Consider the following 55,965-nt stretch of genomic DNA (forward strand, 5'->3'; position numbering starts at 1 on the left):
GAGTTCGACAACGGCAACTACCCGCCGGTTGGCGCGCTCGCCGAGGACTACTCGATGTCCGACGACGGGCTCACGTACACCTTCGACCTGCGCGAGGGCGTCACCTTCCACGACGGCTCGGAGTTCACCGCCCACGACGTCGTCTACTCCTACCGGCGGCTCGCCGGGTCCGAGAACTCCCGGAACCGCGACGACATCATCGGGCAGACGATGACCATCGACCACGAGAAGGACGCCTCGCGGACCGAACCCACCGACGAGGAGACGCTCGAAGACTACGTGCCCGGCAGCCTCGCGGTCGAGGCCGTCGACGACTACACCTTCGAGATGACGCTCAGACAGCCGTTCGAGTACACCCTCTTCCAGATCGCCGGCGGCGCGTTCGCCGTCCTCCCCGAGGGCGCGGTCGGCGACGTCGAGGGCTACGACGGCGAGTACGAGTACAACGAGTTCTTCAGCACGGCCGGCGACGGCCCGACGTACGCGGGGCTCGGCCCCTTCGAAGTCGACTCGTGGACGAAGGGCGACCAGATTCACCTCACCGCCTTCGACGACTACTACGGCGAGGGACCGCAACTCGACGGCATCACCTACACCGTGGTCGGCAGCGGGAACACCCGCCTCAGCCGCTTCCGGAACGAGAACGCCGACATCCTCGAAGGGATGCCCACGGCGTCGTTCGTCCCGGACAACGTCGAGATCGAGGACGACAGCGGCACCGGGGGCGTCGGGACCTACACCTTCGACGACGGCACGACGGTCAACTACGGCGAGATTCCCTCGCTGTCGACCGAGTACCTCGTCTTCAACGCGCTCGAAGTCCCGTTGCCGGTCCGGCGCGCGTTCGCCTACGCGATGAACCAGCACGACATCGCCGAGAACGTGTACAAGGGGACCGCGAAGGCGGGCTACCACATCACGCCGCCGGCCCCGTACCCGACGTTCGAGGACGGCGTCTCCGGCGAGGAGTCGTACGACCGCCACGCCGAGGAGGGCTACCAGTCGACCACCGAGTTCGGTGCCGACGGCTACCCGTACGGCTACGGCGAGACGCGCCTCGACGACGCCCGCGCGGTCATGGAGGAGGCCGGCTACGGCGAGAACGACCGCTACTCGGTGACCGGGACGACCATCACGGGCGACAGCGGCTACGAGCAGGTGTTCGGCCGGATGCAGTCGAAGCTCCGGTCGGCGTACATCGACCTCGAAATCGAGGAGGCCGAGTTCGGCACCATCATCAGCCGGGCCATCTCGGGCGACATGGAGGTGTTCGGTCTCGGCGACGGGATGGAGTACCCGGGTCCGCAGAACTTCCTCCGATTCCTCCACGGCCAGAACCCCAGCAACCAGTTCACGCGCTGGGGCGCGGAGGACAGCTACCACACCGAGGAGTACCGGGAGATAGCTCGCGAGGCGTGGGAGAACAACTACGCGGCCGAGGACGCCACCCAGGCGTCGCGCAACGAGGCCTTCCAGACCGTCGAGGAGATAAACTGGGCGTCGGTCCAGGAGCTGCCGACCGTCCACACCGCGAGCCAGCGCTTCTGGCACGACTACGTGGACGTGGAGATGTACGGCGTCATGGAGAACCAGACGTTCAACGACGTCACGCTGGACCGGTAACCGACCCCAGCCGTGGCTGACTCTCTCAGGACAACGATGAACACGAGACGACGCGAGCCCGGCCGCCGATCGCGCCGAGGCGCTCGCACCGTTCCGGGGGCGAAGCGGGTGTGATACCGTGAGCAGACTCGCATACCTCGCGAAGCGGCTGTTGATGATGGTACCGGTGGTGTGGCTGGGGACCTCGATGACGTGGTTCGTCATCTTCATGGGACCCATCGACCCCGCCTCGCGGTTGCTGAGCGAAGGACAGACCCGCAACACCGACGCCTACGAGGCCGCCCAGCACCAGCTCGGGCTGAACCAGCCGCCGCTCGAACACTACGTGACGTGGATGACCGACCTCCTCACCTTCGACCTGGGCCAGACGTTCCTCCTCTATCAGGGCTCGAACGTCAACGCGCTCATCCTCGAGTTCCTGCCCCGCACCCTCTGGCTGGGGTTCTGGTCGGTCCTCATCGCGGTGCTGGTCGGCGTCCCGCTCGGGTTCTACGCGGGGATGCGCTCGAACAGCCTCGCGGACTACACCGCGTCGATGGGCGGCATCGTCTGGCGGGCGATGCCGAACTTCTGGCTCGCCATCATGCTGCTGGCCCTGCTGAGCGCGTCGCCGACGGTGTTCGGGGTCTCGTTCTCCTGGGAGACGTTCCTCGTGACCATCGACTCCATCTCGGGCAGTCCCGACCTCTCGCGCCTCGACACCGTCGGCGGGTTCCTCGCCGCGACCAAGAAGGTGCTGCCGGCGGCAATCGTCCTCGGCTCGGCGTCGATGGGCAACGAGATGCGCATCGGCCGCACCGCGGTCCTCGAGGTGCGCAACGAGAACTACGTCGACCTCGCCAGGGCGAAGGGCGTCTCCGACCGGATGCTCGTCTGGAAGCACGTCCTCCGGAACGCGCTCGTCCCGCTCGTCCCCATCATCACCAGCGAGGCGTTCCTGCTCATCGGCGGGTCGGTGCTGGTCGAGACCGTGTTCGGCATCAACGGCATCGGCTACCTGTTCTATCAGGCGGCCATCCAGGGCGACCTGCCGCTGGTCGGGACGCTGATGTACGTCTTCATCCTCATGATCGTCGCTATCAACCTCGTTCAGGACGTGCTGTACACCGTAATCGACCCGCGGGTCGCGCTGGAGGGGGCCTGAGATGGCGGGGGTACGCGACGCGCGACCCCGGACCTCCGCGCTGTTGGGCGTCGACGCGACGGCCGCGGTCTGGCTCGGCGCTGGCGCGGTGTTGTTCGCGCTCGAAGCCGGCGCGGCCGCGAACTTCGTCGTCGGACTGCTCGCGGACGCGGTCGCCGCGCTCCCGGCCGTCGGCGGGACCGACCGGGTGCTGGCCGCCGCCGTCGAGGCGCTCGACGGTCTCGCACGCTTGACCGAGTCGGTTCCCACGCTGCTCTCCCGCGAGACGATTCCCAACGACGGCCACTGGAACGGCACCCGGTGGGTCGACACCTTCGCCGGCCTCTCGCCCGCGGCGGCGTGGGGCGTCCGCGTCGCGCTGGTGTACCTCTACGCGTTCTGCTGGGCCGGGTGGGCCGTCGCCGGCTACCGGCTGTACCGCCGGCGGTATCGGTCGGCCGACTGGTCGCCCCGCGACGACATCGCCGACCGCTTCCGGACGCACGCGTGGGGCATCTTCGGCCTCCTCGTCGTCTTCATGTTCGTCGTGATGGCGGTGTTCGCCCCGGCGCTCGGGCCGACCACCGTCGAGAAGAACATGCGGGACTCGTATAGCTACGAGTTCGAGTACTGGGACGGCGCGTCCGGTAGCGTCGAGACCACGCTCGTCGGCGAGGCCAATCTGGCGTCCCAGTCGATGGGCAACGAGCGGGTGATGCCGATGGCCTACGACGACTTCGGCCGGTTCCACCCGTTCGGCACGCTGCCGTCGGGACAGGATTTGTTCACCTTCATCGCGGTCGGGTCGCGGATATCGCTGGTCATCGGCGTGCTCTCGGTGGGGCTGAGCGCGCTCATCGCGACGTCGCTGGCGCTGACCGCCGCCTACTACAAGGGCCGGGTCGACCTCGGGATGGTGTTGCTCTCGGACGCGGTGATGGCGATGCCACAACTGCTCTTGCTCATCATGCTCACGACGGTCCTGGCGGACACGTGGATCGGCGGCGTCTACAGCGGCGCGTTCGTGCTGGCGCTCATCTTCGCGTTCACCGACTGGACGTACATGTGGCGGTCGCTCCGCGGCCCGGCGCTGCAGGTGTCCGAGCGCCAGTGGATAGACGCGGCCGAGAGCTTCGGCCAGCGACCCCGGACCATCATGCGAAAGCACATGCTCCCCTACATCACGGGGTACCTGCTGGTGTACGGGTCGATGACGCTCGGCGGGGCCATCATCGCCATCGCGGGGCTGTCGTACCTCGGACTCGGCGTCGCCCCGCCGACGCCCGAGTGGGGCCGCGCCATCAACCTCGGCCAGGACTACGTGACCACCGGGTCGTGGCACATCTCGCTCATCCCGGGCGTGCTCATCACGCTCGTCGTGACCGGGTTCAACGCGCTGGGCGACGGCATCCGTGACGCCATCGACCCACAGTCGGACGGCTCGACCGGCGGGATGGCCGGTCGCGGAGGTGGCGCGTGAGCGACCGACCCGACGGCGGCCAGCCCCTGCTGGCCGTGCGGGACCTCCGGACCGTCTTCCACACCGAGCGCGAGACGATTCGGGCGGTCGACGGCATCTCGTTCGACATCCGGCGCGGCGAGACGGTGGGGCTGGTCGGCGAGTCCGGGTCGGGCAAGTCGGTCACCGCCCGGTCGCTGCTCGGCCTCGTCGACCCGCCCGGCGTCGTCGAGGGCGGCGAGATTCGGTTCAAGGGCGAGGACCTGACCGACGTCGGCTGGGACGACCACCGCGGCGAGATATCCATCGTCTTCCAGGACCCGAGCAACTCGCTGAACCCCGTCTACACGGTCGGCAACCAGATTCGGGAGGCGCTCAAGATACATCGGGGCCTCCGGGGCGAGGCCGCGGTCGAGCGCGCGGTCGACCTGCTGGAGACGGTCGGCATCCCCGACCCGAAGCGCCGCGTCGACGAGTACCCCCACCAGCTGTCGGGCGGCATGCAACAGCGCGCGGTCATCGCCACGGCGCTGGCCTGCGACCCCGACCTGCTGGTGTGCGACGAGCCGACGACCGCGCTCGACGTCACCATCCAGGCCCAGATTCTCGACCTGCTCGACGACCTCCGGACCGAGGAGGGGCTGGCCGTCCTCTTCATCACCCACGACATGGGCGTCATCGAGGACGCCACCGGCCGCGTGAACGTGATGTACGCCGGCGAAATCGTCGAGCGCGCACCGACCACGACGCTGTTCGAGGACCCGAAACACCCCTACACCCGGGCGCTGCTCGAGAGCATCCCGGGGAGCGTCTCGGTGGACGAGCGACTGCCGACCATCGAGGGCGAAGTCCCGACGCCGTCGGAACCGCCCAGCGACTGTCGCTTCGCGCCCCGGTGCCCGGCGGCGTTCGAGGACTGCTCGGCGGTCCACCCCGAACTGACTGACGTCGGCGGGCACGGGCGCGACCACGCGGCGGCCTGCCTGCTTCACGACGACGACTTCGCCACGGAGGACGACCGATGACCACGAGACACCCACCAACCGACCGACGGGACGACCGGACCGCCGTGTCGGCCGAGCCGTTCGTCTCGGTCCGGAACCTGACGACGTACTACCACGACTCCTCGATGCTCTCCTCGCAACCGCCCGTGAAGGCGGTCGACGGGGTCTCGTTCGACGTCCGCGAGGGCGAGACCGTGGGGCTGGTCGGCGAGTCGGGCTGTGGCAAGACCACGCTGGGCCGAACGATACTCGGGCTCGAATCCCCGACCGACGGGACGGTCCTGTCCCGGGGCGAGGACGTGACCGACCTCGACGCCGCGGAGCGCGGCGAGTGGGTCCGCAAGACGGGGATGGTGTTTCAGGACCCCGAGGAGAGCCTGAACGAGCGGATGACCGTGGGGGAAATCGTCCGGGAACCGCTCGACGCCCACGAGTGGCAGACGCCCGACGAGCGCGAGCAGCGTGTCCGTGAGCTGCTCGAACGGGTGGGGCTCAACGAGGAACACTTCTACCGGTATCCCCACCAGTTCTCGGGGGGCCAGCGCCAGCGCGTGGGCATCGCGCGGGCCCTGGCGCTCGAACCCGAGTTCCTCGTCCTCGACGAGCCGGTGTCGGCGCTCGACGTGTCCGTGCAGGCGCGCATCATCAACCTGCTCGAAGACCTCCAGACGGAACTCGGCCTCTCGTACCTGTTCATCGCCCACGACCTGAGCGTGGTCCGCCACATCGCCGACCGGGTCGCGGTGATGTACCTCGGGAACGTCGTCGAGATGGGGCCGACCGAGCGCGTGTTCGCCGACCCCCGACACCCGTACACGGTCTCGCTCCTCTCGGCCATCCCCGGGAGCGCGTCCCCGTGGACGGGCGACCGAATCACGCTCCGCGGGACGCCGCCGAATCCCCGCCACCCGCCGTCGGGCTGTCCGTTCACCACCCGGTGTCCGGCCAAGATTCGCCCGGACGAGTACGACCTCGACGAGGACGCGTGGCGCGCGCTCGACGCCCTCCGGTCGGTCTTCCGGACCCGGTCGCGCGACCCGCCCACGCTTCTCGACCGGGCGAAGCGCGTGCTCGGGCGCGAGACCGTCGACGACACCGTCCGGGCCGCGGTCGACGACCACGTCGGCGACGCCGACCTGCCCGACGAGGTCCGGGCGATAGTCGACGAGGCGGTCGAACTGGCCCGGGGCGGCGAGTATCGCGCCGCCGCCGACAGGCTGGCGGCGTCGCTGGGCTCGCGCTGCGACGCCGAGCACCCCGAGTTCCACCGTTCGGACCGACGCCGGAGCGCGTGCCACCGGGCCGAGCCCGGATACGACGACGTTCGCACCACCCTCGAACGACGCCACGCGAGCGCGGCCGACGGCCGACCGAACGACCGCCGGGGGGCGGACGGGTAGATGGTCACCGAACGCATCGAGTCGGCTCGGTCGCGCCTGACCGACGAACGGCGGCGGACGCGGGCGGAACGGGACGCGTTCGAGTCGTTCCGGTCGCGCGTCGACCGCATCTCGGCGTCGCCCCCCGAGCCGGGCCGAAACGTCCCGCCGACGGTGCGCGGGTCGCCCGGTCGGTCCGGCGACGGGGCGGCCGCCGTGCGGGACGCCTACGAGGCGACCGTGATGGCGACGCCCCACTACGAGGCCGACTACGGTGACGAGTACGCCGAGAGCGTCACCGTGGAGTTCGGCCGGGAGCTGGCCGAGGCGCTCGCGCGCGCCGACGCCACGACGCCGGTGTTGAAACGCCGGCTGCTCCACGCCGCCGAACGGGCGACCGACAGGCGCGACCGGTTCCTCGACGTCCTCGACGCCGAGCGCGCGACCCTCGACGAGGCCGAGCGGGCGCTCGCCGGCGTCGACGACGACCTGACCGCGGTCGGCTCGCGGCCGCTCGCCGACTGCTCGCCCCGCGAGCTCGACCGGTTGGCCGACGACCTCGACCACCTGGCGGCCCGGTGTGAGGACCTCGCGGCCTCGCGCCAGACCGAACTCCGGAGGCAGCGCCGGACCATCGACGTGCCCACCGCCGACCGGAACCTGCAGGCGTACCTGTACCGGACGCTCGACGTCACCCACCCCGTGCTCGCGTCGGTGGCGACGCTCTCGGACCGCGTCCGCCGGCAGGCGGACGCGGTAGAGGCCGCCCGCGCCCGCTCGTCGGTCCGTCCCTGAGAGGGGCCGGAAAACGCGGGGTGGAGGCTCCGGGTCGACGTCGGCGACGACGACCCGCTGTCGGTGGTCGTCGACGGCGACGACGACCCGGCGTGACCGTCGAGTCGTCGACGCGAGTTCCACGGCGTCGTCGGGACCCAGTGGCGTCGAATCCACCTCCTGGTGCTTGACCCCTTGAGCGATTTCCTCGGCTTTACCGGTTCGAGCCTGTCGATGTCGAGACCTGCTCGTTCGACCGTCTCCTCGGTCGAAGCGCTCGCCCGTCCGGAGGCAGCCGCGAGGCCCCTCGCTCCACCGAGGGCACTCGTGAATCCACGTCCGTCTATGGAACTACTGCTCTCGGACGGCTCGTTCATGTCTCGACTATCAGACATATCAGTACAACCCGCGAATCGTCATGTACTTAAATTATCCTGCGCACGTGTCCAAGCAGCGTATGTGTTCACAGTGTGAATATATTCCCGTAGAGACGAAACGCCGGGAGAGATGGTTCCGTGAGCGTTACACTCGTCACGCCGCGGATGTCGAACCCCGTGTCGAGTGGGCTCTCCATCGGGGGAGACGCCAATGAGTAACGGAGCCGCGTTTTTGGGGGCGCAGGCCCTGGTGCCGCTTCAGATTTTCGGGGACTCCTTTCCGACGACGACCTTCGGCCTCGGTGTCGCGTTGCTCGTATTCGGATATCTGATCCGGGTCTATCACATGACCGGTCTGATTGCGGGCATCAACCCGGAGATGGTTCGGGACGAAGACCGTTTGGCGAACCTCGTGGGCGGGACCTTGTTCCTCATGAGCGCTCTCACGTTCGTCTACGGGTTCCTCCTCATGCAGAACCTCGGTGGGGACACTCTTCAGACAGTGTACGAACTCACCCTCGTCGGTATGCTCGTCGTGATGTTCGTCAAGGCTCGGACGGTCTGACTTCCTCAACGACTGACGTCGTGAGTGTGCCCTGCTCGGCCGTAAGCGACCACGAACCCGCTCTCTCGTAATCGCTGCCGGCGCGCCGGGACACGAAATCTACAGGGTGTGCGCGCCGAGTGTCTCGGAGTCGTTCTGAAAGGCTCCGATCTTCCGTGATGTCGAGCCCCCGACAGTCGCTCGAACCACTTGGCCCCGAGCGGTTCATCTCAACGTCAGTTCGAGAGCGCCCGGTCGACCGTAAACCATCTGTCTACGGTCCACGATCCGATTATCGTCCCGGCGAGACTCACGCCGAGCGTGACGAACGTCACCCAGAGTATGTCTACTCCGGGAGCGAAACTCAGGACGAGGAGGGTGCCGAACGCAGGTGCGATACCCACGATGTTCGTCACGTTTTCGAGGTTGTTGACGATTCTGCTCTCGCCCGAAAACAGAGTTACCACGACGGTCACCACGACTGCCCACAGCGCAGCCGGAATCGGTGTCAGGAACGAGGCGTAGACGAGTTCACTGACCTGCGAATTGAACGAGACGCCCAGCGAGAGCAAGAGAACGATAGCGCCGCCGAGACCGACGACCGCGAGTGCGAAAAGCTGTATCAGCGTGATGATCGCTGAACTCGCGATGAGGCCACGGAATACTTCCTCTGGGGCGTACGGCGAGGCGATCAACAACTCGATTCGGCCGCTTTCGATCTCTTGGCGCGTGAACTTCCGTCCAACTCGTAGCCCGGTCAGTGCTCCGAACACCGAGAGGAGGTACGGCCCCTGAATGACCAGCAACGATAGAACGCTCGCACTAGTGTTGTCGAGCCCCTCGAAGTAGAGGCGAGCGTACTGACGGATAGCTCGCTCCGTTGGCCCCGTCAGTAAATGGGGTGCTCGGGCGGTGACGAGCGTCACGGCCAGAAACAGCGCCCCGAATCCGACGGGCGTCAGCAACATCCGCCAGCCTACGACGCGGATTTGACGCCATATCAGCGCCTTCGTGAGCCGGATCGAATTACGGAATCCCGTCATTTTACTCGGTCTTCCCCCTCGAAAAAGTGCTGTAGCGCGTTCTCGTCGGTTCTGACGTCTTCTACTTTCACACCGAGGTCAGCGAGTTGCTCGACGACGTCAGTGACTGTCGTGTCCGGTTCTACCTCGAACTGAACGTACTCGCCCTCGATGCTCGGCTCGTACCCCAGCTCGCGAATCACCGACCTCTGCTCGTTCGACGCTAACTTGAGTTGCAGCAGCCGTCGGCCCGAGTACTCCGCGATAATTTCGTCTCTCGATTCGGACCTCACGACTGTCCCATCGCGTAACAACGCGACGTCGTCGGCGAGTTGGTTTGCCTCGTGCAGGTTGTGTGTCGCGTACAGCACGGTTTTGTCGGACGTCCCAAGACGGCGCAGTAATTGGAGCAGATTCGACCGTATCGATGGGTCGAGTCCCGCCGTCGGTTCGTCGAGAAAGAGTATCGACGGCTCGGATAACAGTCCCCGTGCGATAGCGATCCGTTGGGACTGCCCGCGACTCAACTCCCCGCCGTCTTTCGAGAGAAGATCGTGAAACTCCAGCGAGTCCGCCAACTCGTCGATGCGTTCTCGAACGTATTCCGGAGTGAGGTCGAGAACTCGACCCCAGAACTGGAGATTCCGACGGACGGACAGGTTCGACGTCAGCGATGGTATGTGGGGAACGTAGCCGACTTCCGCCTTTATCGCGGGGTTGTCGAACGGGTCGTCGCCACGTATCGTTACCGTTCCTCGTGTGGGTTCGAGCACGCCCGCCCCGACTCGAAACAACGTCGTCTTTCCGGCACCGTTCGGTCCGATGATAGCAGTACAGCCTGAGTCCAGCCGTAGGTCGACTCCGTTCAGCACCCGCTGTTGGCCGTATTCGGCTACGATATCATTCAACGAAAGGGCACGACGTTTCATCTTGCTAATCTATCGTCGTACGTGACTTGAAAGTTCAGATGTACGGTCACGGGGGCGTTGCGGAATGTCTGAGGCTACGGTGTCGTCCTGACGTCGCCGGGCATGTGGTCGCCTCGATCGATATCTTCGAGCTGGTCGAGAATCTCCTGTTTGTTCTCCGCGAGCGTCGCGAAGTGCTCCTTGTACGTGTCGCCCAGGACAATCTCATCGCGGATGAACTCTTTCCGGTTCTCTTCGACGAACTCCTCGCGGTAGTTCTCGAACAGGGAGTTACAGGCGTGACAGATACCCGTGTACTCCCGGTCGTCCTCGACGTCCATCATCTCGATGAGTTGTTTCGGTCCGACCGTCCGGACCCAGGACCATGGCGACGACCACGTTTTTGAGCTGCTCCCGTTCAGGCGACGCCTCGACGAGGTTGCCGATGTTCTCGGCACCCATGAACGCCGTGTGGAAGTCGTCGTAGCTCGTGTTGAAAATTATCCTGTGCACATGAACGGAATTCGGGCATATCTGCGCCGCGTTCATCCGCCTCTCGCGTACTGCCGGGAACCGCGTCACATTCCTGTCTCGGATCGCGCACCGATTCTGGGCACGAGAGCAAGATACATGTGGAACGGCTGAGAAGACGTCGGCGATGACAGACGGGTCCCCGACCAGACGCGAGTTCCTCGGCGTCGGGGGCTCGACCGTCGCCGTCGGACTCGCGGACGCACCGTGGCGACCCGCCACCGACGCGTTGGCCGACCACCCGTTCGTCCCGACGGCCGACGAGCGCTGGTCGGTCGAGTTCGGCGAGTCGGTGTCGCTGCCCGAACCGGTCGACGGGACGTTCTACGTCGCGACCGGTGAGTACGTCCACGCCCTCTCGACCGACGGCGTCGGGACGTGGCAGTTCCCCGTCGAGGGCGACCGGACGAACGTGACGGTCGGACGCCGCCCGGGGTTCTCGACCGACCGCCACGCTGTGTACGTGGACGACGACGACCGCATCTCCGCGCTCGACCCCGACGACGGCGACGTCCGCTGGCGCTACGAGGACGCCGAAAGTCCGCGCGTCCACGCCACGCTGCCGGGCCTCGTGGTCGCGTTCGACGGCCGACGCATCGCCGACGACGACGCGCTGGTCGGCGTCTCGGCGGCCGACGGCAGCGAGCGCTGGCGGACCGCCTTCGACAGCCACCTCTGGCTCTACGTCCGCCACGACGGCGAGACCCTCTACGCCGGGGCCCAAGACGGGACGTTCCACGCGGTCGACGCCGACGACGGGACCCGGCGCTGGCGGGTCGACCTCTCGGCGGACCTCGCCGACGAGTCGTCCCGCCCGCTCGCGGTCGAACCGACCGCCGACCGCGCGCTCGCGTGGGGTTCGAACTCCGGCGTGCTGTGCGGGCTCGACGCGGCGGACGGCACGGAGCGCTGGCGGGTCGAGACCGACGGCGAGGCGGCGGCGTTCCCGGGCGCGGTCGACGGCGACGCCGTGTACCTCCGGGACGGGCCGGCCCTCCGCGCGCTCTCGGCGGCCGACGGCAGCGAGCGCTGGCGGTACGACCTCGAATCGGAGCCGGCGTCGTTTCCGCTGGTCGACGGCGAAACCGTCTACGTCGGGTCCGGCGACGGAATCCACGCCCTCGCGGCCGACACCGGACGCCGGCGGTGGCGCTCGGGAACCGGCGCGGTCCCGGGAGCCGTCGCGGACGGCACGCTGGTCGCGGACAGCCGGGGGTCGGCGGTGTACGCCCTCGACGCCGAGGACGGACGCCTTCGCTGGCGGTACGACCCCGGGTCCGCGCTCCGGTGGTACCCCCGCGTCAGCGACGGTACCGTCTACCTCAGCACCGAGTCGGGTACCGTGGCCGCCATCTCCGACCCCGGCCCCACGCCCGTCCCGGACGCGCTCCGGGCCGTCGTCTCCCCGGTGGGGCTGGCCGTCGGCGGTCTGCTCGCCGCCGGGGTCGCGCTCGGAGCTGCCCGTCGGCGAAGCTCTACGGACTCGCGCGATTCGCCGTCGGGGTCGGCGGAGGCGACCGCGTTCGCGGACCTCGAACTGCTCGACCCGATTGCGGCGTCCGACCACGCCGCGGTCCACGAGGCTCGCGCGCCGGACGGCACTCGGGTCGCGCTCAAGCGCGTCGACGCCGCGGACGTCGACGCGGCGCGGTTCCGGTCGGCGGTCGAGACGTGGGCCGACCTCGACCACGAGGGCGTCCTCGACGTTCGGGCGTGGGGTCTCGACCCGACGCCGTGGGTCGCGAGCGAGCTCGCGGACGCGAACCTCGCCGACCGCGCCGCCGAGTCGTCCCGGGCCGAACTCGCCCACGCGGTGGCCGACGCGGCCGAGGTGGTCCACCGCGGCCACCGCGAGGGCGTCGTCCACGGCCGACTCGCGCCCGAGAACGTTCTGTTCGTCGGCGGCGAGGTTCGGGTCGCCGACTGGCGACTGGCGGCCGAACTCCATGGGTCGGACGGCGCGGACGGCGAGTCGCCCGACGACGACGTCGAGGAACTCGCCCGGACGCTCGCCGACCTGCTCGGCTCCGAGCAGGTCGGCGAGCGGTCGCGCGTGGGCCAGCAGGCCGCCGCCGACCTCGGTGACGTCCTCTCTCGGACGCTCGCGGACGACCCCGACGACCGCTACGACTCGGCGCTGGCGCTCGCGGACGCGCTCCGGTGGGCGGTCAGGGAGTAGTCACCGGTCGCGTCGGGTGGCCTTGTCACGCTTCAGAAACCCCTTTATCCGCCGGTCGAAAACCACTCGGTAACATGTATCTCCAGTTCAGGGACGAGGTGGAGGCGGCGCTGACCGGCGCGCTCGACGCGCTCGACCTCCCGACCGACGACCTCGGCGTCGAGGACCCGCCGGAGGGCGTGGACGCGGTGCTGGCTTCCAGCGCCCCCTTCCGGCTCGCGGGCGAGGTCGGCGCGCCGCCGCCGGAAGTCGCGGGCGAAATCGCGGGCGAAATCGACGCCGACGAGTACGACCTCGTGGCCGAGGCCGTGGCGCAGGGGCCGTACGTCAACTTCCTGCCGAGCGACGCCTACTACGCGGGGACCGTCGAGGCGGCCCAGTCGGCCGACTTCGGCCACCTCGAACCCACCGGCCAGCGGGTCGTCGTGGAACACACCTCCGCGAACCCCACGGGGCCGGTCCACGTCGGGCGGGCGCGCAACCCCATCGTGGGCGACGCCGTGGCGCGAGTGCTGTCGTTGGCGGGCCACGACGTCGACCGCCACTACTACGTCAACGACGCGGGCCGCCAGATGGCCGTGTTCACGTGGGCCTACGAGGCGTTCGACGAGGACGACCTCGACGCCGAACCGGAGCGCGAGAAGGCCGACTACGACCTCGTGCGCTACTACCGCAAGGGCAACGCGGTCCTCGAAGACGGCGACCCCGACGAGGTCGAGGCCGCCGAGGACGAGATTCAGGCCATCATGCAGGGCCTCGAATCCGGCGACGAGCAGACCTACGAGCGCGTCCAGGAGGTCGTGGACGCGGTGCTGGGCGGCATGGTCGAGAGTCTGGACCGGCTCCCGGCCGAGTTCGACGAGTTCGTCAAGGAGACCCGCTTTCTGCGCGACGGCTCGGCCGACGACGTGGTCGCGCGCCTGAAGGACCTCGACGAGGCGGTCTACGAGGAGGAGGCGTGGCAACTCGACCTCGGCGAGTTCGGCATCGACAAGAACTTCGTGTTCCTGCGGTCGGACGGCACCACGCTGTACGCGACCCGCGACCTCGCGCACCACGAGTGGAAGTTCGACAACTACGACCGCGCCGTGACCGTCCTCGGCGAGGACCACGAGCTACAGGCCAGCCAGATGAACGCCACGCTCGACCTCCTCGGTCACGACACCGACCGGCTCCGGCAGGTCGTCTACTCCTACGTCAACCTGCCCGAGGGCAAGATGTCGACCCGCGCGGGCACCGGCATCGACCTCGACGACCTGCTCGACGAGGCGGTCGCCCGCGCCCGCGAGGAGGTCGAGACTCGGCTGGACGACCGAATACGGGACGACGACCTCACCGACGAGGACGTCGACCGCATCGCCGAGCAGGTCGGCATCGGCGCGGTCCGGTACGACATCGTGGCCAAACAGCCCCAGAAGGCCATCACCTTCGAGTGGGAGCGGGCGCTCGACTTCGAGGCCCAGAGCGCGCCCTACGTCCAGTACGTCCACGCGCGCTGCTGTGGCATCCTCGAAGAGGCGGACGTGGACCCCGTGAATCCCTCTCTGGCGGCGTTCGACGCCGACCTGCTCGACACCGAGGCGGAACGCGACCTCGTGGAGACCGTCGGACGCTTCCCCGCCGTCGTCGAGGAGTCCGCCGAAGAACTTCAGCCCCACGTCGTCGCCACCTACACGCGCGAGATCGCCGAGACGTTCAACACCTTCTACCGGGAGTGTCCCGTCCTCGCCGAGGACGTGGACGACGAGTTGCGGGACGCCCGCCTCGCGCTCGTGGCCGCGTCCAAGCACGCCGTGGGGAACGCCTTGCAGGTGTTAGGCGTGGCCGCGCCCCGGTCGATGTAACTACCCCCAGCGTCCGGGGACGTGGACGACGCTCCCGCTCAAGTCCTCGGCGTACTCGTCTATTTCGCGGATTGCACTGACTATATCACCGGTTTCGCCCGACTATCACACGCCATAACTCCTGCGTGGTCTTCGCTTCTGGTTTCTACGCCGCGAAAATCACGGTCCTCACTGAGAACTACGAGACCGTTCGCCTCGGCGTAGTCGAGAACTTCGGCGTCAGGTGCGCTCTCGTAAAGTGCGTCTTTCGCCCGGACGACATCGAACCCCTCGGAACGAATCGCAGTCACGAAGCGGTTCGGAACGTGTTCGTCCGCCAGTATCCTCACGCCGATTTCTCCGACTTTTCAGACCGCTCCGGCCCGTCCGGTTTGTGAAGGCCGACGTCTTCGGGCGTCAAGACGTGAGACTCCTGCAGTCCTTCGCGTCGCTCGCGCCGAATCCGGCGCATCTCTTCGGGGTGGTCGTAGTAGTAGGTCAGCGCGCGGTGAACGTCGGCGAGCGAGAGGTCGTAATCACTCGCCACGGCTGCTGGCTCCTCGTCACCGTCGATGACTCGCCGTGCGACGTGATGCACCCCGATTCGCGTCTCTTCTATCCGAGGCGCGCCCGAGAGTACGTCGTCGGTCGAAACGATTCTGTTCATTTGGTACACGTTCTGACGGGAAGCATAAATAGGCGTCGCCGGTCCGCAGTCGCGGCGACCCAACTCCCTCGAAACGCCCGAATCGGGACTACACGAAGCCCCCGAACCAGAGCGCGGCGAGGAGGTCGCCGCCGACGAACAGCACCGCGCCAGCGCCGACCGAGAGCGCCAGTACTACGAACAACAGTACCCACCACAACGAAACCGAACTGTCGTCTGCCATACCCCCCGATTGGAATGCGACCTGCTTAGATGTTGAGGATTCGGCTCGGAGCGAGTCAGTCGAACAGCGACCCCAGTCGCTCCAGCACGCCGGAGCTGTCGTCCTCGTCGTCGTCCGAGAGCCGCCCCGATGTCACGCCCTCCGGCTCGACCTCGCCCGATTCGACGCCGCGAGACGGCGCATCGTCGGGCTCGTCCCGGCCCGGGGCGGGCTCGTCCGACGCCTCGCTCCCGAACGGCGCGGTCTCGTCGTGCGAGTCGACGCCGTCGGACGGCTCGCGCCCGGCCACGCCGGAGTCGAACGTCGACCGGTCGCGGTTCCCGTCGTCGCCGGCAAGCGGGTCGGCGTCGCGGTCCGCGGGCGCGGCGTCGGGACGGCCGGACCCGGGGCGTCCGGCGTCCGCGCGTCCCACGTCGGTTGCGGCGTCCGGGGCGTCGGCGTCGGTCGGACGCCGGCCGGCGCGCTCGGCGGCGTCGACGCATCGCTGGCGCTGGTCGCCGGCCCCCGAGCGGTCGTCGTCCGTCCCGGGCGGCGGGTCGCCACTTGACTCGGCGGGCGGGTCCTCGCGCTCGAAGGAGTCGCCGCCGGTGCGCTGGTCGTCGTCGAGGTGCTCGTCGAGGAGGTCGTCGACGCTCCGGGCCTCCGCTCCGCCGGCCGTCTCGCGGGCGCGGTCGGGACGCGACTCCGCGTCCTCAGCCTCGTCGTCCGCACGTGCGCTGGGGTCCGGTCGCGCCTCGCGGTTCGATTGGGGCTCGTCGTCCCGGCGCGCATCGGCCGCTCGGTCGTCGCTGGACGCTTTCGGCGGCCGTCCCGGAGCTCCGGCCGAATCGGTCGGTTCGTCGCCCGGGCCGGTCGACGCTCCCGCCGATTCGCCCGGCTCGTCCGCGGACCCGGGCGACGGGTCGCGGGTCGCTTCGCCCCGAATCTCGTCGGCGACGCTCGCGAGTTCCCCGCCCAGCAGGCCCCCGTCGTCCCCGGCGACCGCGCTCCGGACGCTCTCGGCCATCTCCTCGTCGGCCGGGACGCCCGTTTCCGTGCCGTCGGTCGGTTCCGGTGGGGTGGCGTCGAACTCCACGTCGACGTCGCCTTCGTCGAGTTCGAGCTCCGGGTCCGGGTCGGTGTCGCCCGTCAGTACGCCCGCGAGGTCCCGGTAGGCCTGTCCGGCGGGCGCGTTCGGCGCGAACGCCGCGAGCGGTCGCCCGGCGTCGATGCCCATGGGGACGGCCTCGTCCTGGGGCACGACCGCGAGGACGTCCGTGCCGAGCGTCTCCTCGACGTCGTCGGCGTTCAGGATGTCGCTGCTGCGCTGGGCCAGCACCGCGCCGACGACCTCGCTCTCGACGCGCTCGGCGAGCTCGCCGGTCTTGGCGGTGTCCCGGACCGAGGCGACGTCGGGCGTCGCCACCAGCAGGACGCCGTCGGCCAGCGCCAGCGGGACGAGCACGTCGTAGCTCACGCCCGCTCCGGTGTCGAGCAGCACGTAGTCGTACGTCTCGCGGAGGGTCGCGACCACGCCGTCGAGGTTCTTGGGGTCCGAGCGCGCGAACGCCTCGATGTCGGGCGCGCTCGGCAGGACGTCGATGTCGCCCGGGGCTCGGTGGACGGCGTCGTCGACGTCGGCCTCGCCCGCCAGCACGTCGTGGAGGGCCGGCGACCCGATCTCGAACTCCAGGAAGTCCGCGAGGTTGGCCATCCCGAGGTCGGTGTCCACGACCACCACCTCGTTCCCCCGGTCGGCGAGCATCGCCCCGAGGTTGATGGCGGTCGTCGTCTTCCCGACGCCGCCCTTGCCGCTGGCTATCGCGTAGACGGTTCGTTCTGACATGCGTTCGTTGTCCGTACTCACCCACGACACGCACATAAAGGTAGTCCGTCTCGGGCGCAGATATCCCCGAATATCCGGGGTTGACGCCGCGTGCGTCGGCTGTGCGTCAGACGCTGGTCGAACGACCGTCGCGGAGCGACGTCCCGGTCGGCGCTCGTTCTCAGAGACTGGGACTCGCATTGGTTATTTATTGACGCAGTTAGACAGGTCCAAACAGAGATGAGCTCCAGGACTTTCGCCATCTACGAACGGCTCCTTCGGGGGTCGATGGACCGGCTCGGCGTGAGCGACTCGGTCGAGCGCAAGATACTCGCGGCGGTCGCCATCCAGTTCGGGGTCGCGGTGTTGCAGGCGGTGATACCGTTCGCGGTCTCGGGCACGCTCCAGTACGCGCTCGTCGGAATCGTCTTCCTCGGCGCGGTCGTCGCGTTCTTCAACACCATCCTGATCGCCCGGAACGACGTCATCGAACCGCTGGCCGCGGTCCGGCGGACGGCCGAGACCATCGGCCAGGGCGAGATATCCTCGGCGACCGTGCCCGACGTCGACCAGCGCGACGAGATCGGCGACCTCGTCGTGGCCGTCGACGGGATGGAGTCGTACCTGTCGGTCGTCACCGCCCAGTCGCAGGCGCTGGCCCGACAGGAGTTCGACGCCGACGTGCTCGACGAGGACGTGCCGGGCGAGTTCGGCGACTCGCTCGACCGGATGGCCACCGAACTCCGGGAGTACACCGAGGAACTCGAGGAGATGACCGACGAACTCGAGCGCCGGTCGGCGAACCTGACCCGGCTCGTGGAGGCGTTCGGCGACGCCGCCGAGCGCGCCCGCGACGGCGACCTGACCGCGACCATCGACGGCGACGAGTTCGGCGACGCCCAGCAGTTCGACGACGTGGTCGAGAACTACAACGAGCTCGTGAAGACGCTGGGTCGGACCGTCGGGGACATCGCCGAGTTCTCCGAGGAGGTCGTGGCGGTCAGCGAGGAGGTCCTGACCGGCGTCGGCGAGGTCGAGGAGGCCAGCCAGCAGGTCAGCACGTCCGTCGAGGAGATCGCCGACGGCGCGGCCTCCCAGACCTCGGAGCTGGCCGACGTCGCCTCCGAGACGACGGACCTCTCGGCGACGGTCGAGGAGATAGCCAGCTCCTCGGACGAGGTGGCCAAGACCGCCGAGCGAGCCACGGACCGGGGCCGCTCCGGGCGCGACACCATGGAGGAGACCATCGCCGAACTCCGGGACCTCGAGGCCCAGAGCACGGCGGCCGCCGAGAGCGTCGAGACGCTCGTCGAGGAGATCGAGTACGTCGACGAGATCGCGTCGTTCATCGACGACGTGGCCGAGGACACCGACATGCTCGCGCTCAACGCCTCCATCGAGGCCGCGCGCGCCGACGGCGGCGGCGAGGGGTTCGCGGTCGTCGCCGACGAGGTGAAGTCGCTCGCGGAGGACACCAAGTCGTCGGCCGGCGAGATATCCGACCGCATCGAGGGCATCCAGGCCCAGGCCGAGGACGCCGTCTCGGACATCCGCGAGATGAACGAGGCGGTCTCGGCCAAGCGGGCGACGGCCGAGGAGGCGATGTCGGACTTCGAGGCCATCGTGGGGGAGATAGAGGAGGCCAACGCCGGCATCCAGGAGATAAGCGACGCGACCGACCAGCAGGCCACCTCCACCGAGCAGGTGGCGGCCGCCGTCGACGAGGTGGCCGCCGTCAGCGAGCAGACCGCCGAGGAGGCCGACACGGTCGCGGCCGCCGCCGAGGAGCAGACCGCGTCCGTCTCGGAGGTCCGGGACAGCGTCGGCACGCTGACCGACCACGCCGAGCGACTCGACGAGATGCTCCGGACGTTCGAGTTCGACGAGGACGGCGAGTCCGGGGAGTGGCAGTTCGCCTCCGAGGACGACCCCGTCGGGAGTTCGGCGCAACCGCTCTCGGCCCAGTGACGCGCCCGACCCGCGCCCGAACGGTCGGCCCGCGCGTGCCGGACACGTCCCTCGGCCCGGAGTCCCGTTCGGGTCGGAGCCACCCGTTCGACCCGGACCGCTCGCGCTCGGCCCGGAGCCGGCCGAGTCGCAGGTCGTAGGTTACTTACCCTCTGGCGGGCCTAGACGTACGTAATGAGCGAGGAGGGCGAGCCGTCCGACAGGAAGAAGTACGAGTTCCGGAAGGTCATCGAGGACCTGAAGGACTACGAGGGGTCCGGAACTCAACTCGTCACCATCTACATCCCGGCGGACAAACAGGTCAGCGACGTGGTGGCCCACGTCACCCAGGAGCACAGCGAGGCGAGCAACATCAAGTCCAAGCAGACCCGGACCAACGTCCAGGACGCGCTGACGTCCATCAAGGACCGCCTGCGCTACTACGACACCTTCCCGCCCGAGAACGGCACGGTGCTGTTCAGCGGGGCCATCGACACCGGCGGCGGCCGGACCGACATGATAACGAAGGTCCTGGACAGCCCGCCCGAACCCATCCAGTCGTTCCGCTACCACTGCGACTCCGAGTTTTTGACCGAGCCCCTGGAGAACATGATGGCCGACAAGGGGCTGTACGGCCTCGTCGTCCTCGACCGCCGCGAGGCCAACGTCGGCTGGCTGAAGGGCAAGCGCGTCGAGCCGGTCAAGTCGGCGTCGTCGCTCGTGCCGGGCAAACAGCGCAAGGGCGGCCAGTCCGCCCAGCGGTTCGCCCGCCTGCGTCTGGAGGCCATCGACAACTTCTATCAGGAGGTCGCCGAGATGGCAAACGAACTGTTCGTGCCCGAGCGCGGCGAGATGGACGGCGTGCTCGTGGGCGGCCCCTCGCCGACCAAAGACGAGTTCCTCGACGGCGACTACCTCCACCACGAGATTCAGGACAAGGTCATCGGGAAGTTCGACGTGGCCTACACCGACGAGTCGGGCCTCTACGACCTCGTCGACAGCGCCCAGGAGGCGCTGGCCGACGCCGAGGTGATGAAGGACAAGCGCGAGATGGAGGAGTTCTTCGCGGAGCTCAACGGCGGCGAACTCGCCACCTACGGCTTCGAGCCGACCCGGCGCAACCTCGTGATGGGGTCGGTCGACCGCCTCCTGCTCAGCGAGGACCTCCGCAAGGACGTGGTGGTCTACGACTGCGGGGACCAAGAGGAGTTCGAGTTCGTCGACCAGCGCGCGGACACGCCGGCCCACACCTGCGACGACGGCTCGGAGGCCGAGGTGGCCGAGCGCGAGGACGCCATCGAGCACCTGATGAACATCGCCGACCAGCGCGGCACCGAGACCAAGTTCATCTCCACCGACTTCGAGAAGGGCGAGCAGTTGCAGTCGGCGTTCGGCGGCGTCGCCGGAATTTTGCGCTACTCGACCGGCGTGTAAACTCGCGTCTCGCCCTTTGACGCCGCTCCGACGATTTAAATCGTCCTTCCTCCGACGTCGACGGTTTCTCTAGTCTCCGCGAAAAGCTGCTCGCTCACGTCCGTTCGCTCGCAGTCCTCACGCCAGCGGTGTGCGCTCGACGACTTGCCCGTCGTAACTCGGGTACTGCTCGACGATTTCGCCCTCCTCGACGTCGCCCTCGTCGACCATCTCTTCGAGCAGCCACCACGCTAACTCGACGTGGTCGGACTTGACGGTGTAGAACTCCTCGGGCACGCCCAGTTCCTCGAACCGCTCCTCGGCCTCCCACGTCTTGCCGTAGACCAGCGTGCCGTCGTCGGTCACGTCGTCGAACGCCCGGCGGACGTTCCGGGCCATGCGCTTGAGCCGGTTGCGGTGCTGGGCGGCGTCCTTGAACACGGAGGTACAGAAGTAGACGCGCTCGTGGTCGCCCATCTCGTCGAGAATCTCCTTCGAGCCTTCCACCGCGCTCATGTGGCCGTCCTGGAGTTCGTAGCCCTCCTCTTGCATCCGGCGGAAGTTCCCATCGCTCATCTCGAACTCGTTGATGTTGCAGAAGTCGGCCGCGCCCTCGTCGAGGAAGTCGAGGAACTCCCGTTCGGCCCGGATGCCCGGAATCTCGAACGCGGGGGTCAACCCCTCCTCGCGGGCGACGTAGAGGATGTCCTCCCACTCGGTGCCGTGGAGGTCGCCCCACTGTTCGAGCGGCGGGTGGAACCGAATCTCGTCGAGGCCGGCCTCCGAGAGCCGCCGCATGTTCTCGCGCCCGCCCGTGATGCCGGTGTAGAGGTGGGTGTGATGGTCCTCGCCGAACTCGTCTTTGAGGAGCCGGAGGTACCGGCAGGTCTTGGCCATCGCCTCCTGCGGTTCGCCGCCCGTGATGGAGGTCCCGAGCGCGTCCATGCGCTTGGCTTCCTCGATGACGTCCTCGTCGGACTCGACCTGCCGCTCGTTGGCGTAGACGTCGGTGACGTTCTTGCGGTTCTCGCCGAGCGGACAGTAGAAACAGTCGCGCTGGTCGCAGTAGCCGTAGACGAACAGCACCATCTTGCCCCCTTTGGCGCACTGTTCGCAGCCCTTCGAGATCATTCGTTACGCGTGTTACCGGCTCAGGCTTCAAAAAGCGCACGGAACGGGATAGTCCGATGCCCGTCCGATTCCGACCTCCTCGCACCGTCCCGAAAAGAGTTAAACCCCGGACGCATAGGCCCGCACGATGCTGCTGGTCCTGTGCGTGGACCTCGACGACGACCTCGGTCGCAAGACCGACTTCGACACGCCAGTCGTCGGCCGCGACGAGGTCGAAGACGCCGCCGTGTCCCTCGCCACCGCCGACCCCGAGGACAGCGACGTGAACGTGCTGTTCGAGGGCGTCCACCTCGCCGACCGCATCGAGGACGAGACCGTCGAAGTCGCCGTGGTGACCGGCGAGGAGGGCGGCGACGTGGCCGCCAACCGGGCGGTCGGCGACGAGGTCGACGAGGTGCTGGCGGGCCTCTCGACCAGCGAGGAGGTCCGCGCGGTCGTGGTCACCGACGGCGCGCAGGACGAGAGCGTGATTCCGGTCGTCCGGTCGCGGGTCCCCATCGACGGCGTGCGCCGCGTGGTCGTCCGGCAGGCCCAGGACCTCGAATCGATGTACTACACCATCAAGCAGGTGCTCGACGACCCCGAGACGCGCGGCACCATCCTCGTCCCGCTGGGCATCCTGTTGCTCATCTACCCGCTGGCAATCGTCTCGGACGCGGTGGGCCTGCCCGGCGGCGCGGTGTTCGGCATCACGTCCGGGCTGCTCGGACTCTACGTCCTCGGCCGGGGACTGGGTGTCGAGCGGTTCCTCGACCGGGCGGCCGAGCAGGCCAGAAACAGCCTCTACGCCGGCCGGGTCACGCTCATCACTTACGTCGTCGCGGCCGCACTGTTGGTCATCGGCGGGGTTCGCGGGGCCGAGACGCTCGAAGTGGTCCAGCGCGAGGCGACCGAGCCCATCGGCCCGCTCCGCGTCCTCGCCGCGCTGGTGTACGGGGCCGTGACGTGGTTCACCGCCGCCGGCATCACCACCAGCCTCGGCCAGATCACCGACGAGTATCTGGCCGACCGCTTCCGGTGGCGCTACCTCAACGCGCCGTTCTACGTCCTCTCCATCGCGGTGGTCCTCCACGCCATCAGCGCCTACTTCCTCCAGCGGGTGCCCCTCGAACTCCCCCGGCTGACCTACCTCGCGGTGACCCTGACCGCCGGTACCCTGCTGGGGCTGACGAGCACGCTCGCGTTCGCCATCGCGGAGTCGCGTCGGTCCGCGCGCGCGGAGCCGAGTTGAACCAGAAGTCAGTGCTCGCGGGTCACCACGAACGCCGCCAGATCGCGGAGGTACTCGGTGGCGGTGGGGTCGGACGTCTCGGCGCGGTCGAGCGCGGCCAGCGCGCCCTCGGACTCCTCGCGGGCGAGCGCGTCGGCCTGCTCGGCGTCGAGGTCGGTCACCTGCACGATAGAGGGCCGGCCCATCTCGGCGTCCTGACCCGTGGGCTTGCCGAGGTCGTCGGCGTCGGCCGTGGCGTCGAGCACGTCGTCGCGTATCTGGAACGCGACGCCGACCTTCTCGGCGTACTCGCCGAACGCCTCGACCGTGGCGGGGTCGGCGTCCGCGGCGATAGCGCCCAGCTCGGCGGCGGCCCGGAACAGCGCGCCGGTCTTCCGGCGGGCCAGTTCCATGTACTCCTCGCGGTTCGCGGGGCTGGCGACCAGTTCCGTGGCCTCGCCTTCCCCCAACTCGACCATCGCGTCCGCGACCGCCTCCATCGCGCGCGGGTCGGGCGAGAACAGCTCGAAGGCTTCGCCGATTAGGCCGTCGCTGGCGACGATGGCGGGCGAGTAGCCGAACTCGGCCCACGCGCTCGGGCTCCCCCGTCGGGTGTCCGACCGGTCGATGATGTCGTCGACGACCAGCGAGGCGTCGTGAACGAGCTCCACCCCCACCGCGAAGTCGACGGCGTCCTCGGGGTCGCCTCCGGCAGCCTCACACGAGAGCACCGTGACGGTCGGCCGGACGCGCTTGCCCCCCGACAGCGCGACGTGGCGGACCTCCTCGGCGAGCTCCGTCGGTTCGACCCGGTCGAGCACGCGTTCGAGGCGCTCCTCGACCAGCGCGCGCCGGGACTCGGGATGCTCCATCGGCCCGTACTCGGACCCGGTCGAAAAAGTAGGTGACGAATCTCCCGAGTCGGAAGCCCCTTCGGTCGCCGCCGCCGTAGCTTAAATCCCGGGTTAAGGTAACGTGACAGCTTTTTGGGTAGCCCCCGTCTCTCGACGTGCATGTCCCCGACGCAACCGACGTACGACGACGCATCGCCGCCCTCCGACTATCGACGACGCGAGCCGACGGGGGTGAACGGATGCTGAGGTCGCGAACGCCCGTCGTGGCCCTCGCCGTGGTCGCGGCCGTGCTCGCGACCACGTCGGTCGCAGCCGCCGCCCCGGCGACACCGCTCGCGGAACCGACGACTGGCGACCCCGTCGCGGACGCGGCCGACGCCGCCTCGGCGCTTAGCGGAACCGCTTCGCAGTGGTCGAACAACACCACGATAGTCAGCGACGGCGACGAGCCGACCCTCCAGTCCGCGCCCGACCAGACGATTCGCGGCGAGACGTCGGTCGACCCCGACACCGAGGTCGTCGTCGTCCTCGAAGGGCCGACCTTCTACAAGTCGGCCACGACGACGGTGACCGACCGGGGGACGTTCGCCGCCTCGTTCGACCTGAGCAGCCTCTCGTCCGGCGTGACGGTCGGCGTGTCGGCGAAGACCGACCCGGCGAACGGCTCCGGGACCAAGCTCGTGGCGACGACCGGTTACATCGGCTGCGACGACGACGACTGCCGCTCCGACGCGGGCGACGGCGAGACGACCGTCGACGCCAACGCGACCGACGTCCAGTCCATCACGGAGGTCACGCAGGGCCGCGTCGCCTCCATCGACGTGTCGTTCGGCGACGCCGACGCACTCACCGTCTCCATCGGCGGCCCCTCGGTCAACTACGTCGTCAACGGGACCGTCCACGACGAGGACGGCGACGGGCGGGCGACCGTCCTGTTCTACACCGGCCGGGCCGGGACCGACGCGCCCACGCTGGGCGTCCTCGACGCCGGCCAGCGCCGCGTCGTCGAGGCGAGCGCCGAGACCTCGCTCGACTCGCCGCTCGCGCCGACCGTCTACGAGGTGAGCCTGCATCCAGGGACGGACGCGACTGGCGACGTAGCGTCCAGAGGTCAGGTCGTCGTCTTCGAGGAGGCTCAATCGTCCGCCGCGTCGGCGAACGCCTCCATCGTCACCGAGGGCGGGGAGTTGGTCCTCCAGCCCGAGACGAACCAGACGATTCGCGGCGAAACCGACCTCGAACCGGGAACCGAGGTGAGCGTGAACGTCGAGGGCGAGCGATTCCTGACGACGTCCGTCGCCACCATTGCGGAGGACGGCACGTTCGAGTCGACCGTCGACCTGTCCGGCCAAGAGGGCGAACGCCTGGAGGTCAGCGTCCGCCACGACGACGCGACGCTGGCCGCAGCCGAGGGACGAGTCGCCTGTGCGGGCGATTGCGAAACGCCGACCGACGCCGAGGACGGGAGCGGTTCCGATGCGACGACCGTGACCACCGACGTTTCGAACCCGGACCCGGGTACGCCGAGCACCGACGACTCCGGGTCACAGTTCCTCGACGGCGTCGGCATGATAGCGCTCGGCGGCGTGCTGGCGGTCGCCGGCATCGGCGTCGTACTCGGCCTGTTCCGGAACTAGGCCGACCGTCCTCTTCTCTTTCGCGTCCGCCTACCGGTCCATCGCGAGCGCCGCGACCGCGACCACGACCAGACAGCCACAGAAGAAGACCACGCCCGGCTCCGCGAGGTCGAACACGAACCACGCGATGGTCTCGCTCGCGGTCGTCGCGTCGGCGGACGGACTCGCCGGTCCCACCGCGTCGGTCCGACCGATTGCCGGGCTGGCGAGCCGCTCGACGCCCGACTGGACCAGCAGGCTGGCGGCCGCGAGGATGCCGAGTCCGCCGACCACGTCGGCCAGCGAGCGCCGGATCTGCGGCCGGATGTCGCGGTCGCCCACCAGCACGAGCGGGTCGGTCGCGGGCGCGTACACCGTCATCTCGTTGCCCTTCTCGGAGTAGCGGGTGCCGACCCCCTCGACGAGCCCGGCCTCCTCCAGCGTCGAGAGGTGGTAGTGGAGGTTCTGGACCGAGGTGTCCACGCGGTCGGCGATCTCCGAGGGGGTTCCCGGCGACTCGAACAGGGTCCGGTACACCTCCCGACGGGTGTCGGGGCCGAGCGCGTCGAGCACGTCGTCGGTCTCCTCGCCCTCGACGTCGAGGACGCGCAACTGCTCGTCGCTGCCCGCCGTCCGGTCCTGTACCCGTTCGATGAGTCCCGACATGGTTCCTCGGTCTCCGGGGTCGTCTGCGCAACCGCGCCACTAAGTCCTGTCCATAGCTTCAATCCGGATTTAATCGACCGGTCCCGCGCCGGCTCATCCGGTCGCGTTCGCCGCGCCGCCGACGGCCCGCTCGGGGGCGACCCGACCGTGACCGGCCGCCGGGTCGACGCCGCCCTCGTCCGCGCCGAGTGCGGTCGCTTCGAGCCGGCGCTCGACCTGCGCGGGCGAGAGGCCGGGGTTCGCGTCGAGGACCAGCGCCGACACGCCGCCGGCGTACGCGCTCGCGGCCGACGAGCCGACGAATCCCTCCACGTCGGCGACGCCGGGGCGACTGGGGGCCACCACGTCGACGCCCGCTCGCCCGTCGGGAGTCGGCCCGCGAGAGCTGAACGGCTCGACGCGGTCGAGACGCCCGTCGTACGCGCCGACCGACACTGCCGCGGGGGCGCTCGCCGGTGCGACTACACTCCCGTTCGGCCGGAGGTGCTGGAAGCGGTGGGTCGGCGAGGACAGCCGGAGGCGGGCGTCCGTCGCGTTCGCCGGGCCGGTGACGGTCACGAAGTAGGTCCCCGACTGGACGCGGGCAACGATGCGCTCGTTCGGCACGTCGTCGCCGGCGTAGGGGCGGGAGCGCGCCACCAGCCTGGTGTCGTCGCCGTCGGTCCAGTAGAGTTCGGCGGTGTAGTCGGTCCCCCGGCCGGCGTCGTCCCACGACAGCCAGACCGTCACGTCGCGGTCGTCGCCCCGGAGGTAGTTGCGCGCGTTCCCGCCGAACGACAGGACGCCGTTCTCGACCGTCCGATACCGTCCCGCCCAGTGGCCCCGCGCGAGGTTCCCGGACGGGGCGACGAAGACGACGCCCGCCTCGGTGGCGTTGGCCGCGACCTCGGCGACCCGCGAGGTGCCGTCGCCCGGCGTCCCGTAGAACGACGCCGGCGCGACCACGACGTCGACGTCCTCGGCGACGAGCCACTCGACCGCGCGCTCGTAGCCCTCGGGCGAGTCGAACGTCGCCAGATACAGGTCGGCGTCGGGCGCGACCCGTGCGACCGTCTCGGCCGCCGCCGTGCCGTGGTCGGTGGTGTCGTCGTCGATCGACCCGCCGGACTCGAAGGCTCGGGCGTCGGCGACTCGCCCGTCGAGCGCGCTCGCGTCGGCGTCGAACCCGGTCACGTCGACCACGCCCACCGTCACGTTCTCGCCGGTGATTCCGGCGGCGTGAACTGTCGACACGTTCGGGTCGACCGACGCGACCCGTGTCGCGTTCGCCGACTGTCCGGCGTCGGCCGACAGCGACACCGCGAGCAGGCCGAGGCTTCCGGCGAGGACGAACACGCCGAGCGCGGCTATCGCTAGCACGCGTCGGGAACGGGAGGGCTCCATCGTCGGCCAGTCCGAGGCGGTCGGAAAAGTAGGTGGCGATAGCGCGGGACGTCTCGGCTCCGCGAACCCAAAGCGCCGACGAAAGGAACCGCTTCGCTACTCGAACTCCTGTCGACCACCTTTTTCCGCTCGCTCACTTCGTTCGCTCGCGCAAAATCCGCACCGGGAGAGCTTGCCTCTCCCGAGCCCTCGTGAGCGAAGCGAACGAGGAGACCAAAAAGACCGCAGGTCCTTACTCGAACTCCTCGATGAGTGCCGGAACCACGTCGAACAGGTCGCCGACGATGCCGTAGTCCGCGATGTCGAAGATGGGCGCGTTCGGGTCGGTGTTGACCGCGATGATGGTGTCGGCACCCTTCATCCCGGCGACGTGCTGGACCGCGCCCGAGATGCCGATAGCCAGGTAGACGTCGGGGGTGACGACCTTGCCCGACTGGCCGACCTGCCGGTTCTTGGGGAGCCAGCCGTTGTCCACGATGGGCCGCGAGGACGCCAGCGTGGCACCGGTCGCCTCCACGAGGTCCTCGATGAGCGGGAGGTTGTCCTCCTCCTCGATGCCCCGGCCGATGGAGACGATGAACTCGGCTTCGCTGATGTCGACGTCCCCGCCGGCGACCTCTTCGAAGCCGGTGACCGTCGCGCCGGCGTCGGTGTCGACGTCGACGTCGGCCGCTGCGATTTCGGCGTCGCCGACGCCCTCGGCGGCGGGCCACTCCCCGCCCCGAACCGTGACCGCCTGCTGGTCGCCCGCGACCTCGACCGTGGTCTCGACCTTCGAGCCGTACATCTCGCGGGTGACCGTCAGGCCGCCGTCGTAGTCGAGCGCCACCGCGTCGGTCACCAGCGGGAGGTCGAGGGCGTTGGCGACTGCGGGCGCGTAGTCGAGGCCGTTGACGCTGTTGGGCAACACCAGCACCTCGGGGTCGAGGTCGGCGTGGAGCGCCTCGATTGCCTGGGCGTACACGTCGTGGTCGAACTCCTCGCCGTCCGCGACCGTGTGGATGGCGTCGACGCCGTCGCGGTTCAACTGGTCCGCGAACGTCTCGACGTCGCCGCTTATCACGGCGACGTGGAGGTCGCCGCCGGTCGCGTCCGCGAGCTGTCGCCCGGCGGTCAGGAGTTCGTAGCTCACGTCCCGGAGTTCGCCCCGGCGATGTTCGGCGGCGACCAGAACGTCACTCATTGTGCCACCCCCTTCTCGCGGAGGAGCTCGGCCAGTTTCCCGGCCGTCTCGCCCGCGTCACCCTCGAATATCTCGGCGTCGCTCTCGCTCTCGGGCTCGTACATCGAGGTCAACTCGAGGTCGCTCTCGACCGCGTCGGCGTCGAGACCGAGGTCGGCGAGGCTCTTGGGCGCGATTTCCTTGCTCTGGGCCTGCCGGATGCCACGGAGGCTGGCGTACCGGGGCTCGTTGATGCCGGTCTGGATGGTCAACACCGCCGGCAGCGGGACGTCGGTCAGCTCCTCGACGCCGCCCTCCAGTTCGCGGTGGACGTGCGCGACGCCCTCGTCGTGGTCGTAGTCGAGCGCGTTGACGACCGCGCCCCACTGGAAGCCGAGTTCGTCGGCCAGCGAGACGCCGGTCGCGCCGAAGTTGTCGTCGCCCGACTGGACGCCGGTCAGCACGAGGTCGGGGTCCTCCTCCTCGACGACCGCCGCCAGCAGGTCGGTCTTGGTCTCGACGTCGAGCAGGTCGACGTCTTCGAGGGCGTCGTCCCACACGCGGACCGCGCGGTCGGCTCCCTTCGCCAGCGCCATCCGGATGGTCTCCTCGGAGCGCTCCGGACCGACGCTGACGGCCACCACCTCCTCGGCCGGGCCGTCCTCCTTCAGTTGGACGGCCTCCTCGACCGCGTAGTCGTCCCACTCGTTCAGGTCGTATTCGAGGTAGCGCTCGCCTACCTCGGTCCCCTCTATCTCGAAGTCGTCGGCGACTTCGGCGACTTCTTTCACGGTCACCAGGACCTTCATGGACGAACCGTTGGCGTCTCGGAGGTAAACGTTTACGAAACGCGCGACCCGGTGTCGGCGGTTTCTCGGCTGCGGCCCGGGACGCGCTCGCGATGGGTTCGACCCCGGCGGTCAGTCCAGGTCGGTCACGTCCTCGTCGGGGAGCGTGATGAGGTTCTCGCGACCGATGCGGAGCTTGTTCACCTCGTCGTCGTCGTCCATCGCCGAGAGGAGCTGGGACACCTTCGCGTTCGACCAGTTGGTCTCCCGAACGATGTCGGCCTGCTTCATCCGTCCGTCGTTGTCCCGGAGCAGGCGCAGGACGCGCTCCTCGTCGCTCAGCAGTTCGGTCGGTGGCCGGTCCCCGCCGTCGTCGGGCTCGTCGTCCCCGTCGTCCGGCGCGGGCTCGTCGGGGTCGGTCCCGGACGTGGCGGGCGACCGCGACTCGCCGGCGTCGTCGGCCGCTTCGACGTCCGCCTCTGGACCTTGCCGCTGGGAGATGGCGTACGCGCCGAAGCCGAGCCCGAAGACGACCACCACGACGACGAGGCCGGGTCCGCCCGCGAGCGGGAAGTCCCCGGTCGCGGTCGTCGTCGGGTTGCCGGTCGTGGTGGCCGTCCGCTTGGGCGCGTAGGTGATGGCGAAGTCGCCGTCGTCGAACGTCCACGGCCCGTCGAAGGCGATTCGGGTGCCGTTGGGCCCGACGCTCGAACTCGCGACGTAGTAGCCGGTCGGTCCCTCGACGGTCAGCGACTGGTCCTCGGCCAGCGCCGGGAGCCAGGTGTCCGACCCGGCCCAGAACGCGTCGCCGACGACGAGTCGATTGCCGTCGACGGCGGTGAAGTTCGTCCACGTGAACGACAGCGAGAGGACGCCCACGGTCTCGTTCTCGCCGAGACTGCTGGTGCGCGAGACGTCTTCGAGCGCCATCTCCCGGTCGACGTCGGTCGCGGCGCGGTCGAGGACGCGCTCGAAGGTGTCCCGTGTGAATCCGACGTTGGCGTTGCCGCCCTTGTACTCCTGTGCCAACTCGCGGAACGCGGCCGTCTCGTTCCCGTCCTCGAGGGCGAACCGGGCCGTGACGTTCCACCGGGCGTCGCCGTTCTCGCGGACCGTGACGTACATCTCAGTGGCGTCGCGCCCGGAGACGTTGGCCGACGAATTGATGGCCGACGCGCCCGCGAGGCTATCGGCCGTCTCCGGGGCGGCGAACGCGGGGTCTTGGGGGGCAGTGGCGGAGCGCGCCGGGTCGGCGGCGACGTGGCTCGCGCCGACTCCGACGGCACTCACGACGAGGAGGACGCCGACGAGCAGGGCGGCAGATGACCGCATACCATCGCGTGAATCCGCCGACAAGAAAATACTTTCCATCCGGAGATAAAACGTCAGGTCGTTCCGTAAAACGTCTCGGCCGCTCTCGGTTGCTCCCCGCGCGTTTCACAGTTCCGTGCATATTTTTATGGGTGGTGTTCGTGCGTCCACACGAAATGCGACCGAGCCCCGTTATGCTGGCGTTACTGCTCGCCCTCTCCCCCGGCGCAGTCGCGTTCCAGGCGTCCGCACCGATCGCACACGCCCAGTCCGGGACCGACGCGGCTGTGGCGCAGTCCGAGACCGACGCTCTCGCCGCACAGAACGGACCGCTCCAGTCGGGCGCGGACGGGAACGTGACGAACGACACGACCGGCGTGATGACGCTGGGTACGGCTCCGACTCGAACGGCGTTCGACCGGCCGTCGCTCGCGCTCGGCAGTTCGCTCGCCACCGATTACGACGGATTCCAGACGCAACTCGGCGTCAACACGCTCGACCAGCAGCTGTCGGCCGCAGGAAGCGACGAGGAACAACGACGGATTCTGAACCGGTATCAGTATCGCATCGATAACCGAATCATCTCGCTGGAGGCCAGGGAAGGGCAAGCGACCCAGTCGTTCGTGAACGGCACGCTCTCGAAGAGCGAGTACCTCCGGACGCTCGGCCAGATCGACCTGGCGGCCGCCGAGACGCGACAACAGATAAACGCGCTAGAAGAGCGCACGGACGAAGCCAACTTCGGGTTCGACGCGAGGTCTATGGAAGCGAAACTGGCGTCGCTGGAAGGTCCCGTCCGAAACCACGTCGGTACCGTCGTCGACGGGTCCGACGCGAGTACCCGAATCTACGTCGAGGCCGGCGACAACGGCGTCATCCTGTCTATGATCGACGACGGTCAGTACGTTCGGGAAGTGTCCAGAACCGATAATCGCAACCCCGGCGAGACGGGCTCGATGTCCTTCGAGGAGGCCGAAAACGAGATTATCGGGCCACAGTTCCCGTGGGTGATGGACATCGACAACATCAACGGCGGGGAACAGCGTCAGTACTCGTCGCTGAGCGTCCTGCGGTTCATCTACTTCCACCAGCACGGTCAGTTCACGGCGTACCTCGACACGAGTACCGAGCAGATTTACCGGACGATTCAGCGCAAGCACCTCGCCGAGGAGGACTCGGTTCCGCCGGGTCCGGGCGTGGTCGAGTCCTCGACCGACCTCAGGCTCGCCGTCAATCGGACGTACGCCGGCGGACCGCTCCGGGTGAGGCTCACGAACGAGACGGGTGCCCCGGTCGAAAGCGAGATCACGGTCGACGGCGAGCCCGTGGGCCGGACCAGCGACAACGGCGTCCTCTGGACGCTCGGACCGGCCGAGCAGTTCACCGTCGGCGCGACGCACGACGGCCGGTCGGTCAACGTGACGACGACGCCGGTCGACCCGCGGTAGGTCGAGTCGCGCCGACCGAGTTCCACCACACGCCCTCCCGGCAGCCCGACCCAAGATTCAAGGCCGAAGGCGGGACGAACCGTCCCCATGTCGGACCGCTCGCTCTCCCCGGTCCTGGGGGTCGTCCTCCTGGTCGCGATCACCGCGACGCTCGCCGGCGTGGTCGGCAGCGTGGCGCTCGGCACCGACGTCCCGACGGACTCGACCACGGCCGCGCTCGACCTCCGGACGGACGCCGACGCGAACCGGGTGACCCTCGTCCACCGGGGCGGCGAGGCGCTCGACGTGACCGACCTGACTGTCCGCATCGCGGTCGACGGACGGGCGCTCGACGCCCAGCCGCCGGTGCCGTTCTTCTCGGCCCCGGGCTTCCGACCCGGGCCGACCGGTCCGTTCAACTCCGCGACCGACCGGGAGTGGACGGCGGGCGAGCGCGCGAGCGTTCGCCTCGCGCAGACGAACGACCCGCTCATCGCGCCCGGCGCGTCGGTTTCGGTGACGCTCTCGGCGGACGGACGGGTTCTCGCGGAACTCGATGCGACGGCGTGAGCACAACTCGATGCGACGGCGTGAAGTAGTTCGGGCGCGCGCTGGCGCGACCCTCGTGGTCGCGCCACAGCGTGCGAGGGACGACCGAACGAAGTGAGGGCGGAGGCTGGGGAGGTGTGAGGGCCGCGGTCGCGGTGCGGGTGCAGTGTGGGGCGGTACGGATGCAGTGTGGGTGAGCGCGTAGGGCGGTCCGGATGCAGTGGGTCTCCCAGAGGCATCGGCGGTAGCTGTCGCCGCGTCCGGAAGTCCTTGCCGCACTAACTGACAAGACCGAACGTCGTTCCTCGATTTTCGGACTCGATTCGGGAGACGAGTGAGTCCTTCCAGGGATCGCTACCACGCCGGTCGTCGTGGAACGTGAATCCGACGGCAACTAGCTACTGCCGACGCCTGTGAGAGACCGCACGGCACCGCACCGCGCTACTCCTCGGGCGCTCGCGCGACCGTGGTGATGGCGACCTCCGGGTTGTACGACGGTCCCATCGCGCGGTGTTCGATGTCGACGTATCCGGCCTCCCGGAACATCCGGTCGGCCTCCTCGCGGTCGTAGAACAGCATGATGGCGTCGGCGAGCTTGCCCAGTAGCGTCGAGTCGGGGTCGTTCGGACCGACGACGAGCACCTGTCCGCCGGGCTCGACCACGCGGCGCATGTCCCGGAGCGTCGCGACCGGGTCGGGCCAGTACTCGATGGACCCCGACGACCACACCGCGTCGAAGCTGTCGTCGGCGAACGGCAGGCGCTCGGCGTCGCCGCGATAGAAGCTCACGGGGTCGTGCTTGCCGAGCTTGTCCCACGCTTTCTCCAGCTGGTGGACGCTCTGGTCGAGACCGTGGACGTTCCGGGTCTGCTCCAGCAGCGCCTCGGTACCGAACCCGGTGCCACACCCGACGTCGAGCACCCGGTCGCCCTCGTCGATGTCGAGCATCTCGACCGCCTCGTCCCGCATCTCCTCGTTCCAGATGAACGGGTTGATAGTGTCGTACACCGTCGAGAGGTACTTGTAGAACACCCGCGCTCGGCGCTTGTCTTCGAGGATACCCATCGCCGGGAGTTCGGCCCGCTGACCAAATAATCCTGCTGTTCCGTCCTGAGCCGCGGCGTCGACACGCCCGACGAGTCCGGGACTCGATAGTCCCCCGACCGGACCGTCAGGTCTGGGACCCCGTGGGCGAGTGGCTTGTGAACGAGAGGCACGGAATTGCGCGGACGAGAGTTCGCAAGTAGTATATACGCGCTTGCGCAACTTTCGCGTGATTAGTATGCCGAGGCCAGAGGTTCTCGACCGAATCAAGGAGGCCGAGCAGGAGGCCGACGACATCGTCGCCGAGGCCGAGGAGGAGCGCGACCAGCGCATCGCCGAGGCCCGCGAGGAGGCCGAAGAGATACGCCGAGAGGCCGAGGCGGAGGCGTCCGAGCGCCACGAGGAGCGGCTCGCCGAGGCCCGCGAGGAGATCGAGGGCGAGCGCGAGGAACTCCTCGAGGAGGGCGACGCCGAGCGCGAGGAACTCGCCTCCCAGGCCCGCGAGAACGAGGACGGGGTGGTCGAACACGTCGTGGACCTGTTCGAGGAGGCGGTGCATGCTCAGACCTGAACGCATGAGCAAGGTGTCCGTGACGGGCTCGCGAGCCGTCATGGACGACGTCATCGAGACCGTCCACGAGCTGAATCTGGTCCACCTTTCGGACTACGACGGCTCGTGGGAGGGCTTCGAGCCGGGCGACCCCGTGGCGGGTGCCGACGAGGCCTCCGAGAAGCTGGTCACCGTCCGGTCGCTCGAGAGCATCCTCGACCTCGACGACGCGGACGCCGGACCGAGCCGCATCGTCACCGAGGACGAACTCGACGAGGAACTGGAGGCCGTCCGGACGGAGGTCAACGAACTCGAGGACCGTCGCGGCGAACTCGAGGACGACCTCCGCGAGATCGACGAGCGCCTCGATGCGGTCAAGCCCTTCGCGGAACTGGGCATCGACCTCGACCTGCTCTCGGGCTACGACACCCTGCAGATCGCGGTCGGGGAGGGCGACGCCGAGGCGGTCCGGAGCGCGCTCTCGGCCGCCGCCGACCTCCGCGCGTTCGAGGTCTACGACGGGGACGACACCCTCGCCGCCTTCGCCTACCCCGAGCCCGGGGCCGACGACGACGCGCTCGACGACGCGCTGGTCAGCGTCAACTTCGCCACGCTGGAGGTCCCCGACGCAGAGGGCAGCCCGGAGGAGTACGTCGAGGAGCTCGAACACGAGCGCCAGAAGCTCGAATCCGAACTCGACTCGGTCGAGCAGGAGCTCCGGAACGTCGAGCTCGACGCCGCCGGCTTCCTGCTCGCGGCCGAGGAGAAACTCTCCATCGAGGTCCAGAAGGCCGAAGCGCCGCTCAACTTCGCCACGACCGAGAACGCCTTCGTCGCCGAGGGCTGGATTCCGGCCGAGCGTTACACCGACCTCGCCACGGCGCTTCGGGACGCGGTCGGCGACCGGGTCGAGGTCGACGAACTCGAACGGGCCTCCTACGACGCCCATCAGGCACACGCGCCCGGCGGCACCGACGACGAGGTCGCGGCCGACGGCGGGACGACCATGGACGACGACCAGCCACCGGTCGTGCAGGACAACCCCGGCGCGGTCAAGCCGTTCGAGCTGCTGGTCGAGACCATCAACCGGCCCAAGTACTTCGAGTTCGACCCGACCGTCGTGCTGTTCCTGACGTTCCCGCTGTTCTTCGGGTTCATGATCGGGGACTTCGGGTACGGTCTCCTGTACATGGGCATCGGCTTCTGGCTCTACAGTAGCTTCGACAGCGACGCGATCAAGAGCCTCGGCGGCATCGCGCTGTGGGCGGGCGGGTTCACGGCGCTGTTCGGCGTGCTGTACGGCGAGGTGTTCGGGCTCCACCAGCTCGGCGAGATACTGTGGGGCGGCAATCCGCCGATGCACAAGGGGCTCCAGCCAGCCGAGGCCAGCTACGCGCTGACGTGGCTGGTCGTCTCGATACTGGCCGGTCTGGCCCACATGACCGTCGGGTACGCGTTCGCGTTCATCGAGGAGTTCAACCACGACCCCGTCGAGGCGGTCCTCGAAAGTGGCTCGTGGGTCCTGCTGTTCGCGGGCGTCTGGACGTGGATTCTGAGCCGGCACCTGTCCGGAGCCAAGCCCGACTTCCTGTACAGCATCTTCGCGGGCGAGCCGTTCGCGTTCGGCTTCCCCGGCTTCTCGCCGACGGTGGGCATGCTGGGACTGGCGGTCGGTGCGGTCGGATTCGCGCTGTACCTCGCGGGCGAAATCCGGCACTTCGGCCCTCTCGCCGGCTCGGTCATCGGCGCGCTCGAGAGCCTGAGCGTCCTCTCGGACGCCCTCTCGTACACCCGGATCGCGGCGGTCACGCTCGCCAAGGCGGGGATGGCCTTCGTGGTCAACCTGCTGTTTTTCGGCGTGTACGTCACCGAGACGGGCCACGGTGCCGAGTGGCACTTCGGTATCGGTCACATGCCCGAGGCCGGCACGACGTATCACGGCCACGAGGTGGCCGAGATCATGTTCGGCGGTCTGTTCCACTCGGGCATCGCCGGCATCGTCGTCGGCCTGCTCGTGCTCGTGCTCGGCCACCTGCTCGTGCTCGCGCTCGGCATTACCAGCGCGGGCCTGCAGGCGGTCCGCCTCGAGTACGTCGAGTTCTTCGGGAAGTTCTACGAGGGCGGCGGCGACGAGTACGAGCCGTTCGGCTACGAGCGCCAGTACACCACGCAGGACTGAGCTCGTCGCTCCCCTCGTACCGCGGATTCTGCCGACCCGTCCCGGCGCTCGAGCGTCCGGTCTCCCGGCCACCTTCCTTGGTACACGATAGCATAAACTTCGGTCTGGGACGCTCAGACCCGCCTCTCGCCAACTCTTTTGGGAAGCTTTATGACCACAGTGACGGGAAATACGATTGTTCGGTTACGAGCGCAAAAGGAGACTCCATAAACTATGTTCGAAGCTGTATTCGCGATGGTCGAGATCAGTGCACTGTTCGCCCAAGCCGGACTTGAAGTGCTGACCCCGCTTCAGGTCCTCACCGACGTTGGTGCGGCCGCCATCGCCGTCGGCCTCGCGGCGCTGGCCGCCGGGTACGCCGAGCGCGGTATCGGGAGCGCGGCCGTCGGTGCCATCGCCGAGGACCAGGACCTCTTCGGGACGGGTCTCATCATGACGGTCCTGCCGGAGACGATTATCATCCTGGCGCTGGTCGTCGTGTTCCTCGTCCAAGGATAACCACCCGCTTTCCCTCTTCATCAATGAGTCTGGACACGGTAGTTGAGGATATACGAAACGAAGCCCGCGAGCGCGCGCAGGAGATTCGGTCGGAGGGCGACGAGCGCGCCGACGAGATCGTCTCGGAGGCCGAGGCCGACGCCGACGAGATACTCGCGGAGCAAGAACAGGACACCGAGCAGGCTATCGCCCAAGAGCGCGAGCAGAAGCTCTCCAGCGCCAAGCTGGAGGCCAAGCAAAAGCGACTCGAAGCCCGCCGCGACGTGCTACAGGACGTCCGGGATGCGGTCGAGGAGCGACTCGCCGACGTCGGGGGCGACCGACGCGAGGAGCTGACTCGCGCGCTACTCGACGCCGCCAGCCAGGAGTTCGACGCCGGCGACACCGTGCGGGTGTACGGCGCGGCCGGCGACGACGAGCTCCTGACCGACGTGGTGGCCGACTACGACGGCTACGAGTACGCCGGGGAGTACGACTGCCTCGGCGGCGTCGTGGTCGAGAGCGACCAGTCGCGCGTCCGGGTGAACAACACGTTCGACTCGGTGCTGGAGGACGTCTGGGAGGACAACCTGCAGGACATCAGCAACCGTCTGTTCGAGCAATGAGCGCACGAAAGACCGAGGGTTCGTCGAACTACGAGTACGTCAACGCGAGGGTCCGCAAGCGACGCTCCCTGCTGTTCGACGACGAGGACTACCGGAAGCTCCTCCGGATGGGGCCGGGCGAGATCGCCCGGTACATGGAGGAGACCGAGTACGAGGAGGAGGTGAACGCGCTGGGGTCGCGCTACGGCGGCGTCGACCTCATCGAGTACGCGCTCAACCGCAACCTCGCCAAGCACTTCGACGACCTCCTCCGGTGGGCCGACGGGCAACTGTACGACCTCATCGCTCGCTACCTCCGCAAGTTCGACGAGTGGAACGTCAAGACCATCATCCGTGGCGTCTATTCGGGCTCGGACCCGGAGACCGTCGAGTCCGACCTCGTGTACGCCGGCGAGTTCGACCGTCGGTTCCTCGAACGGCTCACCGAGGCCGATTCCATCGAGGAGGTCGTCGAACTGCTCGACGGCACGCGGTACGGCGAGCCGCTCGCGGCGGCCTACGAGGACTACGAGGAGACCGACCTGCTCGTCCCCCTCGAGAACGCGGTCGACCGCACCTACTACGAGGGGCTGCTGGCCGAGACGCCCCGGTCGAAGGGTCGCGCGATGGAGCTGTACGTCGAGTTCCTGCAGGCCGAAATCGACTTCCGGAACGCCCGGAACGCGCTCCGAATCGCCCGGAGCGGCGCGGACCTCGACCCGGCCGAGTACTTCATCGACGGCGGACAGCTGTTCCGCGAGTCGGAGCTGTCACGGCTGTCGACGGACCTCGACGAGCTCACGACGTTCATCCGGGATAGCACGTACGGCGACGAACTGTCCGCCGCGCTCGACGACCTCGAGCGCACCGACAGCCTCATCGGCTTCGAGCACGCACTAGACGCTGCGCTCCTCGAGTACTCCGACCACCTGTCGCACGTCTTCCCGATGTCGATCTGTCCGGTGCTGGCGTACGTGTTGGCCAAGGAGCGGGAGGTCGACAACATCCGCGCCATCGCTCGGGGACGCGAGGCCGGACTGAGCGAGGACGAGATCGAGAGCGAACTGGTGATACTATGAGCCAGGAGATCGCGGTCGTCGGCAGTCCCGAGTTCACGACCGGGTTCCGACTCGCCGGCGTCCGGAAGTTCGAGAACGTTCCGGACGACGACAAAGAGACGGAACTCGACGACGCCGTGAACCGGGTCCTCGGCGACGACGACGTCGGCATCGTCGTGATGCACGACGAGGACCTCGATTACCTGTCCCGACAGGTGCGCGAGGACGTCGAGACCAGCGTCGAACCGGTGATGGTCTCGCTCGGCGGCGGTTCGGGCAGCGGCGGCCTGCGCGACCAGATAAAGCGCGCCATCGGTATCGACCTCATGGACGACGACGAACACGGTGACAACGAATGAGCCAAGCAACTGACACCGACGCCGTGCGAGAGGACGGCGTCATCGAGAGCGTGAGTGGACCGGTCGTCACGGCGACCGACCTCGGAGCCCGGATGAACGACGTGGTGTACGTCGGCGAGGAAGGGCTGATGGGCGAGGTCATCGAGATCGAGGGCAACCTGACGACGATTCAGGTGTACGAGGAGACCTCGAGCGTCGCGCCGGGCGAACCGGTCGAGAACACCGGCGAACCGCTGTCCGTGGACCTCGGGCCGGGCATGCTGGACTCCATCTACGACGGCGTCCAGCGCCCGCTGACGGTCCTCGAAGACAAGATGGGCGCGTTCCTCGACCGCGGGGTCGACGCGCCCGGCATCGACCTCGAGAAGACGTGGTCGTTCGAGCCCGAAGTCGAGGAGGGTGACGCGGTCGAGCCCGGCGACGTCCTCGGCATCGTGCCCGAGACCGAGAGCATCGACCACAAGGTGATGGTGCCGCCCGACTACGAGGGCGGCGAGGTCGTCGCCGTCGAGAGCGGCAACTACACCGTCGAGCAGACGGTGGTCGAACTCGACAACGGCGAGGAGATTCAGATGCGCCAGGAGTGGCCGGTCCGCGAGGCCCGACCCTCCGCCGACAAGAAGACGCCCCGGACGCCGCTGGTGACGGGCCAGCGCGTCCAGGACGGCCTGTTCCCGCTCGCGAAGGGCGGGACCGCCGCGATTCCGGGACCCTTCGGCTCCGGGAAGACCGTCACCCAGCAGCAACTCGCCAAGTGGGCCGACGCCGACATCGTCGTCTACATCGGCTGTGGCGAGCGGGGCAACGAGATGACCGAGGTCATCGACGACTTCCCGGAGCTCGAAGACCCCGTCACGGGGAAGCCGCTGATGTCCCGGACCTGCCTCATCGCCAACACGTCGAACATGCCGGTGGCAGCACGCGAATCCTGCGTGTACACGGGCATCACCATCGCGGAGTTCTACCGCGACATGGGCTACGACGTCGCGCTGATGGCCGACTCCACCTCGCGGTGGGCCGAGGCGATGCGCGAAATCTCCTCGCGGCTCGAGGAGATGCCCGGCGAGGAGGGGTACCCCGCGTATCTGGCCGCGCGACTCAGCGAGTTCTACGAGCGCGCGGGCTACTTCGAGAACATCAACGACACCGAGGGGTCGGTCACCGTGGTCGGCGCGGTCAGCCCGCCCGGCGGCGACTTCTCGGAGCCGGTGACCCAGAACACGCTGCGCATCGTGAAGACGTTCTGGGCGCTCGACGCCGACCTCGCCGAACGGCGTCACTTCCCCTCGATAAACTGGAACGAGTCGTACTCGCTGTACACCGACCAGCTCGACCCGTGGTTCCGGGAGAACGTCGCCGACGACTGGCCCGAGCAGCGCCAGTGGGCCGTCGACATCCTCGACGAGGAGGACGAACTCCAGGAAATCGTCCAGCTGGTCGGTCAGGACGCGCTGCCCGACGACCAGCAGCTCACCCTGGAGGTCGCCCGCTACATCCGCGAGGCGTTCCTCCAGCAGAACGCGCTCCACGACGTCGACACCAACTGTCCGCCCGAGAAGACCTACCTCATCCTCGGCGCGATCCGGACGTACAACGACGAGGCGTTCGAGGCGCTCGACGCCGGCGTGCCGGTCGACGAGATCACGGACATCGACGCCGCGCCCCGGCTGAACCGCATCGCGACCACCCCGGACGACGAGGCCGAGGAGTTCGTCGAGGAACTGGAAGCCGAGATGACCGACCAACTCCGCGACCTCTACTAGAACGATGAAAGAATACCAAACTATCACGGAGATTAGCGGTCCGCTGGTGTTCGCCGAAGTCGACGAGCCCATCGGGTACGACGAGATCGTCGAGATCGAGACCCCGGACGGCGAGACCAAGCGCGGACAGGTGCTCGAATCGAGCGACGGGCTCGTCTCGATTCAGGTGTTCGAGGGCACCGAGGGCATCGACACCGAGAGTTCGGTGCGATTCCTCGGCGAGACGATGAAGATGCCGGTGACCGAGGACCTGCTCGGGCGCGTGCTCGACGGGTCGGGCAACCCCATCGACGGCGGTCCCGACATCGTGCCCGACGAGCGTCGGGACATCGTCGGCGCGGCCATCAACCCGTACGCCCGCGAGTACCCCGAGGAGTTCATCCAGACCGGCGTCTCGGCCATCGACGGCATGAACACGCTGGTCCGGGGCCAGAAGCTCCCCATCTTCTCGGCGTCCGGGCTTCCGCACAACGAACTCGCGCTCCAGATCGCGCGACAGGCGACCGTGCCCGAAGAGGAGGAAGCCGGCGACGACGACGATGGCTCGGAGTTCGCGGTCGTCTTCGGCGCGATGGGCATCACCGCCGAGGAGGCCAACGAGTTCATGGAGGACTTCGAGCGCACGGGCGCGCTCGAGCGCTCGGTCGTGTTCACCAACCTCGCCGACGACCCGGCGGTCGAGCGGCAGGTCACCCCGCGACTCGTGCTCACCACCGCCGAGTACCTCGCGTTCGAGAAGGGCTACCACGTGCTGGTCATCCTGACGGACATGACCAACTACTGCGAGGCCCTGCGCGAGATCGGCGCGGCCCGCGAGGAGGTGCCGGGCCGGCGTGGCTACCCCGGGTACATGTACACCGACCTCGCCCAGCTCTACGAGCGCGCGGGCCGCATCAAGGGTCGCGAGGGGTCGGTCACCCAGATTCCCATCCTCACGATGCCGGGCGACGACGACACCCACCCGATTCCGGACCTGACCGGCTACATCACTGAGGGCCAGATCATGCTCGACCGCGGGCTCGACAGCGAGGGCATCGACCCGCCGATAAACGTGCTGCCGAGCCTCTCGCGGCTGATGGACGACGGTATCGGCGAGGGGCTGACCCGCGAGGACCACGGCGACATCTCCGACCAGATGTACGCCGCCTACGCGCAGGGCGAGGACCTGCGCGACCTCGTGAACATCGTCGGCCGCGAGGCCCTCTCCGAGCGCGACAACCAGTACCTCGACTTCGCCGACCGGTTCGAGCAGGAGTTCGTCCAGCAGGGCTTCGACACGGACCGCTCCATCGACGAGACCCTCGACATCGGCTGGGACCTGCTCGGGATGCTCCCGAAGGAGGAGCTCAACCGCATCGACGAGGAACTCATCGAGAAGTACTACCCCGAGAGCGACGAGGAGACGGCCGAGGAAGTCGCGGCCGACTGACGACGCTTCGCGTTTCGGTCCCGTTTTTCGCGGTGGGATTCTGCGTGCTATCGGGTCTCGACAGCACCGACGTAGCGATATTTCGGGAACCGGGTAAAATCTACGCGGGCAAAAGATTGATTTATGTGGGGTGGGGACTTGTGGGTGGTTCCCATGAACCACTTCATCGAAGAACTCGACGACGAACCGGACCACACCAAGGACGCGAACCACTACACGGACGACGACCCCCACATCGGGTGAGTCGCGCCGTCGCGGTTCCGGCGGCTTCGAACGTTGGTCTCTCGACGTTCGGGGCGCGGCGGGACTCGCGTCCCACTCATTCGACGAGAAGTTCCGCGAGCGCGCCGGAAACGTCCTGCCCGGCGTCCACGTCGGCCGGCGCGAACTGCGGCGATTCGTTCAGTTCCAACACTGCGTGAGTCCCGTCCGGTCGCCGGCGGACGTCCGCCGCCGCGAACGCGAGGCCCGCCAGTTCGGCCGCACGGACCACGTCGTCCTCGACCTCGTCGGGGACCGGGACCGCCTCGACGTCGACTTCCTCGTCGCGCACGAGGTCGATTTTGAACGAGAAGTTGTCAGTCCGGCTTTCGTACCGAATCGCCCCCGCGACCTCGCCGTCCACGACGTAGATGCGGAGGTCGTCGCCGTCGACGTACTCCTGAAACTGGACCGGCGCGGTCGCGAGGTCGGCGAGCCGGTCGGGTTCGACGTCGGCCTCGGTCAGTTCGTGGGGGACGCCGCCTCTGGTGACCGGTTTGTACACCACGCGGTCGTGGGACTCGTAGAACGAGACGACCTCGCTCGGGTCGTTCGTGAACAGCGTGTCGGGAACGGGGACGTTCGCGCGTCCGAGCAGGTACAGTTGCCACGGCTTCCGGTCCTGCCATCGGTGTTTCGACGGTCGCGTGACCACTTCGGCACCGTGCCAGTCGAGTATCCGACAGAGGCTGTCGAACATCCCCCGGTACTCCCGCAACTGGTTGAGCGCCGGAACGGGGTCGTCCCGAAGCCGCTCCCCGTGTCGCGGTTCGAACGGCCGGAAGAGCTGATGGCAGTTCACCAACGCGCCGGTCACCGCCTCGAACTCGACCCGCGTGCCGAACACGGCGGCCTCGTCGTCGGTTGCGAGCGCGAGGGGTTCGTCCCCCGGCCAGTCGGTTACGTCGCAGACGACGGCTTCGTGCCCGAGGCGCTCGATAGCCTCGGTGAGCAGGTCAATCTCCGCTCGTTCCTCGGCGTCGATGACGAGAACCGACATACGTTCCACGTCGAACGCCGGACGAATAAATCGGTTCCGCTGGACGCCCCGTCACCCGCGGGATACCGACCTGACCCGAACGGCGTCGCCGGGACACCGACTGTAAACAGTTAACCCGTTCCAGCAACAAACACCACCCAAGATGGCCAACGACGTCAAACCCACTCGGAAGAACTTGATGCAGATCGAGGACCGCATCGAGCTCTCCGAGCAGGGCCACGACACGCTCGAACAGAAGCGCGACGGCCTCATCATGGAGTTCATGGACATCCTCGACCAGGCCCAGGACGTCCGGTCGGACGTCGAGGCCGACTACGAGCGCGCCCAGCGGACCATCAACATGGCCCGGGCGATGGAGGGCGACGTGGCGGTTCGCGGGGCTGCGGCCGCGCTCAAGGAGTACCCCGAGATCACCACCGAGTCCAAGAACATCATGGGCGTCGTCGTCCCGCAGATCGAGTCGAGCAAGGTCCGAAAGAGCCTCGACGAGCGCGGGTACGGCGTGCTCGGCACCAGCGGCCGCATCGACGAGGCCGCCGAGGCCTACGAGGACCTCCTCGACCAGATCATCCTCGCGGCCGAGGTCGAGACCGCGATGAAGAAGATGCTCACCGAGATCGAGACCACCAAGCGCCGCGTGAACGCCCTCGAATTCAAGCTCCTGCCCGAACTCCGCGAGAACCAGGAGTACATCGAGCAGAAGCTCGAAGAGCAAGAGCGCGAGGAGACCTTCCGGCTCAAGAAGATAAAGGCCAAGAAGGAACAGGAGGAGAAAGAAGAGCGCGAGGCCGCAGCGGCCGAGGACGCCGCCGAGGCCGAGACGGTCACCGCCGACGACTGACGAATCGAGTCGACGCCCGCGACCGATTCGCGGGCCGATTGTGGCGTCGTCGCGCCGCCCCTATTCTCGCGCCCGACGCGGGCTCTACCGTTCAGTCGACCGAGCGCCGCCGCCGTCGGTCGGGGTCGACGTCGGAACCACTTCCGCCCGACTCCGTCCGACGTTCTCGGTGCAAACAATCCGGTTATACTGTATATATTCTATAAATTTTCACGAGCATAGCTCTTTATCCCAAAACTTTCTACGGTATCCAACACAAGAATTAAGTCCTTTCAATCTCTCCGGCAGCCTATACATGAGTGAAACCAGTTTCGTCGATAGGCGGTCGGTACTCAAGGCGACCGGCGGTCTCGGCGTCGCCGGCCTCGCCGGATGCCTCGGCGGGAACGACGAGGTCGAACTGACCGTCACCCACTACGGCGGCATCTGGGAGGACGCGATGCGGGACATCGGCGACGAGTTCGAGTCTAACAACGACGGCGTCACCGTCCAGCTCACGCCGTATACGACCGTCGCGGAACTCGAGGAGACGGTCGACGACCCGACCGTCGACGTGGCCCTGCTCGACGACTTCGACGTGATTCTGGGCGGGTCGGACCTGTTCGCCGAGATCGACACCGACATCGTGACGAACTACGACTCGCTGTACGAGTCGGCCTACCTCCCGGGCGACGTGGGCGTCTCGCAGGTATTCGACGCTTACGGTATCGCGTACGACTCCGAAGACTGGAGCGGCGACGACTTCCAGTCGTGGAGCGCCCTCTGGGACGAGCAGTTCGAGGGCGAGATCGCCATCCAGGACAGCTGGATTCCGTTCATGGTGATGGGCGCGCTCGCGTGGGGCGGCGACGAGCGGAACATGGAGCCCCTCTGGGAGCGCCTGCCCGACCTCGCGGACAACGCGGCGGTGTTCTACGAGGGCTTCTCGCAGCCCGAACAGTTGTTCAACCAGGGCGAGGTGTCGGTCGCGTCGTGGTTCGGGGCGCGGACGCGTGCGCTGCGCGCGGACGGCCTCTCGCTGGACTTCCGGATTCCCGAGGAGGGCGCGACCCAGATTCGGGGCGCGATGGCCGTGACGAAAAACAGCGAGAACGTCGAGACCGCACAGGAGTTCGTGAACCTGAACCTCGACCCGGAGATGCAGGAGTTGCTCGCCGAACAGCTCACCCAGGGCCCGGTCAACGCCGAGGCCGAACTGTCCGGGGAGCTCGCCGAGCAAGTCACGACCGAGGAGGAACTCGAGGACCTCTACCTGCCCGACTGGGAGTACATCAACGGGGTCAGGGACGAGTGGCTCGAGCGCTGGGGAGCGAACGTCTGAACGATGGACGGTGTCGAACTGGTCGACGTCACCAAGCGGTTCGAGGACGTCACCGCGGTCGACGGCGTCTCGCTGTCCGTCCGCGACGGGGAGTTTTTCACTATCGTCGGCCCGTCGGGCTGTGGCAAGTCCACGACCCTGCGGATGATCGCGGGCTTCGAGGAGCCGACCGAGGGCCGCATCGAGATCGCCGGGACGGACGTGACCGACCAGCCGCCCGACGACCGCGACGTGGGCCTGGTCTTCCAGAGCTACGCGCTGTTCCCGCACATGACCGCCGCGGAGAACGTCGGCTTCGGCCTCCGGATGCAGGGCGTTCCCGAGGACGAGCGCCGCGACCGCGTCGCGGCGATGCTCGACCTCGTCGACCTGCCGGGCGTCGGCGACCAGTCCCCGGACGAACTCTCCGGCGGCCAACAGCAGCGGATCGCGCTGGCCCGGTCGCTCGTCGTCGAACCCGACGTGCTCTTGCTCGACGAACCGCTCAGCAATCTGGACAAACAGCTCCGGGAGTCGCTGCAGATTGAACTCAAACGGATTCAGGAGGAGACCGATGTCACGACGATTCACGTCACGCACAACCAGGAGGAGGCGATGACGCTGGCCGACCGGATGTGCGTGCTCGACGGCGGGACCGTCGAACAGGTCGACGAGCCCCGGGCGGTGTACAACCGGCCCGAGACCCCGTTCGTCTCGCAGTTCGTGGGCAAGTCGAACGTCTTTCCGGCCGCCGTCCGGCGCGTCGACGGCGCGGTCGAGGTCGAACTCGACGAGGAGCCGTCGCTTCGGTTCCGGTGGTCGGGCGCGGCGGACGCCGAGCCGCTTCCCGGGGCGGGACTGCTCGTGTTGCGCCCGGAGCGACTCCGACTGGAGCGCCGGTCGGACTCGTCGGTCGCCGGGACCGACGCGACGACCCGCGAGGGCGGTTCCGGACCGAACGGCTCGGTCCGGGGCGACTCCGGCTCCGCGGAACGGAACGAGTTCCCGGTCACGGTGCTCGACCACCAGTTCAAGGGCGACAAGACCCGGTACGAACTCGCGGTCGACGGGTCGAGCGACTCGTCGCTCCGACTGGTCGCCCACGGGCCGGACGGGTTCGAGGTCGGCGAGCGACTGACCGCCTCGGTCGGCACCGACGAACTGATCGTGGTCCCCGAGTCGCGCGCGGAGGCACCGTGACGTTCGACAATCCGCACCTCCTCGACCCGGGCGTCACGGTCAACTCCTACATCGAGGACGACTACGAGACGCGGTTCAACGCGGCGCTCCGCCCGTGGGACCGCGAGTCGGTCCCCGACGCGGGACTGCTCGGCGTGCCCTACGACGGCGCGTCGGTCGTCCGCTCGGGCTCCCGGGAGGCTCCCGACTCCATCCGGCAGTCGTTCCAGTACACTACCACGTACTCGCCCGACTTCGACGTGGACGTGGCCGACCTCGACCTCGCGGACCTCGGCGACGTGAACGTCGACCTCATGGACCTCCGGACGACGCAGGCCCGGACCGCGAGCGTCCTCGGGGACCTGTACGACCTCGGGGTCACGCCGCTGGTGGTCGGGGGCGACCACTCCGTCTCGTACGCCACGGTCGCGGCCGCGTGCCAGCGTCCGGACGTCGACTCGCTCGGGTTCGTCCAGTTCGACGCCCACCAGGACCTGCGCCACTCCCACGGCGGGCAACCGTCCTCGGGCGTCCAGTTCCGCGAACTCCTCGAGGACGACGAGTTCCCCGAGTTCGCGGGCGAGAACTACGCGCAGGTCGGCATCCAGGGGTTCACCAACTCCAGGTACTACATGGACTACGCCGACGAGCAGGGGATAACGGTGTTCACGGGGCGGGAGGTGCACAAGCGCGGCATCGAGGACGTGGTCGAGGACGCGCTCGACGTGGCCTCGACCGGCACCGACGCCATCTTCGTGACCGTCGACATCGACTGTCTCGACCTGTCGGTCGCGCCCGGGACGGCCGGACTCAACGCCGGCGGTCTGTCGTCGTGGGACCTCCTCGAAGGCGCGTTCGTGGTCGGCAACCACCCCAAGACCGTCGGGATGGACCTCGTGGAGGTGTCGCCGCCAAACGACGTCGAGGACCTGACCAGCGTGGTGGCCGCGAACGTGCTCCTCCACTTCCTGGGTGGTCTGACGTGTCGGTAGCGTCGTTCTACGAGGCTCGCTCGCCGCTCGCCCGGCGACTGCTGTTGCTCGCGCCCGGCCTCGCCGCGTTCGCCGTCCTCTTCGTCGTCCCGGTCGTCCAGTTGCTGGCCGAGGCGTTCGTCCGGGACGGGTCGTTCACCCTCGACCGGTTCGCGACGATATTCACGAGCGACGAGTACCTCGGAGTCATCTGGCGCACCCTCTGGATAGCGACGGTCAGCACGGTCGTAACCGTCGTGGCGGGCTACGGGCTGAGCTACTACATCGTCTTCCGGGCCGAGCGCAAGCGGTTGCTCGTCCTGTTGTTGTTCGTGTCGATGCTCGTCGACCTCGTCGTCCGCATCTTCGGCTGGATGGTGTTTTTCGCCCGCGAGGGCATCTTCTCGACCGTGCTCCAGTGGGTCGGCCTCCTGAACGAACCGTACTCGCTGCTGTTCACGAAGACCATCATCGTCATCGGAATCGTACAGTTTTGCCTCCCGCTGATGGCGATGGTGCTGATCGGGGTGCTGTCGGGGCTCGACCGGTCGCTGCAGGAGGCCGCCCGGAACCTCGGTGCTTCGAGGTTCGAGACGTTCCGGCGGGTGACGTTCCCGCTCAGCCTCGACGGCGTCATCGCGGGCGGTAGCCTCTCGTTCGCGCTCTCGGTGAGCGCGTTCGTGATGCCCCAGTTGCTCGGCGGGGCGCAAAACCGCATGCTGGCCAACTCGGTGTACAGCGTGGTGACCACGACGGGCGACACCGCCCTGGCGGCCGCCCTCTCTATCGTCCTGGTGGTCGGGGCGATCGGACTCCTGGCGACCGTCGAATCGGGGGCCCGGGTCGGTGGTGCATAGATGAACGGACGGGCATTGGTCTGGAAGGCGTTCGCCGCGCTCTGTTACCTGTTCCTGTTCGCGCCGCTGTTCGCCATCGCCATCGCGTCCATCAACCCCGCGGGGCTCACGTTCCCGCCGACCGGCGTCACCGCAGAGTGGTACGTCGCCGCGTTCACCGACGACCGACTGGTGTCGGCCGCGACGGTCTCGCTCGTCGTGGCGGTCGCGACTACGGCGGTGACGCTCCCGCTCGTGGTCCTGATGGGGCTGGCGCTCCGGGACGAGGACGTCCCCGGGAGCACCGCGATAGAGAACTTCTTCCTCGCGCCGCTGTCGGTCCCGCAGGTCGTCCTCGGGCTGGCGCTGTTGATATACTTCATCGAGTTCGGCGTCCAGGGGACCGTCGTCGGGCTCGTGCTCGGGCACCTCGTCATCACGCTCCCGTACGCGCTCCGGACGGTGCTGGCCGCGCTCAAGGGGTTCGACCCGTCGATGGAGGAGGCCGCCCGGAACCTCGGGGCCTCGCGCGTCGAGACGGTGCGGTACGTCACGCTCCCCCAGATACGGTCGGCGCTCATCGCCGGCGGCGGGTTCGCGTTCATCATGAGCCTGACCAACTTCACCATCTCGGTCTTCCTGGTGGGTCCGGGCACGACCACGCTCCCCATCCAGATTTACCAGTACATCACGTTCGACATCGACCCCGCGGTGTCGGCGGTCGCGACCGTGCTCGCGCTCGCGTCGCTGGCGGTCGTCGCACTCATCGAACTCACGTTCGGCGTCGAGGAGATGTCGGAGGTGTGACGGGGTCGCGAGGCGGCTCCCCGGGCGGTCGCTCCCGCCGCGACCGGTACTGCTAAAGTCGCCTCCTCCATACCGAGACCCGTGCTCCACATCGCTCACCGCGGCTGTGCCGACCAGTTCCCGGAGAACACCCTCGCCGCGTTCCGGTCGGTCGTCGACGACGTCGACCGGATCGAGTTGGACGTGGTCCAGTGTGGCTCGGGCGAACTCGTCGCCTTTCACGACGCCGAGACCGACGACCTCACCGACGGCTCGTACGCGGTCGCCGAGACCGACTACGAGACGCTGGCCGATCTCAGCGTCCTCGGCACCGACGAGCACATCCCGCTGCTCGCCGACGCGCTCGACGCGATTCCGGCGTCGGTCGACGTGCAACTCGACCTGAAACGACCGGGCATCGCCCGCGCGGCCCGCGAGGTCACCGACCGGTACGACCACGACCTGTACCTCTGTGCGACCGACCCCGACATCCTGGCGGAGGCAGGACGGCACTCGTGGGACGTCCGGCCCGGCTACGTGTCGTTCGGCCACTTCCAGTACGAGGACGTCGACCCCGACTCGGTCACCGAGTCCGAGTGGCGCGAGGCCGTCGCGACGGCGACCGACCACGACTGCACGTTCCTGGAGGTGCCCCACGAACTCTGCGTCCGGACCGACGTCGTCGAGGCCGCCCACGAGGCCGACCTCTCGGTGGTCGCGTGGACTATCCGCACGGCCGACCGACTCGCCGACCTGGACGAGCGTGGCGTCGACGCGGCGATGGTCGACCGGATCGACATCCTGTAGTCCGGGCGTGCATCGAGTCCCGGAGCGCGAGTGGGATTCGACGTCCCGGAGCGCGGGCCTCGCCAGTCCGCAGGGGCGACCGGCGCGGGGGCGAATCGCCGGCCGCCACCGGCCACGCTTTTGGCGGCGTGTGACCTACCTCCGATATGGCCTGTCCAGAGTGTGGCAGCGAACGGGTACCGTTCCGGGTTCCGCCCGACCGCCGCGAGCTCCTCCCCGAGGCGTCCGAGGCGGTGGCGCTCTGTACGCGCTGTCTGAGCGTCGCCCCGACCGACGCCGCGAGCGCGACCGACGCCCCCGACTTCTCGGCGGTCGGCGATGCCTTCCCCGACGGCGACGCCGGCGTCTCGATGGCGCTCGCGGTCGGGCTGCTCGACTCCCTGGCGCTGTACCGCGCGGAGCTGTCGGCGCTGCTGGAGCGCGTCGAGCGGCGGGGCGTCGACCCCCTGCTGGTGCTCGACCGGCTGGCGGCCGACCCGTCGGTCGACCCCCGCTTCGACCTCGACGGCCGGCGGACGCAGGTCGAACAGCTCCTCTACGAGTGACCGGCCGAGCGCGGTGGCCACCGCGGTTAAACCGCTGGGCGACGTTTCTCGGCCCGTCATGGCCGACTCCGCCTTCGACCGCGAGACGCTGCTGGACGTCAGCGTCAACCTCGTCCCGATGGTCATCATCCTGTTTTTCACGCTGTTGCTCCTGTTCGCCTCGCCGTTCGCGCCCAACCTGTTTCTCGACGTGGTCGCGCTGGGCCTCCACCTCGTCCCGTTCGTCCTGCTCGGCTTGCTGACCTACGTCTCGGCGACGGTCATCGAGAAGGGGTGAGGACTCCCGGCGCAGCTTCGAGCGCGTCGCCAGCGAGACGCACGCGACCGCTTGCTGTCAGTTTCACTTTCGCTCCGGACGGCTCACCTTCAATACCGTTGCCCGACAGGTGGTGGACATGAACGCACAGTTCGCCCGCGGCCGACGCTCGACCGACGGCGACGACCGAACCGTAGTCGACGTCTCGGACGTCGAAACCGAGCGCGTCGACGAGTACGTCTGCGAGTGGTTCCCGGACGTCGACGTCTACCTCGAGCGCAAGGGCGGTCGGACCTTCCTCGTCGCGGGAACGTAAGTCGACGCCGTGGGAATCGCGACGTCGACGAGCCGCCGGCAGCGCGCCGAGCGCGCACACCGGCGACCGTCCCGCGGCCGACCGAGCGGTAGCGCGCCGCGCGGGAGCGACCGGCCGGCCCGAAGCGGGCGAAACGGTTGTACGTAAAGGTTTAGGCTACCCGGCCAGTAGCCACGCGCATGGCGGACTGTCCACTCGCGGAGGAGTGCCCGAGTTTTCAGGAGCGAATCGAAGGCATGGGCTGCCAGCACTACGGCGACCGGGGCGGAGCCGAGTGGTGCAACCACTACAGCCAGCCCATCTCGGAACTCAAGACCGCGCCGGTCCAGCCGGGCGAGGAGGTCGTCGTCGACGTCGAGGACATCCACGAGAGCGGTGCCGGCGTCGGCCGGACCGACGACGGGTTCATCGTCCTCGTCGACGGCGTGCTCCCCGACGCCCGCGCGAAGGTGGAGGTCACGAACGTCCACGGCAACCACGCGCAGGGCGAGGAGGTCGAGCGGCTCCCCCGCGAGGACGCCGTCGACGAGTCGCCCGCCGACGGCGAGGTCGACACAGAGGGCGAGTCCGACGAGAGCGACGACGACGACAGCGGGCCGCGACTCGGCAGCCGCGACAACTTCTGGGGTAGCTGACGCCGCTCCGACCCGCGCCGCGGGGTGGACAGTCCCGACGCCGGTCCCCGTTCCGGGTGCTTCGGCCGGCGTTCCGCGCCACGGGTTTTTTCGGGTGGAGCGCGTAGGCCGGACCATGAGACGCGCGAACCGCGAGGCGGTCGCCGATGCGCGGAACCGGCGACCCGCCACCCGGACCGCCGGGCGGGAGGGCCGACCGTGAGCGCCGACTACGACGTCGAGGAGATACTCGACCGGGCGGGGTTCGACGCCGACACGAACGTACTGACCCGCCGACAGGCCGAGGTGCTGGTCCTGCGCGAGCGCGGCGTTGCGCAGGCGGCCATCGCCGACCGGCTCGGCACCTCGCGCGCGAACGTCTCCAGCGTCGAGGCCAGCGCGCGCGAGAACGTCCGGAAGGCCCGCGAGACGGTGGCGTTCGCCGAGGCGCTTCGCGCGCCGGTCCGGGTGGAGGTCGCGGCCGGCACCGACCTCTACGACGTGCCCTCCCGCGTGTACGACGCCTGCGACGAGGCCGGCGTCAAGGTCAACCACGCCGCGCCCGAACTCATGAAGCGCGTCAGCGACGAGGCCGGCGACGCCGTGGCCGGCCGCGAGGTCCAGGCGGACCTGCTGGTCGGCGTGACGACGGCGGGCGAGGTGACGGTGCGCCGGTCGCGGGCGGCCGACGGCCCCGAGCGATAGCCGGGACGACCGGCGCATCTCGATTGCCCGCACCCCGAGACCTTTTAGCTCGGCCGCCCAACCGGCGGGTATGGACCTCGAACTGGACGGCAACGCGGCACTGGTGACGGCGAGTTCGAGCGGACTCGGACGCGCCTCGGCGAAGGCGCTCGCGGCCGAGGGCGCGAACGTCGCCATCTGCGCGCGCGGCGAGGAGCAACTCGAAGACGCGAAAGCGGAGATCGACGCGGTCGGCGACGGCGACGTGGTGGCGGTCCCGACCGACATCACCGACCCCGACGAGATAGAGGCGCTGGTCGACGCCACCGTCGAGGAGTTCGGCGGCCTCGACCACGTCGTCACCTCGGCCGGCGGCCCGCCCAGCGGGAGCTTCCTCGACACCACCGAGCGCGACTGGTACGAGGCCTACGACCTGCTGGTGATGAGCGTGGTCCGGGTCACGAAGGCCGCCCACCCCCATCTCGTCGAGAGCGACGCCGGCAGCATCGTCAACGTCACCTCGACCAGCGTCCGGGAGGCCATCGACGGGCTCGTGCTGTCGAACGCGGTCCGACGCGGCGTCATCGGCCTGATGAAGACCCAGGCCCGCGAGTGGGCACCGGACGTGCGGGCCAACGCCGTCCTGCCCGGCGCACACGAGACGCCCCGCATCCAGGAACTCGTGGAGGCGTCGGTCGAGCGCGGCGAGTTCGACAGCTACGACGAGGGGCTGGCCGACTGGTCGGCCGACATCCCGCTGGACCGCGTGGGCCAGCCGAGCGAGTTCGGCGACGCCGTCGCCTTCCTCGCCAGCGAGCGCGCGAGCTTCGTCAACGGCGCGGCGGTGCCGGTCGACGGCGGTCGGCTCAGGAGCTGAATGGACTCTTCGGACGCCCCGACCACGGTGCTGTCGTGGAGCGGCGGCAAGGACGCCAGCTACGCGCTCGGGCAGATGCGCCGAGGGACCGCCGGCGAGCGTGGCGACGAGGCCCCCGAGGTGGTCGAACTCCTCACCAGCGTCTCGGCCGACACCGGCCGGTCGAGCATGCACGGCGTCCGCCGGGACCTCTACGAGCGACAGGCAGAGGCGGTCGGTCTCCCGATTCGGTTCGTGGAGATTCCCGAGGCCGCCTCGAACGACGAGTACGAGGCGGCGATGGCCGAGGCGACCGCCGACTACGAGCGGCGGGGCGTCGACCGAATCGCGTTCGCCGACCTCTACCTCGACGACGTGCGGGCCTATCGCGAGGCGCGACTCGAAGACGCCGAACTCGCGGGCTACTGGCCCATCTGGGGCCGGGACACCGAGGCGGTCGCCCGCGAGTTCGCCGAGGCATTCGAGGCCGTCGTGGTCGCGGTCGAGGGCGAGTCGCTCGACCCCTCGTTCGCGGGGCGGCGATTCGACGCCGACTTCCTCGCGGCCCTGCCCGACGACGTGGACCCCTGCGGCGAGGACGGCGAGTTCCACACGTTCGTCCGCGACGGCCCGATATTCGACGCGCCGGTTCCCGTCGAGACTGGCGAAACGGTGACGAAGGAAGTCGGCGGGGGCGGACACGACGCGACCGTCCACTACTGCGACCTGCAGCTCGCGGAGTGACGCGACGCCGCCTCACTCCGCTATCTTCTCGACTACCTTCTCGGCCTGCTCGCGGGCCTTCTCCTCGCCGACGCTCTTCTGTATCAGGACGCTCTGGACCAGCCAGTCGTCGTCGCCTTCCCGGTCGCCGGTCCGGACCTCCGCGCCCTCCGAGACGTCCCGGGCGGCGTGGGCGGCCCAGTCGGGCGTCCGAATCTCGTCGAACTCGTCGGGGTCCCTGAAGCGAACGTGGATGAACTCGTCGCCGGTCTCGACGGCTCGAACGTCTGGCACGTCGGCCATGTACTTGGTCCGACGTGCTGTGGGAAAACCGGAACGGCCGTCGGAAGCGGATTACAGATACTCCTCGACGTCGAGGACCCGTTGACAAGACGGGTGAGTGTGGTCGCTGTCGCTGCTGACGAGCGGCGCGCCCAACTCGCGGGACACACCCGCGACGAGCGCGTCGACTGCCGACAGGTGTGGCCCGCGTTCGTCGACTTCGTCCGCTATTTCAGTGGCGTGATCGGCGGTCTCCTCGCTCACGGGATACGTTTCGACCCATTCGAGGTTTCGTCGTGCCCTCTGGGGCGAACTTTCCTCCCCATATATCCCGCCGAGCAGGAATTCGACGTAGATTGGAACCGGCACCAGGAACTCCTCGTCACTGTGGTCCAGTAGATAGTCCTTCGTGGCCGGATGCCCGTCTTCGTAGTCCATCAGAAACGAACTGTCGAGAACTTTCACTCGTCGTCGCTCCGTTGACGAGCGATTTTCTCGATTCTCTCCGCGCTCTCGTGCTTGCTACTGCTGTGGATATCTTCGACTACCTCGCGATGGTTCGTCCCGTCCCACGCACCGAATCCTGCGAGGAGGTCACGGTCGTCGTCGAGAAGTCGGACCACCACGTCGTCGAAACTCTCGCCCTCGCGACGGCGTGCTTTCAACCGTTCGTAGCTCTCCTCGCTGATTCGCACGTGTTTGTCCGTAGTGCCCATGCACGAATGTAAACTCTCACGTTAACATCAATGTTTGGCACGCCTTTCAATCAAAACCGCCCCTGTTCGCGCAACTCCGTCACCACCTCGCGCACGCGCTGGGCGTCGTCTTTCGGCGCGACCAGCACCCGGTCGTCGTACGCGGCGACGACCAGTCCCTCGACGCCGACGACGCTGACGTGCGCGTCGTCGTCGGTCGCGACGACGTTGTCGGCGGCGTCGACTGTCAGGGCGTCACCCAGAACCGCGTTGCCGTCAGCGTCGGTCTCGACGATTCGCTCGATGGCGTCCCACGACCCCACGTCGTCCCACTCGAAGTCGGCGGGCACGACGTAGGCGTCGTCGGCCCGCTCCAACACCGCGTAGTCGACGCTGACCGACTCGACCGCCTCGAACCCGCGCTCGGGGTCGCCCTCGTCCAACGCCGCGACGAGCGGTGCCAGCGGGGAGTCGCGGGTCGCCCGGAGGAAGGCGGCGGGCGTCCACGCGAACAGCCCGGCGTTCCAGTAGAAGCCCTGCTCCACGAACCGCTCGGCGGTCGCCTCGTCGGGCTTCTCCCTGAACTGCTCGATTTCGGCGTACTCGCCCCGGCTCTCGCCCGGCTCGACGTAGCCGTATCCCGTCGCGGGTC

Annotated in this window: 57 protein-coding genes (2 of these 57 running past the window's edge); 37 read left to right on the forward strand and 20 right to left on the reverse strand. The window is 68.2% G+C overall.

The genetic code is table 11. From position 1 onward, the window contains the following. The 7 genes from EPL03_RS00845 to EPL03_RS00875 form a co-directional block, all read left to right on the forward strand. A protein-coding gene (locus EPL03_RS00845; RefSeq protein ID WP_135827442.1) for an ABC transporter substrate-binding protein crosses the window boundary here: on the forward strand, positions 1-1,623 show its 3' portion. It extends 303 nt beyond the left edge of the window; 1,623 of the gene's 1,926 nt are visible here — the last part of the coding sequence; the start codon falls outside the window, past its left edge; it ends in the stop codon at positions 1,621-1,623. Positions 1,624-1,741: 118 nt separating this feature from the next. Next, positions 1,742-2,767: an ABC transporter permease gene (locus EPL03_RS00850; protein ID WP_135827443.1), complete on the forward strand. Its 1,026-nt coding sequence runs from the start codon at positions 1,742-1,744 to the stop codon at positions 2,765-2,767. 1 nt (position 2,768) lies between these two features. Beyond that, positions 2,769-4,226, forward strand: a complete 1,458-nt coding sequence (locus tag EPL03_RS00855) for an ABC transporter permease (RefSeq protein ID WP_135827444.1) — start codon at positions 2,769-2,771, stop codon at positions 4,224-4,226. Continuing rightward, positions 4,223-5,230 (forward strand): ABC transporter ATP-binding protein, encoded by a 1,008-nt coding sequence (locus EPL03_RS00860; RefSeq protein ID WP_135827445.1) that lies wholly within the window; start codon positions 4,223-4,225, stop codon positions 5,228-5,230. The genes EPL03_RS00855 and EPL03_RS00860 overlap by 4 nt, the downstream gene beginning before the upstream one ends. Further along, entirely contained in the window at positions 5,227-6,609 is a 1,383-nt protein-coding gene (locus EPL03_RS00865; RefSeq protein WP_135827446.1) for an ABC transporter ATP-binding protein, read from the forward strand. Before EPL03_RS00860 ends, EPL03_RS00865 begins: the two co-directional genes overlap by 4 nt. After that, on the forward strand, positions 6,610-7,383 hold the full coding sequence (locus EPL03_RS00870; RefSeq protein WP_135827447.1) for a DUF7260 family protein: 774 nt from the start codon (positions 6,610-6,612) through the stop codon (positions 7,381-7,383). Positions 7,384-7,950: 567 nt separating this feature from the next. Further along, positions 7,951-8,304: a DUF3784 domain-containing protein gene (locus tag EPL03_RS00875; RefSeq protein WP_135827448.1), complete on the forward strand. Its 354-nt coding sequence runs from the start codon at positions 7,951-7,953 to the stop codon at positions 8,302-8,304. A 215-nt stretch (positions 8,305-8,519) separates the two neighbouring features. Here the strand turns inward: EPL03_RS00875 and EPL03_RS00880 are convergent, their stop codons facing one another. The 3 genes from EPL03_RS00880 to EPL03_RS00890 all read right to left on the reverse strand — a co-directional run bounded on the left by EPL03_RS00880 (position 8,520) and on the right by EPL03_RS00890 (position 10,554). Then, positions 8,520-9,251: a hypothetical protein gene (locus EPL03_RS00880; protein WP_135827449.1), complete on the reverse strand. Its 732-nt coding sequence runs from the start codon at positions 9,249-9,251 to the stop codon at positions 8,520-8,522. A gap of 71 nt (positions 9,252-9,322) precedes the next feature. Then, complete coding sequence (locus tag EPL03_RS00885; RefSeq protein ID WP_135827450.1) at positions 9,323-10,234, reverse strand: ABC transporter ATP-binding protein; 912 nt, start codon at positions 10,232-10,234, stop codon at positions 9,323-9,325. Between the two features lie 74 nt (positions 10,235-10,308). Next, a complete protein-coding gene (locus EPL03_RS00890) occupies positions 10,309-10,554 on the reverse strand; it encodes a hypothetical protein (RefSeq protein WP_135827451.1) in 246 nt (81 codons plus the stop codon). A gap of 317 nt (positions 10,555-10,871) precedes the next feature. Between EPL03_RS00890 and EPL03_RS00900 the strand changes: the two genes are divergently transcribed. After that, the gene (locus EPL03_RS00900; RefSeq protein ID WP_135827453.1) at positions 10,872-12,923 is read left to right on the forward strand and encodes an outer membrane protein assembly factor BamB family protein; all 2,052 of its coding nucleotides are present in this window, start codon (positions 10,872-10,874) and stop codon (positions 12,921-12,923) included. Between the two features lie 74 nt (positions 12,924-12,997). After that, positions 12,998-14,767 (forward strand): arginine--tRNA ligase, encoded by a 1,770-nt coding sequence (gene argS / locus EPL03_RS00905; RefSeq protein ID WP_135827454.1) that lies wholly within the window; start codon positions 12,998-13,000, stop codon positions 14,765-14,767. Positions 14,768-14,847: 80 nt separating this feature from the next. Here argS and EPL03_RS00910 read toward each other — a convergent pair whose 3' ends face one another. The 4 genes from EPL03_RS00910 to minD form a co-directional block, all read right to left on the reverse strand. Further along, complete coding sequence (locus tag EPL03_RS00910; RefSeq protein WP_135827455.1) at positions 14,848-15,096, reverse strand: DUF5615 family PIN-like protein; 249 nt, start codon at positions 15,094-15,096, stop codon at positions 14,848-14,850. Continuing rightward, on the reverse strand, positions 15,093-15,413 hold the full coding sequence (locus tag EPL03_RS00915) for a DUF433 domain-containing protein (RefSeq protein ID WP_135827456.1): 321 nt from the start codon (positions 15,411-15,413) through the stop codon (positions 15,093-15,095). The genes EPL03_RS00910 and EPL03_RS00915 overlap by 4 nt, the downstream gene beginning before the upstream one ends. A gap of 88 nt (positions 15,414-15,501) precedes the next feature. After that, the gene (locus EPL03_RS20580; RefSeq protein ID WP_280178805.1) at positions 15,502-15,636 is read right to left on the reverse strand and encodes a hypothetical protein; all 135 of its coding nucleotides are present in this window, start codon (positions 15,634-15,636) and stop codon (positions 15,502-15,504) included. A 55-nt stretch (positions 15,637-15,691) separates the two neighbouring features. After that, positions 15,692-17,461 (reverse strand): cell division ATPase MinD, encoded by a 1,770-nt coding sequence (gene minD / locus EPL03_RS00920; RefSeq protein ID WP_168216154.1) that lies wholly within the window; start codon positions 17,459-17,461, stop codon positions 15,692-15,694. 219 nt (positions 17,462-17,680) lie between these two features. Here minD and EPL03_RS00925 point away from each other — a divergent pair, with 219 nt between their 5' ends. Together EPL03_RS00925 and prf1 are read left to right on the forward strand one after the other, a co-directional pair. Next, entirely contained in the window at positions 17,681-19,408 is a 1,728-nt protein-coding gene (locus EPL03_RS00925; RefSeq protein WP_135827458.1) for a methyl-accepting chemotaxis protein, read from the forward strand. A gap of 174 nt (positions 19,409-19,582) precedes the next feature. Beyond that, positions 19,583-20,821: a peptide chain release factor aRF-1 gene (gene prf1, locus EPL03_RS00930; protein ID WP_135827459.1), complete on the forward strand. Its 1,239-nt coding sequence runs from the start codon at positions 19,583-19,585 to the stop codon at positions 20,819-20,821. A 117-nt stretch (positions 20,822-20,938) separates the two neighbouring features. On the opposite strand, the gene EPL03_RS00935 is transcribed toward prf1, so the two are convergent. Continuing rightward, positions 20,939-21,931, reverse strand: a complete 993-nt coding sequence (locus tag EPL03_RS00935) for a radical SAM protein (protein ID WP_135827460.1) — start codon at positions 21,929-21,931, stop codon at positions 20,939-20,941. A gap of 127 nt (positions 21,932-22,058) precedes the next feature. Between EPL03_RS00935 and EPL03_RS00940 the strand changes: the two genes are divergently transcribed. Further along, positions 22,059-23,162 (forward strand): DUF373 family protein, encoded by a 1,104-nt coding sequence (locus tag EPL03_RS00940; protein ID WP_135827461.1) that lies wholly within the window; start codon positions 22,059-22,061, stop codon positions 23,160-23,162. A gap of 8 nt (positions 23,163-23,170) precedes the next feature. Here EPL03_RS00940 and EPL03_RS00945 read toward each other — a convergent pair whose 3' ends face one another. Continuing rightward, positions 23,171-24,013: a polyprenyl synthetase family protein gene (locus EPL03_RS00945; RefSeq protein ID WP_135827462.1), complete on the reverse strand. Its 843-nt coding sequence runs from the start codon at positions 24,011-24,013 to the stop codon at positions 23,171-23,173. 221 nt (positions 24,014-24,234) lie between these two features. On the opposite strand from EPL03_RS00945, the gene EPL03_RS00950 reads away from it, so the two are divergent. Then, positions 24,235-25,632 carry a BGTF surface domain-containing protein gene (locus EPL03_RS00950; protein WP_135827463.1) on the forward strand — a complete coding sequence of 466 codons (1,398 nt, stop codon included), beginning with the start codon at positions 24,235-24,237 and terminating at the stop codon, positions 25,630-25,632. A 30-nt stretch (positions 25,633-25,662) separates the two neighbouring features. On the opposite strand, the gene EPL03_RS00955 is transcribed toward EPL03_RS00950, so the two are convergent. The 5 genes from EPL03_RS00955 to EPL03_RS00975 all read right to left on the reverse strand — a co-directional run bounded on the left by EPL03_RS00955 (position 25,663) and on the right by EPL03_RS00975 (position 30,942). Beyond that, complete coding sequence (locus EPL03_RS00955; RefSeq protein ID WP_135827464.1) at positions 25,663-26,277, reverse strand: ArsR/SmtB family transcription factor; 615 nt, start codon at positions 26,275-26,277, stop codon at positions 25,663-25,665. Positions 26,278-26,370: 93 nt separating this feature from the next. Then, the gene (locus EPL03_RS00960; protein WP_135827465.1) at positions 26,371-27,660 is read right to left on the reverse strand and encodes a S8 family serine peptidase; all 1,290 of its coding nucleotides are present in this window, start codon (positions 27,658-27,660) and stop codon (positions 26,371-26,373) included. Positions 27,661-27,892: 232 nt separating this feature from the next. Continuing rightward, entirely contained in the window at positions 27,893-28,843 is a 951-nt protein-coding gene (locus tag EPL03_RS00965) for an electron transfer flavoprotein subunit alpha/FixB family protein (protein ID WP_135827466.1), read from the reverse strand. Continuing rightward, positions 28,840-29,631 (reverse strand): electron transfer flavoprotein subunit beta/FixA family protein, encoded by a 792-nt coding sequence (locus EPL03_RS00970; RefSeq protein WP_135827467.1) that lies wholly within the window; start codon positions 29,629-29,631, stop codon positions 28,840-28,842. Before EPL03_RS00970 ends, EPL03_RS00965 begins: the two co-directional genes overlap by 4 nt. A gap of 111 nt (positions 29,632-29,742) precedes the next feature. Further along, complete coding sequence (locus EPL03_RS00975) at positions 29,743-30,942, reverse strand: helix-turn-helix transcriptional regulator (RefSeq protein WP_135827468.1); 1,200 nt, start codon at positions 30,940-30,942, stop codon at positions 29,743-29,745. A 155-nt stretch (positions 30,943-31,097) separates the two neighbouring features. Here EPL03_RS00975 and EPL03_RS00980 point away from each other — a divergent pair, with 155 nt between their 5' ends. Further along, positions 31,098-32,369, forward strand: coding sequence for a DUF7094 domain-containing protein (locus EPL03_RS00980; RefSeq protein WP_135827469.1), 1,272 nt, complete (start codon positions 31,098-31,100; stop codon positions 32,367-32,369). A gap of 87 nt (positions 32,370-32,456) precedes the next feature. Beyond that, on the forward strand, positions 32,457-32,918 hold the full coding sequence (locus EPL03_RS00985; RefSeq protein ID WP_135827470.1) for a type IV pilin domain-containing protein: 462 nt from the start codon (positions 32,457-32,459) through the stop codon (positions 32,916-32,918). Positions 32,919-33,338: 420 nt separating this feature from the next. Here EPL03_RS00985 and EPL03_RS00990 read toward each other — a convergent pair whose 3' ends face one another. Beyond that, positions 33,339-33,962 (reverse strand): methyltransferase domain-containing protein, encoded by a 624-nt coding sequence (locus EPL03_RS00990; RefSeq protein ID WP_135827471.1) that lies wholly within the window; start codon positions 33,960-33,962, stop codon positions 33,339-33,341. 217 nt (positions 33,963-34,179) lie between these two features. Here EPL03_RS00990 and ahaH point away from each other — a divergent pair, with 217 nt between their 5' ends. The 8 genes from ahaH (at position 34,180) to EPL03_RS01030 (ending at position 42,361) form a co-directional block, all read left to right on the forward strand. After that, a complete protein-coding gene (gene ahaH / locus EPL03_RS00995; protein ID WP_135827472.1) occupies positions 34,180-34,512 on the forward strand; it encodes an ATP synthase archaeal subunit H in 333 nt (110 codons plus the stop codon). Then, complete coding sequence (locus tag EPL03_RS01000) at positions 34,499-36,670, forward strand: V-type ATP synthase subunit I (RefSeq protein WP_135827473.1); 2,172 nt, start codon at positions 34,499-34,501, stop codon at positions 36,668-36,670. The genes ahaH and EPL03_RS01000 overlap by 14 nt, the downstream gene beginning before the upstream one ends. 234 nt (positions 36,671-36,904) lie before the next feature. Continuing rightward, the gene (locus EPL03_RS01005) at positions 36,905-37,168 is read left to right on the forward strand and encodes a hypothetical protein (protein ID WP_135827474.1); all 264 of its coding nucleotides are present in this window, start codon (positions 36,905-36,907) and stop codon (positions 37,166-37,168) included. A 23-nt stretch (positions 37,169-37,191) separates the two neighbouring features. After that, positions 37,192-37,773: a V-type ATP synthase subunit E gene (locus EPL03_RS01010; RefSeq protein ID WP_135827475.1), complete on the forward strand. Its 582-nt coding sequence runs from the start codon at positions 37,192-37,194 to the stop codon at positions 37,771-37,773. Beyond that, a complete protein-coding gene (locus tag EPL03_RS01015) occupies positions 37,770-38,831 on the forward strand; it encodes a V-type ATP synthase subunit C (protein ID WP_135827476.1) in 1,062 nt (353 codons plus the stop codon). The genes EPL03_RS01010 and EPL03_RS01015 overlap by 4 nt, the downstream gene beginning before the upstream one ends. Next, entirely contained in the window at positions 38,828-39,169 is a 342-nt protein-coding gene (locus tag EPL03_RS01020; RefSeq protein ID WP_135827477.1) for a V-type ATP synthase subunit F, read from the forward strand. Before EPL03_RS01015 ends, EPL03_RS01020 begins: the two co-directional genes overlap by 4 nt. Beyond that, entirely contained in the window at positions 39,166-40,932 is a 1,767-nt protein-coding gene (locus EPL03_RS01025; RefSeq protein ID WP_135827478.1) for an ATP synthase subunit A, read from the forward strand. The genes EPL03_RS01020 and EPL03_RS01025 overlap by 4 nt, the downstream gene beginning before the upstream one ends. Before the next feature lie 4 nt (positions 40,933-40,936). Further along, on the forward strand, positions 40,937-42,361 hold the full coding sequence (locus EPL03_RS01030; RefSeq protein ID WP_135827479.1) for an ATP synthase subunit B: 1,425 nt from the start codon (positions 40,937-40,939) through the stop codon (positions 42,359-42,361). A 319-nt stretch (positions 42,362-42,680) separates the two neighbouring features. On the opposite strand, the gene EPL03_RS01035 is transcribed toward EPL03_RS01030, so the two are convergent. Continuing rightward, on the reverse strand, positions 42,681-43,622 hold the full coding sequence (locus EPL03_RS01035; protein ID WP_135827480.1) for an ATP-grasp domain-containing protein: 942 nt from the start codon (positions 43,620-43,622) through the stop codon (positions 42,681-42,683). A 142-nt stretch (positions 43,623-43,764) separates the two neighbouring features. Between EPL03_RS01035 and EPL03_RS01040 the strand changes: the two genes are divergently transcribed. The 14 genes from EPL03_RS01040 to EPL03_RS01100 all read left to right on the forward strand — a co-directional run bounded on the left by EPL03_RS01040 (position 43,765) and on the right by EPL03_RS01100 (position 54,357). After that, entirely contained in the window at positions 43,765-44,463 is a 699-nt protein-coding gene (locus EPL03_RS01040) for a V-type ATP synthase subunit D (RefSeq protein ID WP_135827481.1), read from the forward strand. A 295-nt stretch (positions 44,464-44,758) separates the two neighbouring features. After that, positions 44,759-45,784 carry an extracellular solute-binding protein gene (locus EPL03_RS01045; RefSeq protein WP_135827482.1) on the forward strand — a complete coding sequence of 342 codons (1,026 nt, stop codon included), beginning with the start codon at positions 44,759-44,761 and terminating at the stop codon, positions 45,782-45,784. Between the two features lie 3 nt (positions 45,785-45,787). Then, positions 45,788-46,963 carry an ABC transporter ATP-binding protein gene (locus tag EPL03_RS01050; protein WP_135827483.1) on the forward strand — a complete coding sequence of 392 codons (1,176 nt, stop codon included), beginning with the start codon at positions 45,788-45,790 and terminating at the stop codon, positions 46,961-46,963. After that, positions 46,960-47,934 (forward strand): agmatinase family protein, encoded by a 975-nt coding sequence (locus tag EPL03_RS01055; RefSeq protein WP_135827484.1) that lies wholly within the window; start codon positions 46,960-46,962, stop codon positions 47,932-47,934. Before EPL03_RS01050 ends, EPL03_RS01055 begins: the two co-directional genes overlap by 4 nt. Next, the gene (locus EPL03_RS01060) at positions 47,925-48,770 is read left to right on the forward strand and encodes an ABC transporter permease (protein WP_135827485.1); all 846 of its coding nucleotides are present in this window, start codon (positions 47,925-47,927) and stop codon (positions 48,768-48,770) included. Before EPL03_RS01055 ends, EPL03_RS01060 begins: the two co-directional genes overlap by 10 nt. Beyond that, positions 48,771-49,556 carry an ABC transporter permease gene (locus EPL03_RS01065; protein ID WP_135827486.1) on the forward strand — a complete coding sequence of 262 codons (786 nt, stop codon included), beginning with the start codon at positions 48,771-48,773 and terminating at the stop codon, positions 49,554-49,556. Positions 49,557-49,637: 81 nt separating this feature from the next. Next, positions 49,638-50,342 (forward strand): glycerophosphodiester phosphodiesterase, encoded by a 705-nt coding sequence (locus EPL03_RS01070; protein ID WP_168216155.1) that lies wholly within the window; start codon positions 49,638-49,640, stop codon positions 50,340-50,342. Between the two features lie 146 nt (positions 50,343-50,488). After that, positions 50,489-50,887: a DUF6276 family protein gene (locus EPL03_RS01075; RefSeq protein WP_135827488.1), complete on the forward strand. Its 399-nt coding sequence runs from the start codon at positions 50,489-50,491 to the stop codon at positions 50,885-50,887. 58 nt (positions 50,888-50,945) lie between these two features. Continuing rightward, positions 50,946-51,164 carry a DUF6684 family protein gene (locus EPL03_RS01080; protein WP_135827489.1) on the forward strand — a complete coding sequence of 73 codons (219 nt, stop codon included), beginning with the start codon at positions 50,946-50,948 and terminating at the stop codon, positions 51,162-51,164. Positions 51,165-51,282: 118 nt separating this feature from the next. Then, complete coding sequence (locus tag EPL03_RS19695) at positions 51,283-51,459, forward strand: hypothetical protein (RefSeq protein ID WP_168216156.1); 177 nt, start codon at positions 51,283-51,285, stop codon at positions 51,457-51,459. 179 nt (positions 51,460-51,638) lie between these two features. Continuing rightward, complete coding sequence (locus tag EPL03_RS01085) at positions 51,639-52,094, forward strand: TRAM domain-containing protein (RefSeq protein WP_135827490.1); 456 nt, start codon at positions 51,639-51,641, stop codon at positions 52,092-52,094. Positions 52,095-52,292: 198 nt separating this feature from the next. Continuing rightward, complete coding sequence (locus EPL03_RS01090; RefSeq protein ID WP_135827491.1) at positions 52,293-52,778, forward strand: Tfx family DNA-binding protein; 486 nt, start codon at positions 52,293-52,295, stop codon at positions 52,776-52,778. Positions 52,779-52,848: 70 nt separating this feature from the next. Then, positions 52,849-53,634, forward strand: coding sequence for an SDR family oxidoreductase (locus EPL03_RS01095; protein ID WP_135827492.1), 786 nt, complete (start codon positions 52,849-52,851; stop codon positions 53,632-53,634). Continuing rightward, positions 53,635-54,357: an adenine nucleotide alpha hydrolase gene (locus EPL03_RS01100; RefSeq protein ID WP_135827493.1), complete on the forward strand. Its 723-nt coding sequence runs from the start codon at positions 53,635-53,637 to the stop codon at positions 54,355-54,357. A gap of 12 nt (positions 54,358-54,369) precedes the next feature. Here the strand turns inward: EPL03_RS01100 and EPL03_RS01105 are convergent, their stop codons facing one another. The 4 genes in view from EPL03_RS01105 to EPL03_RS01120 are tightly spaced (at most 51 nt apart) and all read right to left on the reverse strand, a layout consistent with a single transcriptional unit that may run on beyond the window. After that, a complete protein-coding gene (locus tag EPL03_RS01105) occupies positions 54,370-54,639 on the reverse strand; it encodes a hypothetical protein (RefSeq protein ID WP_135827494.1) in 270 nt (89 codons plus the stop codon). Between the two features lie 51 nt (positions 54,640-54,690). After that, on the reverse strand, positions 54,691-55,083 hold the full coding sequence (locus EPL03_RS01110) for a PIN domain-containing protein (RefSeq protein WP_135827495.1): 393 nt from the start codon (positions 55,081-55,083) through the stop codon (positions 54,691-54,693). Next, entirely contained in the window at positions 55,080-55,334 is a 255-nt protein-coding gene (locus tag EPL03_RS01115; RefSeq protein WP_135827496.1) for an antitoxin VapB family protein, read from the reverse strand. The genes EPL03_RS01110 and EPL03_RS01115 overlap by 4 nt, the downstream gene beginning before the upstream one ends. A gap of 50 nt (positions 55,335-55,384) precedes the next feature. Then, positions 55,385-55,965 carry the 3' portion of a mannose-1-phosphate guanylyltransferase gene (locus tag EPL03_RS01120; RefSeq protein ID WP_135827497.1) on the reverse strand. 460 nt of this gene lie beyond the right edge of the window, so 581 of the gene's 1,041 nt are visible here — the last part of the coding sequence; its start codon lies beyond the right edge, outside the window — the gene reads right to left on this strand; its stop codon occupies positions 55,385-55,387.

Origin of the sequence: Halorussus halobius (assembly GCF_004765805.1) — an archaeon.
In the GTDB taxonomy this organism is placed as follows: domain Archaea; phylum Halobacteriota; class Halobacteria; order Halobacteriales; family Haladaptataceae; genus Halorussus; species Halorussus halobius.

Excerpts from the sequence above, each read along its gene's own strand:
- EPL03_RS01105 (WP_135827494.1), bottom strand. The coding sequence starts at position 54,639 with ATGGCCGACGTGCCAGACGTTCGAGCCGTCGAGACCGGCGACGAGTTC.
- EPL03_RS00935 (WP_135827460.1), bottom strand. The coding sequence starts at position 21,931 with ATGATCTCGAAGGGCTGCGAACAGTGCGCCAAAGGGGGCAAGATGGTG.
- EPL03_RS00985 (WP_135827470.1), top strand. The coding sequence starts at position 32,457 with ATGTCGGACCGCTCGCTCTCCCCGGTCCTGGGGGTCGTCCTCCTGGTC.
- argS (WP_135827454.1), top strand. The coding sequence starts at position 12,998 with ATGTATCTCCAGTTCAGGGACGAGGTGGAGGCGGCGCTGACCGGCGCG.
- EPL03_RS00890 (WP_135827451.1), bottom strand. The coding sequence starts at position 10,554 with ATGGACGTCGAGGACGACCGGGAGTACACGGGTATCTGTCACGCCTGT.
- EPL03_RS00955 (WP_135827464.1), bottom strand. The coding sequence starts at position 26,277 with ATGTCGGGACTCATCGAACGGGTACAGGACCGGACGGCGGGCAGCGAC.
- EPL03_RS01025 (WP_135827478.1), top strand. The coding sequence starts at position 39,166 with ATGAGCCAAGCAACTGACACCGACGCCGTGCGAGAGGACGGCGTCATC.
- EPL03_RS00965 (WP_135827466.1), bottom strand. The coding sequence starts at position 28,843 with ATGAGTGACGTTCTGGTCGCCGCCGAACATCGCCGGGGCGAACTCCGG.
- EPL03_RS00970 (WP_135827467.1), bottom strand. The coding sequence starts at position 29,631 with ATGAAGGTCCTGGTGACCGTGAAAGAAGTCGCCGAAGTCGCCGACGAC.
- EPL03_RS01075 (WP_135827488.1), top strand. The coding sequence starts at position 50,489 with ATGGCCTGTCCAGAGTGTGGCAGCGAACGGGTACCGTTCCGGGTTCCG.
- EPL03_RS00880 (WP_135827449.1), bottom strand. The coding sequence starts at position 9,251 with ATGTTGCTGACGCCCGTCGGATTCGGGGCGCTGTTTCTGGCCGTGACG.
- EPL03_RS01030 (WP_135827479.1), top strand. The coding sequence starts at position 40,937 with ATGAAAGAATACCAAACTATCACGGAGATTAGCGGTCCGCTGGTGTTC.
- EPL03_RS00875 (WP_135827448.1), top strand. The coding sequence starts at position 7,951 with ATGAGTAACGGAGCCGCGTTTTTGGGGGCGCAGGCCCTGGTGCCGCTT.
- EPL03_RS01035 (WP_135827480.1), bottom strand. The coding sequence starts at position 43,622 with ATGTCGGTTCTCGTCATCGACGCCGAGGAACGAGCGGAGATTGACCTG.
- EPL03_RS01065 (WP_135827486.1), top strand. The coding sequence starts at position 48,771 with ATGAACGGACGGGCATTGGTCTGGAAGGCGTTCGCCGCGCTCTGTTAC.
- EPL03_RS00925 (WP_135827458.1), top strand. The coding sequence starts at position 17,681 with ATGAGCTCCAGGACTTTCGCCATCTACGAACGGCTCCTTCGGGGGTCG.
- EPL03_RS00960 (WP_135827465.1), bottom strand. The coding sequence starts at position 27,660 with ATGGAGCCCTCCCGTTCCCGACGCGTGCTAGCGATAGCCGCGCTCGGC.
- ahaH (WP_135827472.1), top strand. The coding sequence starts at position 34,180 with ATGCCGAGGCCAGAGGTTCTCGACCGAATCAAGGAGGCCGAGCAGGAG.
- EPL03_RS00885 (WP_135827450.1), bottom strand. The coding sequence starts at position 10,234 with ATGAAACGTCGTGCCCTTTCGTTGAATGATATCGTAGCCGAATACGGC.
- EPL03_RS00870 (WP_135827447.1), top strand. The coding sequence starts at position 6,610 with ATGGTCACCGAACGCATCGAGTCGGCTCGGTCGCGCCTGACCGACGAA.
- EPL03_RS00975 (WP_135827468.1), bottom strand. The coding sequence starts at position 30,942 with ATGCGGTCATCTGCCGCCCTGCTCGTCGGCGTCCTCCTCGTCGTGAGT.
- EPL03_RS00865 (WP_135827446.1), top strand. The coding sequence starts at position 5,227 with ATGACCACGAGACACCCACCAACCGACCGACGGGACGACCGGACCGCC.
- EPL03_RS01095 (WP_135827492.1), top strand. The coding sequence starts at position 52,849 with ATGGACCTCGAACTGGACGGCAACGCGGCACTGGTGACGGCGAGTTCG.
- EPL03_RS00940 (WP_135827461.1), top strand. The coding sequence starts at position 22,059 with ATGCTGCTGGTCCTGTGCGTGGACCTCGACGACGACCTCGGTCGCAAG.
- EPL03_RS01115 (WP_135827496.1), bottom strand. The coding sequence starts at position 55,334 with ATGGGCACTACGGACAAACACGTGCGAATCAGCGAGGAGAGCTACGAA.
- EPL03_RS01000 (WP_135827473.1), top strand. The coding sequence starts at position 34,499 with ATGCTCAGACCTGAACGCATGAGCAAGGTGTCCGTGACGGGCTCGCGA.
- EPL03_RS00855 (WP_135827444.1), top strand. The coding sequence starts at position 2,769 with ATGGCGGGGGTACGCGACGCGCGACCCCGGACCTCCGCGCTGTTGGGC.
- EPL03_RS01015 (WP_135827476.1), top strand. The coding sequence starts at position 37,770 with ATGAGCGCACGAAAGACCGAGGGTTCGTCGAACTACGAGTACGTCAAC.
- EPL03_RS19695 (WP_168216156.1), top strand. The coding sequence starts at position 51,283 with ATGAACGCACAGTTCGCCCGCGGCCGACGCTCGACCGACGGCGACGAC.
- EPL03_RS00915 (WP_135827456.1), bottom strand. The coding sequence starts at position 15,413 with ATGAACAGAATCGTTTCGACCGACGACGTACTCTCGGGCGCGCCTCGG.
- prf1 (WP_135827459.1), top strand. The coding sequence starts at position 19,583 with ATGAGCGAGGAGGGCGAGCCGTCCGACAGGAAGAAGTACGAGTTCCGG.
- EPL03_RS01020 (WP_135827477.1), top strand. The coding sequence starts at position 38,828 with ATGAGCCAGGAGATCGCGGTCGTCGGCAGTCCCGAGTTCACGACCGGG.
- EPL03_RS01045 (WP_135827482.1), top strand. The coding sequence starts at position 44,759 with ATGAGTGAAACCAGTTTCGTCGATAGGCGGTCGGTACTCAAGGCGACC.
- EPL03_RS00945 (WP_135827462.1), bottom strand. The coding sequence starts at position 24,013 with ATGGAGCATCCCGAGTCCCGGCGCGCGCTGGTCGAGGAGCGCCTCGAA.
- EPL03_RS01005 (WP_135827474.1), top strand. The coding sequence starts at position 36,905 with ATGGTCGAGATCAGTGCACTGTTCGCCCAAGCCGGACTTGAAGTGCTG.
- EPL03_RS01085 (WP_135827490.1), top strand. The coding sequence starts at position 51,639 with ATGGCGGACTGTCCACTCGCGGAGGAGTGCCCGAGTTTTCAGGAGCGA.
- EPL03_RS01080 (WP_135827489.1), top strand. The coding sequence starts at position 50,946 with ATGGCCGACTCCGCCTTCGACCGCGAGACGCTGCTGGACGTCAGCGTC.
- minD (WP_168216154.1), bottom strand. The coding sequence starts at position 17,461 with ATGTCAGAACGAACCGTCTACGCGATAGCCAGCGGCAAGGGCGGCGTC.
- EPL03_RS01010 (WP_135827475.1), top strand. The coding sequence starts at position 37,192 with ATGAGTCTGGACACGGTAGTTGAGGATATACGAAACGAAGCCCGCGAG.
- EPL03_RS01050 (WP_135827483.1), top strand. The coding sequence starts at position 45,788 with ATGGACGGTGTCGAACTGGTCGACGTCACCAAGCGGTTCGAGGACGTC.
- EPL03_RS01040 (WP_135827481.1), top strand. The coding sequence starts at position 43,765 with ATGGCCAACGACGTCAAACCCACTCGGAAGAACTTGATGCAGATCGAG.
- EPL03_RS00990 (WP_135827471.1), bottom strand. The coding sequence starts at position 33,962 with ATGGGTATCCTCGAAGACAAGCGCCGAGCGCGGGTGTTCTACAAGTAC.
- EPL03_RS01100 (WP_135827493.1), top strand. The coding sequence starts at position 53,635 with ATGGACTCTTCGGACGCCCCGACCACGGTGCTGTCGTGGAGCGGCGGC.
- EPL03_RS00950 (WP_135827463.1), top strand. The coding sequence starts at position 24,235 with ATGCTGAGGTCGCGAACGCCCGTCGTGGCCCTCGCCGTGGTCGCGGCC.
- EPL03_RS00900 (WP_135827453.1), top strand. The coding sequence starts at position 10,872 with ATGACAGACGGGTCCCCGACCAGACGCGAGTTCCTCGGCGTCGGGGGC.
- EPL03_RS20580 (WP_280178805.1), bottom strand. The coding sequence starts at position 15,636 with ATGGCAGACGACAGTTCGGTTTCGTTGTGGTGGGTACTGTTGTTCGTA.
- EPL03_RS00980 (WP_135827469.1), top strand. The coding sequence starts at position 31,098 with ATGCGACCGAGCCCCGTTATGCTGGCGTTACTGCTCGCCCTCTCCCCC.